This window comes from [Mycobacterium] fortunisiensis, assembly GCF_019050325.1.
Taxonomy (GTDB): domain Bacteria; phylum Actinomycetota; class Actinomycetes; order Mycobacteriales; family Mycobacteriaceae; genus Mycobacterium; species Mycobacterium fortunisiensis.
In genome coordinates this window covers 1-57671 of sequence record NZ_VOMB01000020.1, presented here as the reverse complement: position 1 = coordinate 57671, position 57671 = coordinate 1, and the positions used below count along the sequence as shown (strand labels likewise).

Sequence of the window (57671 nt, the reverse complement as noted above, 5' to 3'; positions counted from 1 at the left end):
CGGCAAGGAGATCGAGGCCAAGATCATCGAGCTGGACAAGAACCGCAACAACGTGGTGCTGTCCCGTCGCGCCTGGCTGGAGCAGACCCAGTCCGAGGTGCGCAGCGAGTTCCTCAACCAGCTGCAGAAGGGCGCCATCCGCAAGGGTGTCGTCTCCTCGATCGTCAACTTCGGCGCCTTCGTCGATCTCGGCGGCGTCGACGGCCTGGTGCACGTCTCCGAGCTGTCCTGGAAGCACATCGATCACCCGTCCGAGGTGGTTCAGGTGGGCGACGAGGTCACCGTCGAGGTGCTCGACGTCGACATGGATCGCGAGCGGGTGTCGCTGTCGCTCAAGGCGACTCAGGAAGATCCGTGGCGCCACTTCGCCCGCACCCACGCCATCGGCCAGATCGTGCCGGGCAAGGTCACCAAGCTGGTGCCGTTCGGTGCGTTCGTCCGCGTCGAGGAGGGCATCGAGGGTCTGGTGCACATCTCGGAGCTGTCCGAGCGCCACGTCGAGGTCCCGGACCAGGTGGTCACCGTGGGCGACGACGCGATGGTCAAGGTCATCGACATCGACCTGGAGCGTCGCCGGATCTCGCTGAGCCTCAAGCAGGCCAACGAGGACTACACCGAGGAGTTCGACCCGTCGAAGTACGGCATGGCCGACAGCTACGACGAGCAGGGCAACTACATCTTCCCCGAGGGCTTCGACGCCGAGACCAACGAATGGCTCGAAGGCTTCGACAAGCAGCGTGAAGAGTGGGAGGCCCGGTACGCCGAGGCCGAGCGCCGGCACAAGATGCACACCACGCAGATGGAGAAGTTCGCCGCGGCCGAGGCCGAGGAAGCTGCCCGTCCGGTGTCCAACGGGTCGTCGCGGTCGGAGGAGTCCGGCGGTGGCGGCACGCTCGCCAGCGATGCACAGCTGGCGGCGCTGCGGGAGAAGCTCGCAGGCAACGCCTAAACAGCGCAACGACGAACGCCCCGGCCCTTTGGGTCGGGGCGTTCGTGGTTCCGGGGGCCTGACACACTGTTGGGCGTGCTTCGCATCGGGTTAACCGGCGGTATCGGCGCCGGAAAGTCAACAGTGTCGGCGACATTCAGTGAGCTCGGCGGCATCATCGTCGACGGTGATGTCATCGCGCGGGAAGTCGTCGAGCCGGGGACCGAGGGGCTGGCCAAGCTCGTCGAGGCGTTCGGGGATCAGATCCTGCTGCCCGAGGGGGCGCTGAACCGGCCGGCGCTGGCTGCGGTGGCCTTCAGTGACGACGAGAAACGCGCGACCCTCAACGGCATCGTGCATCCGCTGGTGGCGCATCGGCGCTCGGAGCTCATTGCGGCGGCGCACGAGGACGCCGTCATCGTCGAGGACATCCCGCTGCTGGTGGAATCCCAGATGGCGCCGATGTTCCCGTTGGTCATCGTGGTCAACGCGGACCCGGAGATCCGGGTCAAGCGGCTGATCGAGTACCGCGGGTTCACCGAGGAGGACGCCCGGGCCCGCATCGCCGCGCAGGCCACCGAGGAGCAGCGCCGCGCGGTCGCCGATGTGTGGCTGGACAATTCGGGGAGCCCGGGCGCGGTGGTCGAAGCCGCCCGGGCCCTGTGGCACGAGCGGATCCTGCCGTTCGCGCACAATCTGCAGATCCGGCGACCGGCGCAGTCCGACCCGGTCGTGGTGCCCTACGACGCGACGTGGCCGGAGCAGGCTCGCCGCATCGTGGCGCGGTTGAACACCGCGTGCGGGCACCGGGCGGTGCGCATCGACCACATCGGTTCGACGGCGGTGCCCGGGATGGACGCCAAGGACGTCATCGACGTGCAGGTGACGGTCGAGTCCTTGGCTGTCGCCGACGAACTCGCCGACGCGTTGTTGGCCGCCGGCTATCCCGTGGTCGCCGGCATCACCGCCGATACCCCGCACACCGACGATCCGGCGGTGTGGCAGAAGCGGTTCCACGCCTCGGCCGATCCGGGCCGGCCGACCAACGTGCACATCCGGGTGGACGGCCGGCCCAACCAGCGGTTCGCCCTGATGTTCGTCGACTGGCTGCGGGCGAACCCGGGTGTGCGGGCCGATTATCTGGCGGCCAAGCACGCCGCGGTGAAGTCACCCGACTACACCGTGGCCAAGGAGCCGTGGTTCCTGGACGCTTATCGGCGGGCCGCGCAGTGGGCGGAAACGACCGGTTGGCGGCCCTGAGGTAGGCCGGCGGCGCTGGGCTGCACCAGGTTTCGCACGGCCGGTGCGGTCGGTGGTCGAGCGCGTGGGGGCGTCCGGCTGTGCGGTAGCGTTTGGGACGTCCGAAGGGGGGACGAATGTCAACATCCAGACCGGCGTTGGTTCCGGTTCGGCAGATCGCGGCACATGAGCTGGTGGTCGACCAGATGCGGCGGGCCCTGGAGCTGGGGCAGTTCCGGCCCGGCGATCGACTGCCCACCGAACGTGAGCTCTCCGACCTGCTCGATGTGTCCCGGACCACCGTGCGCACCGCGGTGGCGATCTTGGAGGGCGACGGGCTCATCACGGTACGGCGCGGGCGGGGCGGCGGGTTCACCGTGCAGGCACCGCAGTATGACCCGGCCGAGATGCGTCGGGAACTGCGCCGCAACAAGCGTGAGATCCGGGATGCCTTCGATTACCGTGTCGTCGTCGAAACCGGCGCGGTCCGGTTGGCGGCCGAGCGACGCCGGGCCACTGATCTGACCGAATTGCGGAGTCTGCTGGCCGATATGGACGCGGCGCAGCGGATCGGGATGGCCGATCCGTCGGCGCAGCACACCGCCGAGTTCCAGACCCTGGACTCGGCGTTTCACCTGGGCATCGCCCAGGCGGCGCAGAACGATCGGCTGCTCGACGCCGTCGCCGATGCCCGCAGGCGGATGTGGGCCCCGGTGGGGGCGATCTTCGGCCGCCTGGAACCCAATGCCAACGACTACCACGAGTCGATCCTCGCGGCGATCGAGAACCGTGACCCCGAACTGGCTGCCGCGCAGATGGAGGCCCACATCAACGACACTCGGCACACGGTCGAGTCCTGGCTCAAACGCTGACGCTCAGGCGATCGGTGGGGCTTCCGGGGCGGGTTCGGCGCCGGGCTCGGCGGGGACGGGTTGGTCGGCGTCGATGGCCGGGTTGATCACCGAAGCCGGCAGCGAGGTGTTCAGGTTGGCGCCGCAGGGCAGGCTGCCGTAGTTGGGATCGTCCTTCGGGCGGGTCAGCCGCGGCGCGACGAAGGTGTCGGCCTGGGCCACCATCTGATCGTCCACCAGGATCTCGCAGTGCAGGTTCGCCGAATACGGCCAGTCGATCCGGACCGCCATCCCGGCGGCCTGGGGGTCGGACACCACACCGGTGGCTTCGAAAATGCGGCCGGGCAGCATCGACGGGTCGGCGGTGTTGATGTTGTCGTCGTCGATCTTGTACGCGATGGTCGCGTTGCGCGAGACGCCATCGATGCGGGCGCGGTAGGTGACGTTGTGAAGCTGTTGTCCAGGTGGTGGCTCGACCTGCGGTGTCGGGTCCGGATCGGCCTGGGCTGCGGCGGGAATCGCCAGCGCGCCAGCGAGCAGTCCGGCCAGCGCGGCAGCCGCTCCCCAGGCGTACTTAGCTGAGCTCATGAATCTTGACCTTACGCCCCTCGCTACGTCTCTCGCCAAGTCAGGGCCATGCCGTGGCCGGCCAGCCACCGATCCAGCCGATACCCGCAGCCGGCCAGGCCGGCGATCGCGGTGGCGGCGGTTTGCACGGCCCGCTCACCGACCTCTGGGGCCAGCAGGCCGTGCCGGACCGCGGTGAGCAGCTCGTCGACGTCACACAGCTCGACCTCGCGGCCGGTGCGCAACACCAGGTCCAGGTAGTGGTCCTCGGAGTGCCACCTGGCGGGGCCGGCGGTGTAGTGGCCCACGTCGAGGTAGAAGTCCTGATCCCGCTCATGGCCGGGGTTGAAGTGGAACACGCTGGCCCGCAAACCCAGCGTCGGCAGCAGCCAGGATTCCAGGTAGTGGAATTGCGCCCGACCCGGGGTCGGACGGGCCATGTACAGGCCCCAGGGTTCGACGGTGTAGACGTCAACCGCCCGCACGATGCCTTTGGGATCGGTGTTCGTGCGAGCGACCAGGTCGAATGTCTCGTGTTTGGGCGGGTGGATGTGGGTCAGCCTACGCGTGCAGCGAACAGGACCGGAAGTTGTCGGTGGACAGTTCTACGCTGGTGAGCATGGCCTTTGCGACCGAACATCCCGTGCTGGCGCATTCGGAGTATCGGGCTGTCGACGAAATCGTCCGGTCCGGTGCCCGGTTCGAGGTGGTCAGTGAGTATGACCCGGCCGGTGACCAGCCGGCGGCGATCGACGAGCTGGAACGCCGGATCAAGGGCGGCGAACGTGACGTGGTGCTGCTCGGTGCCACCGGCACCGGCAAGTCGGCCACCACGGCGTGGCTGATCGAGCGGCTGCAGCGGCCCACCCTGGTGATGGCGCCCAACAAGACCCTGGCCGCGCAGCTGGCCAACGAACTGCGGGAGATGTTGCCGCACAACGCCGTCGAGTACTTCGTGTCGTACTACGACTACTACCAGCCCGAGGCCTACATCGCCCAGACGGACACCTACATCGAGAAGGACAGCTCGATCAACGACGATGTCGAGCGGCTGCGCCATTCGGCGACCTCGTCGCTGCTGTCCCGGCGCGACGTGGTCGTGGTGGCCTCGGTGTCGTGCATCTACGGCCTGGGCACCCCGCAGTCCTATCTGGACCGGTCGGTGGAGCTGGAGGTCGGCCAGGAGGTGCCGCGCGACGGGTTGCTGCGGCTGCTGGTGGATGTCCAGTACACCCGCAACGACATGGCGTTCACCCGGGGCACTTTCCGGGTCCGCGGCGACACCGTGGAGATCATCCCGTCGTATGAGGAGCTCGCGGTGCGGATCGAGTTCTTCGGCGACGAGATCGAGGCGCTCTACTATCTGCATCCGCTGACCGGGGACATCGTCCGTCAGGTGGATTCGCTGCGGATCTTCCCGGCCACCCACTATGTGGCGGGCCCGGAGCGGATGGCGCACGCCATCTCGACGATTGAGGAAGAGCTGGAGCAGCGTCTGGCCGAGCTGGAGGGGCAGGGCAAGCTGCTGGAGGCCCAGCGGCTGCGGATGCGCACCAACTACGACGTCGAGATGATGAAGCAGGTCGGCTTCTGCTCAGGCATCGAGAACTACTCGCGCCACATCGACGGCCGCCCGGCCGGCTCGGCGCCGGCCACCCTGCTGGACTATTTCCCCGAGGATTTCCTGCTCGTCATCGACGAATCCCACGTCACGGTGCCGCAGATCGGCGGCATGTACGAGGGGGACATGTCGCGCAAGCGCAACCTGGTGGACTTCGGGTTTCGGCTGCCCTCGGCGGTCGACAACCGGCCGCTGACCTGGGAGGAGTTCGCCGACCGGATCGGGCAGACGGTGTATCTGTCGGCCACCCCGGGCGACTTCGAGCTCAGCCAGGCCGGTGGTGAGTTCGTCGAGCAGGTCATCCGCCCGACCGGTCTGGTCGACCCCAAGGTGGTGGTGAAGCCGACCAAGGGGCAGATCGACGATCTGATCGGTGAGATCCGCGCCCGCACCGAACGGGACGAGCGGGTGCTGGTCACCACGCTGACCAAGAAGATGGCCGAGGACCTCACCGATTACCTGCTCGAGCTCGGCATCAAGGTCCGATACCTGCACTCGGAGGTCGACACCCTGCGCCGGGTCGAGCTGCTGCGCCAGCTGCGTCTGGGGGAGTACGACGTGCTGGTCGGCATCAACCTGCTGCGCGAGGGTCTGGACCTTCCCGAGGTGTCGCTGGTGGCAATCCTCGACGCCGACAAGGAAGGTTTCCTGCGCTCCACGCGCAGCCTGATCCAGACCATCGGCCGCGCGGCCCGCAACGTGTCCGGCGAAGTGCACATGTACGCCGACAAGATCACCGATTCGATGCGCCAGGCGATCGACGAGACCGAACGCCGCCGGGCCAAACAGATCGCCTTCAACGAGGCCAACGGGATCGATCCCCAGCCGCTGCGCAAGAAGATCGCCGACATCCTCGACCAGGTGTACCGCGAGGCCGCAGATACGGAAGCCACCGATGCCGTTCAAATCGGTGGTTCGGGGCGCAACGCATCGCGGGGCCGGCGCGCACAGGGCGAGCCGGGCCGGGCGGTCAGTGCCGGCATCATCGAGGGCCGCGACACCACGAACATGCCGCGGGCCGAATTGGCGGATCTGATCAAGGATTTGACCGAACAGATGATGACCGCCGCCCGCGATCTGCAGTTCGAGCTGGCCGCGCGGATCCGTGATGAGATCGCCGACCTGAAGAAGGAGTTGCGGGGGATGGACGCGGCCGGCTTGAAGTGAGCCGGTGTTGACCTCAACCGCCGTTCAGCTTCTAGCGTCGTCAGCGTGACCGACACCGTGACCACCGATACCGGGACCTGGCGCCAACTGTTGGGCGCCCGTCATCTAGGTGCCTCCACCGTGCTCGCCGGCGGTGTGCTGCTGTATGCCACCAACGAGTTCCTCACCATCAGCCTGCTACCGAGTGCGGTTCCCGAGATCGGTGGCCAACGGTTCTACGCCTGGGTCACGACGGTGTACCTGGTGTCGTCGGTGATCGCCGCCACCACGGTGCATTCGACGCTGATGCGGCTGGGGCCGCGCCGGGCATACCTGTTGGGGCTCACGGTGTTCGGTGTGGGCAGCCTGGGGTGTGCGCTGGCGCCGAGCATGGAGGTCCTGCTCGTCGCGCGCACGGTGCAGGGCTTCGCCGGTGGGTTGCTGGCCGGTCTGGGCTATGCCGTCATCAATACCGCGCTTCCGAACACGTTGTGGATCAAGGCATCTGCACTTGTCTCGGCGATGTGGGGTGTCGGAACCGTGATCGGCCCCGCGGCGGGCGGGTTGTTCGCGCAGGTGGGGCACTGGCGGTGGGCTTTCGGCGGGTTGGTCGTGCTGACGGTGGCGATGGCCGCACTGGTGCCCGTGGCCCTGCCGGCGCGGGGTGCGTCGTCGGCTCCGGCGCCGGGCATTCCGGTGCGGTCGCTGGCCGTGTTGGGGTCCGCGGCGATGGCGGTCAGCGTGGCGGGCATTCCGCACGACTGGCGCGCCACGGTGGCGCTGCTCGGGCTCGGCGTGGCGCTGGTGGCGGGATTCGTGGCGGTCGATCGCCGGGCCGTGGCATCGGTGTTGCCGCCCAGCACATTCGGTGCGGGTCCACTCAAGTGGATCTATCTGACCCTCGGGGTGTTGATGGCCGCCACCATGGTCGACATGTACGTGCCGTTGTTCGGGCAGCGGCTCGGACATTTGACGCCGGTGCTGGCCGGCTTCTTCGGCGCGGTGTTGTCCGTCGGCTGGACGGCGGGGGAGTTCGTCAGTGCCTCGCTGCAGCGGCGACGGGTGATCACGCGCACCGTGGCATTCGCCCCGATCGTGATGGCGGCCGGGCTGGGCACCGGCGCTGTGTTGATCCGCGATGGCATGGCGCCGTGGTCGGTGGTGGGTTGGGCGCTGGCGCTGGTGGTCACCGGCGCCGGTATCGGTATCGCCTGGCCGCATCTGTCCGCGTGGGCGATGGGCAGCGTCGACGACCCGGCCGAAGGGCCGGCCGCGGCGGCGGCGATCAACACCGTGCAGCTGATCTGCGGGGCGTTCGGAGCGGGCCTGGCCGGCGTCGTCGTCAACGTGGTGGGCTCCGGCGATGCGGTGGCCGCGCGGTGGCTGTTCGGCGTCTTCGCCGTGCTTGCCGCCTTCGGCGCGGTGGCCTCGACCCGCTCTGCCCGGTAGCGCCGTCCAGCCTCGCGAGCGTGCGCGTCTGCCCCCGACGCGCCGCAAAATATCCGCAGTGTGCGCACACTCGTGGCGATCCATGCCCATGCAATCACCGAGATCGAAACACTTGGGCCACACCCGCATCACTGGCACTGTGTATCTCGATGCGGGTGTGTCTGAGTGGCTAGGAACCGGCCTGCAAAGCCGTTTACACGGGTTCGAATCCCGTCACTCGCTCGATGAGAAAGACGCCGGTGGGGCGGCATCTTTGACCACGGTCAGGGGTGCCGCCCCATCGCGATACCTCGGCAAAGCGCCCGTCAAACGACGAATTGCCGTGCCGGCCAGGTCAATCCGACCAGACCGAGAACGATCTGGAATCTTCGACCTTGCCGCCTTGGGTGGAGCAGGTGACTTTGTACCATTCGGTGTCCTCCGGATCGCGCTGGAGCACCAACTTCGCGGTGTCGCCTTTGCGAACATCCGCCGAGGCGTCGTCCCACATGATCTCGAAGGTGGCCTCGGCCACGCAACGGATGTCGTGTTCGGTGTCGTTCTCGATGCTCAACCAGACCTGGTTGCCCGACGCGCCCCAGTCGCAGTCCAGCGAGTCGCCGTCCAGCAACATCGTGCACATCCCGGTCTGTTCCCCCCGCGCCCAGGCCGCCGCCGGCCCGACCACTGTCCCGATGGCGGCAGCGGCCACACTGACCGCCGCGGCGACTGCGCATATTTGGATCGCGCGCATTACCAACCCCCCCGAATCCTCGTTAACTTCGTCAGGGTAGCGGAGGCGGCGATCGTTACCGCCCTGGAGTGTGACCGACTCCATGTCGATCGAGGAACCCGACGAGTTCGTCGATGAGCGCGGCCTTGGCTATACGCACGTCGGCGTTCAGCCAGGCGCCGATCGCCTGGGCGACGCCGCCGACGATGAAGTGTGCGGCCAGCGGAGGTCTACCGTCTTTCGTGCCGAACTGGCCGCTGACCTGCGCGGTGAACAGGGAGACGAAAGCCGCGGTCGATTCGAACCGCTTGGCGATCACCACGGGGTTGGTCTGGTGCGGGCTGAACAAGATCTGCCCGAGACGGCGATCGGCGGCGAGGACACGCACCAGTGCGGAGATGCCGACCCGAGAGCCATCGCTGTAGCGGGCCTTCGCCAACGGCCGCTCGACGGCCTGCACGACCCGGGCCAGGGCGCAGTCGTAGACCGCGGCCGCAAACTCGTCCTTGTCGGTGAAGCTCTCGTAGAAATAGCGCTGTGCCAGCGGTGCTCCCGCGCAGATCGCCCGAACGGTCAGCTCGCCGCCGCCCTGTGGATCGCCGAGGATGTCCAGTCCGACCTCGAGTAGCTGCCGCCGCCGGCGGGCGACCCGCGAATCGGTGGTGATTCCGCGGTAGGGACGCGTGTTGACGGTGGAATCGGCAGACATCGCGCACCAGTCTGACAGAACCACGGCCGATGGCCGGCCGGTCTGGAACTTGACGTCCGTTGACACGGACCGGGGCCGCCGATACTGTGCCAAATCTGGATACGCGTGTATCCAGATTATGGATCGCAACGGGGGTCGCGATGGTCGTTACCGGTAACAATCCGACGCTTGCCGAGGGGGCTCGAACCCGGCTGCGCTGGCTGGCCCTTGCGGCGTTGTGCTGGGCCGAGCTGCTGGTGTTCGTCGACAACACGATTGTCAACGTGGCATTGCCGACCATCGCAAAGGACTTGGGTGCCAACAACTCCGGCCTTCAGTGGGTGGTCGACATGTACACCCTGGTGTTCGCCGGACTGCTGCTGACCGGTGGCTATCTCGGCGACCGCTTCGGGCGGCGGCTGATCCTGCTTGTCGGTGTCGTCGGCTTCATGGCATTTTCGGCGGTCGCCGCGGTGTCGGGGTCACTGGGCCAATTGATCGGTGCCCGCGCCGGTCTCGGGCTGTTCGCCGCGTTGGTGTTCCCGGCCACGCTGGCGATCGTCGTCGTCATCTTCGACGATCTCACCGAGCGTGCGCTCGCCGTTGCCTTGTGGGCTGCGGTAGCCGGCGTGGCCGCCGCCATCGGGCCAGTGCTGGGAGGTTGGCTACTGGAGCACTTTTCGTGGGGCTCGATCTTCTGGGCGAATCTCCCGGCGGGTCTGCTGGCGTTGATCCTCATCCCGATTCTGGTGCCGCCCAACAAGAATACCGATGCCCAAGCGTTCGATCTGGGTGGCGTCCTGCTGTCCACGATCGGTGTTGCACTGTTTGTCTACAGCGTGATCGAGGCCCCCAATCACGGGTGGTCCTCGCTGCGCACCATCGCCGGGATCGCCGTGGGCGCCGGTGTCATCGCGGTCTTCGCAGCCTGGGAACACCGGAAGCCCAACGCGCTGTTCGACGTTCGATTGTTCGCCGACCGCCGGTTCGCGGCGGCTGCGCTGTTGATGGCCTTCGGGTTCTTTGCGCTGATGGGATTCGTGTTCTTGGTGACGCAGTACTTTCAGGCGGTAAAGGGCTATTCGCCGCTGGAAACCGGTATTCGCACCCTTCCGTTCGCGATCGTGATGGCCGTGCTCGCCGGACCGAGCATGTGGCTGGCCGACAAGCTGGGTTCAGGACGCACCGCCGCATGTGGGTCTTTGGTCTTGGCCGTGGGCTTCTGGTTGACCGTGCAATACGGGGTCGACACCTCTTATTGGCGCGTCATCGTCGTGGCGATGTCGACCATGGCCGCCGGGGTGGCGATGATCTCCGGCCCGGCCACCCTGCTGGTGCTCAACGAACTGTCGGCCGGTCAGGCCGGCGCGGGCGCGGCAGTCAACGACACCAGTCGCGAGATCGGCGGCACCCTCGGGGTTGCGGTGCTCGGCTCGATCCTGGCATCGGTCTATTCGTCGACGGTCGGTCGCGACCTTGCCGACGCGCCGCTCACGGCTGATGTGCGAGAAGCCGCACAGAGTTCGGTCATGGCAGGCGTGCAGATCGCACACCGCCTGCCCGCGCCGCTGGGCGCCCGGGCCGACGAGGTGGTCAAGGACGCCTTCATCGCGGGGTTCCACTGTGCGTCCTGGGTGGCCGGTGCGGTGTCGGCGGCCGCGGCGGTGGCCGGGCTGTGGGTGTTCGAACGTGCCGGCCGACGGGCCGCGGGGGCGCGCGCCGCGGTCTCCTGAACCCCGCCGCAACGACCGGCGGGCCGCATCGAATAATGCTGCGGTGCCCATGCTGCAGCTTGCCGAGATCCTGTCCACGCTCGACCTGGCCGAGTCCGGTGACGGAATCTTCGTCGCCGAGCAGAAGGACAACCCCACCCATCACATCGTCGGCGGACATATCGCCGCCCAGGCGCTGATGGCGGCCAGTCGCACCGCGACCGATCGATTGCCGCACAGCCTGCACGTTTATCTGCTGCGGGCCGGTGACGCCCGGTACCCGGTGCAGATGGAGGTGAACAAGCTGCGCGACGGTGGATCGCTGTCCACCCGCCGGGTCATCGGCCGCCAGGGGGACGAGGTGTTGCTGGAAGCGCTCGTCTCGTTCAGCGTGCCCATGGATGCGGCGGACTATCAGCAGTCGATGCCCGCGGTGCCCGGCCCGGACACGCTGCCCGCGGTGGAGGAGCAACTGCGGGCATTTGCCAATGAGGCCAACGGATTCTGGGTGCGCCCGCAGTGGATCGAGCGTCGCTACATCGACCCGCCGCCGCGGCTGGCGATGGAGCTGCCCGAGCCGCCGGAGCGCACCCGGATGTGGTGGCGCCCTGCAGAAGTCGTCACCGACGATCCGGTCGTCAACAGTTGTCTGCTGACGTACTTCACCGGCACCGCCTTGCTGGAGACCACGGTGACGATGCGACGGGCCACCCAGGTGAGTGTCTTCTCGGCCCTGATCGACCACGCGATCTGGTTTCACCGTCCCGCCGACCTCACGGATTGGCTGTTGTCAGACCAAGTTTCACCCAGCGGCATCAACGGCCGCGGCCTGGCCAGCGCCACGCTGTACAACCGCACCGGGCAATTGGTGTGCAGCGCGACCCAGGAGATGTACTTCGGTCGCCGGCGCGCCGATTGAGACTCATCGCATTCGTACCGTCGACGTGGCGCGCAAGCGAATTCGCGGCGCAGCGTCGCCTTCGTCACGGTCGGCACCGAATTTACCCTCGCGAGGGTTAACATCAGTGCCGGTATACGCCGTCGGAGATCAAGGCTCAGTTGTCGGTTGTCCGTGCGGGTGTCGTGATTCGCGCCCCTGGTCAGCAGGCAACGGGTTACTGTCTCGGGTGGCGTTGCAACTGACAGTGGGAGGGTATTGATGAGCGCGTATCGAACCGTGGTGGTCGGCACGGACGGATCTGATTCGTCGTTGCGTGCAGTCGACCGCGCCGGTCAGATTGCCGCCGGCTCGAATGCCAAGCTGATCGTGGCAACCGCCTATTTCCCCCAGAGCGAAGACCAGCGTGCCGCTGATGTGCTCAAGGATGAGGGCTACAAGATGGCGGGCAATGCACCGATCTACGCCATCCTGCGCGAGGCGACGGACCGGGCCAAGGCCGCCGGCGCGACGGACATCGAAGAGCGCCCGGTCGTCGGCGCCCCGGTCGACGCGCTCGTCGAGCTCGCCGAGGATGTCAAGGCAGATCTGCTGGTGGTCGGCAACGTCGGTCTGAGCACCATCGCCGGGCGCCTGCTCGGTTCGGTGCCGGCGAACGTGGCACGCCGGTCCAAGACCGACGTGCTCATCGTCCACACCAGCTGACTACCAACCGCGCTCGCGCCACTCCTGCAGGTGGGGACGTTCGGCGCCGAGCGTGGTGTCGTCGCCATGTCCGGGGTACACCACGGTGCGATCGTCGTAGATGTCGAACACCTTGGTGCTGACATCCCCGAGTAGCCGTTCGAAGTCGCCGGGCTTCCAGGTCTTGCCCACGCCGCCGGGAAACAGACAGTCACCGGTGAACAGGTGCGTGACGTCGTCGGCGCCGGTGAGCGCCAGGGCCACCGACCCCTCGGTGTGGCCCTGCAGGTGGATCACGTCGAACCGCAGCTTGCCGATCTCGACGGTGTCCCCGTCGGCCAGGATCCGATCGGGGGTGACCGGCAGCGGTTCGGCGTCCAGCGCGTGCGCGGCCGTCGGCGCGCCTGTGGTCTTGGCCACTGCCTCCAGGGCCTGCCAATGGTCGAAATGCTGGTGGGTGGTGACGATGAGGGACAGCGTCGGCGCGTGCTGTGCGATCAGATCCAGCAGCAGCTCGGCGTCGTTGGCCGCGTCGATGAGCACGCTTTCCCCGGTGGAAGCGCAGGTCACCAGGTAGCAGTCGTTGTCCATCGGACCGACCGAGACCTTGATGACGGAAGCTTTCGGCAGGGTGCGCCGGGCAGCGGTCCCTGGTTCCACGTGGCCGGTGTAGGTGTCGTCAACCGCGATATGAGGGCTGGTCATAGCGCCACCGTAACCGGCTTGTCGGTGGCCGCACATAGCATGGGCGTGAAGTCTGCCGTGGGAAAGGAAACGCGTGGCTGACCGCCTGATTGTCAAGGGTGCCCGCGAGCACAATCTGCGAGGAGTCGACCTCGATCTGCCGCGTGATGCGCTGATCGTGTTCACCGGTCTGTCCGGGTCCGGCAAATCCTCGCTGGCCTTCGACACCATCTTCGCCGAGGGCCAGCGCCGCTATGTCGAGTCGCTGTCGGCCTATGCTCGGCAGTTCCTCGGCCAGATGGACAAGCCCGACGTCGACTTCATCGAGGGTCTGTCGCCTGCGGTGTCCATCGACCAGAAGTCGACCAACCGCAACCCCCGCTCCACCGTGGGTACCATCACCGAGGTCTACGACTACCTGCGCCTGCTGTACGCCCGTGCCGGCAGCCCGCACTGCCCGGTGTGTGGTGAGCGCATCGCGCGGCAGACCCCGCAGCAGATCGTGGACCAGGTGCTGGCGATGGACGAGGGTCTGCGCTTCCAGGTGCTGGCCCCGGTGGTCCGCACCCGCAAGGGCGAGTTCGTCGACCTGTTCGAGAAGCTCAACACCCAGGGCTACAGCCGGGTGCGGGTGGACGGCGTGGTGCATTCGCTGACCGATCCGCCCAAGCTCAAGAAGCAGGAAAAACACGACATCGAGGTGGTCGTCGACCGGCTGACGGTCAAGGCGAGCGCCAAGCAACGGCTCACCGATTCGGTGGAGACCGCACTCAACCTGGCCGACGGCATCGTGGTGCTGGAGTTCGTCGACCGCGAGGACGACCATCCGCACCGCGAGCAACGCTTCTCCGAGAAGCTGGCCTGCCCCAACGGCCACCCGCTGGCCGTCGACGATCTCGAGCCGCGCTCGTTCTCGTTCAACTCGCCGTATGGCGCCTGCCCGGAGTGCACAGGCCTGGGCATCCGCAAAGAGGTCGACCCCGAGCTGGTCATTCCGGACCCGGATCTGACCCTGGCCGGTGGCGCCATCGCGCCGTGGGCCGTCGGACAGAGCGCCGAGTACTTCACCCGGATGCTGTCCGGGCTGGGCGATGCCATGGGCTTCGACGTCGACACCCCGTGGCGCAAGCTTCCGGCCAAGGCGCGCAAGGCGATTCTGGAAGGCTCCGATCACCAGGTCCACGTCCGGTACAAGAACCGCTACGGCCGGACCCGGTCCTACTACGCCGACTTCGAGGGCGTGATGGCCTTCCTGCAACGGCGCATGGAGCAGACCGACTCGGAGCAGATGAAGGAACGCTACGAGGGTTTCATGCGCGACATCCCGTGCCCGGAGTGCAACGGCACGCGGCTGAAGCCGGAGATCCTCGCGGTGACGCTGGCGGCGGGGGAGTTCGGCGCGAAGTCCATCGCCGAAGTGGCCGAGCTGTCCATCGCGGACTGTGCCGATTTCCTGAACGCCCTGACCCTGGGGCCGCGCGAGCAGGCCATCGCCGGACAGGTACTCAAGGAGATCCAGTCGCGGCTCGGGTTCCTGCTCGACGTCGGGCTGGACTATCTGTCGCTGTCCCGGGCGGCCGCGACGCTGTCCGGTGGTGAGGCGCAACGCATCCGGCTGGCCACCCAGATCGGTTCCGGCCTGGTCGGCGTGCTCTACGTGCTCGATGAGCCGTCGATCGGTCTGCACCAGCGCGACAACCGCAGGCTGATCGATACCCTGGTGCGGCTGCGCGATCTGGGGAACACCCTGATCGTGGTGGAGCACGACCTGGACACCATCGCGCATGCCGACTGGGTCGTCGACATCGGCCCGGCGGCCGGTGAGCACGGCGGCCGGATCGTGCACAGCGGTACCTATCAGGATCTGCTGACCAACCCCGAATCCATCACCGGCGCTTACCTTTCCGGCAAGGAGAGCATCGAGGTGCCGGCGATCCGGCGGCCCACCGACAAGCGTCGTCAGGTCACCGTGGTCGGCGCGCGGGAGAACAACCTCAGGGAGATCGACGTCTCCTTCCCGCTCGGCGTGCTCACCTCGGTCACCGGCGTCTCCGGGTCGGGCAAGTCGACCCTGGTCAACGACATCCTGGCCGCGGTGATGGCCAACAAACTCAACGGCGCCCGGCAGGTGCCCGGCCGGCACACCCGGGTCAACGGCCTCGATCAACTGGACAAGTTGGTCCGCGTCGACCAGTCCCCGATCGGCCGCACCCCGCGGTCCAACCCGGCCACCTATACCGGGGTGTTCGACAAAATCCGGTCGTTGTTCGCCGCCACCACCGAGGCCAAGGTGCGCGGCTACCAGCCCGGCCGGTTCTCGTTCAACGTCAAGGGCGGCCGGTGTGAGGCGTGCTCGGGTGACGGCACGATCAAGATCGAGATGAACTTCCTGCCCGACGTGTATGTGCCGTGCGAGGTGTGCCAGGGCGCCCGCTACAACCGGGAAACCCTTGAGGTGCATTACAAGGGCAAGACCATCGCCGAAGTGCTGGACATGTCGATCGAGGAGGCCACCGAGTTCTTCGAGCCGATCAGCTCGATCCACCGCTACCTCAAGACCCTCGTCGACGTCGGCCTGGGTTACGTGCGGCTGGGCCAGCCGGCGCCGACGCTCTCCGGCGGTGAGGCGCAGCGCGTCAAGCTGGCCGCCGAACTGCAGAAGCGTTCGACCGGCCGCACCGTCTACATCCTCGACGAGCCGACCACCGGCCTGCACTTCGAGGACATCCGCAAGCTGCTCAAGGTGATCAACGGCCTTGTCGACAAAGGCAATACGGTGATCGTGATCGAGCACAACCTCGACGTCATCAAGACCTCGGACTGGATCGTGGACATGGGTCCCGAGGGCGGTGCCGGGGGCGGCACGGTGGTCGCGCAGGGCACGCCGGAGGATGTGGCGGCCAACCCGGCCAGCTACACCGGCCAGTTCCTGGCCGAGCTGATCGAGGTGCCCGCGCCAAAACCCAAGCGGCGCAAGGTCAGCGCTTGAGCACCGCGCGTCAGCGTCGTTTCGACAGCGGCGACGGGAACCGCGGCTTGTGACGTACTCCGGTCAGCCATTCGGTCAGGGCATCGGCGCGCTGCTGCAGCGCGCGGGTACCTTCGCTGCCGATCTCCTCTAGCAGACGCAACTCGATGCGGCCGTCGGCATCCTGACCCCAGCCGCCCACGATCCGGCCGTTCCACCATGCCGTGGGCCCGCCGTTGCCGTTGGTGTCGAACACCTGGCGACGGTGCTCGCCGAGATACCAGTCCCGGTCGAACCAGCCCATGGTGGTGACGTCCAGACCGGGCAACAGCGCCGCCCAGGGCTCGGGTTCCGGTTCCACCTCCAGATCATCGGGTAGGGCGTAACCGGGGGAGCCGGCCAGATCCACTTCCACCGCGCCGATATCGCGCAGCGCGTGGCGGGCCCAGGTCAGGGTGTTGCCGAACCACCATTTGATGTCGGTGAGCGTGGCTGGGCCGAACGTCTGCAGCCAGGTCCGCACCAGCTGGGCGCGGGCCTGCTCCGGGGCGACGGGCGCCGGCCGCGCGCCCAACCAGTCCGCGGTGGCGGTCCAGCGGGGCCGCGAGGTGGTCCAGGCGCCGTCGTTGGGCCCGCGGACAATCTCGCCACGCACCCCGAGCACCGTCAAAACCCTTGGTGAGAGCGGTGTTTCACCGCCCCAACGCTTGCCGGGCGCCGGATCGTAGCTGCCGGCAAGCTCGGGCAGTGCGGTGCGCAGCTGGCTCGCGGGGGTCGGTCCGTGCTCGCGTAGGTGGGCCAGCACCGCCTGACATGCCGTGTCCAGCCATCGGGTGCCGTCGGCGGCCACACCGGCCTTCTCCACATCGCCGACGAGTTTGCGTTCCTCGTTACCGGCGACCCGGTCACTGGCGCCGGCCTGGACGGTGGACAAGTCCTCGGCGCGCACGACCCACAAGGTGCGCCGCATCGCGAGGTGTCTGAGCACCGTGCGCTGCTGGTAGAGCTCGGCGTCGAGATCCTCGATGCCGAACCCGGGCAGCCGTGCCCACAGGGACAGGTAGGGGGTCGCCGGGTCGGTGGCATGCAGTCCGACGAACGAGCCGGTGGTGGCGACGACTGAGGATGCCGGCCGGCTCAGGAAGTGACGCCGGGCCAGCCGAGCACGACGCTCGGCAACAGTGAACGTCCGCACCGCTCAGGCGTCGCCGTCGTCGCGCATGGACTCGCGGATCTGCTGCAGGCGCTCGGCCGCCGCCTGCTGCCGCTTCTCGTACTCGTCCTCGACCGCGCGGCCCTCGGGAGTCTCGGCGGCCAGCTCAGATGCCCCGAGTGCGGTGCCGTAGCGGTTCTCGATCTTCTCCCGGACCGCATCGAAGGTGGGCACGCCCGCGGCGGTGTAACCGGTGGCCTCGATGTTGTCGGGGACGTTCTCGGGGATGTCCTCGGGCTGGTCCGGCGGTGTGGGGTCCTTCGTCACGAAACCCACGTTACCTGCGGGAACCGACATTTCTTGGGATCGGTAGCAGATCGTCCCGCCTTGACTTGGGAACACGACGGAGCCATCGGGGCGACGGGTACACGAAGGGGAAGACCGGAATGAACAAGATCAACCGAGTCATCGCAGGGGCCACCGGATTGCTCGCGGTGGGCGCGGCTGTCGTGGGCTGCTCCGACACGTCCGCCGACACGCCCGACGGCCAACCTGCCGACAAGCCGGCCGCATCGGCGACCGACACCAAGGTCAGCTCAGGCAGCAATGCCCAGGTGAAGGTCGACGGATCAGATCTGGCGGGCCTGGACCTGAACTCGGTCACCTGCGTCAAGCAGGGCGGCAAGATCAACGTGGCGAGCGCCGCGATCGGCGGCCAGCAGGGGCTGGGCGTGGTGATGACCGACGAGGCCACCCCGAAGGTGGAATCGCTGGGCCTGGTCTATGACGGCAGCGCCCTGGCCGTCAGCGAGGCGATGGGCGCCAAGGTCGGCTCGGCCGAGGTTGCGGTGGACGGTGACACCTACACCATCACCGGTGAAGCGTCGGGCGCCGACATGAAGAACCCGATGGCCGGGATGATCTCCAAGCCGTTCACCATCACGGTGAGCTGCAGCTGATCCGTCCCGACGGCGGCGGGCGTGCCCACCGACGCGCAGTACACCGCGTCCGGGCGCGCCCGCCGTTTCTATATGGTGCAACGGTGACGATCGAGGGGGACCTGCGGCGGGCGCGTGACCTCGCGCTGGCCGCCGACGAGGAAGCGGCCCACGATCTCCTGGTGTCGCTGTTGCCCCGGATCGAGCAGGCCGACCGCGACGACTACGCATTCGAGGTGTTCGCCCAGCTGGGTGAGATTTTCCTGGTGCGCACCGCCTATGACGGTGTGCTGGAAAGCATTTCCCGGATCCGGGACACCCTGGCGATCTACGTCGCGATTCGGTCGGGGCAACGGCCCGACCTGGCCGCCGAGACCACGATGTCCGACTCCGAGATCGATCACATGGTCTGTCGGTACCGCCGCCGGGTGGAGTTCCTCGACGCCGGTCTGGCCGCGGCCCGCGGCGACCACGACGCCGCCGCGGTACACCTGAAGGCCCTGCTCGAGGTCGGTGGGGATTTCGACGATCTGACGGTCGAACATCGGCACCTGACCTGCCACGCCCGGATTCTGATTGCGAGCGCGTTGTGCGAGGACGACCTCTACGCCGCGTCGGTGCCGGTGTGGGCGGAGGTACTCGCCGATCTCGACGATCGTGCTGCCCCCGGCGCCGATGCCCTCGAGGCCGATCATCTGTTTGTCACCGCGGCGCTGGCCTACGGCCGGTTCTGTGTCGAGACGGGCCGTCTCGACGAGGCGCAGCCGTGGCTGCGGCGGGCCGGCGCCCGCGCCGAGGCTCGTGGCTGGCGGTTGGCCCGCGCCCGCAGCCAACTGGAACGAGCCGCTGGGGCCTGGTCGGCGGCCGAGTACGCCGACACCCAGGACCTGGTGACCGAGGCCTACCCGGTGATCGCCGAGCACTCCCGGGCCCACGAAGTGTCCCGAAGTTGGCTGTACTTCGGGCTGATCCGGGTGGGGCTCGGCAAGTTACGGGAGGCCGATGAATGCTGGGGATACGCCGAGCGGCATTGGCGTGAGATCGACCGGCCCCTGCATCTGCACCGGATCTTGTTGCAGCGCAGTTGGATCGCGCTTTTCCGTGGCATGTTCGACGAGGCCATCGCCATGGTGGAGGAGGCCAGGGCGCTGCTGGACGGCTCACCGCGGCACAGTTGGCTGCAGTACGCCCGGTTGGATGCCCACCTGGGCAACATCTGGCGGGCCGACGCACTCGCCGGAATGGGCTTCGACGGCCTGGGTAAACCGGGCCAGAGTTGGGAAGAGGTGGAGGCCCGTCATGCGGCGGGGTCCGGCACGTACAACTGCCGTCCCGGGAGCCGTAAATATCGGCGCGCCATGGTGAAACTGGCGCGGGCCGTCGACCTGAAGGTACCCGCCGCGCTGGCCGTGGATTCGGTGCGCTACACGATCACCGACGCCGGAGCGCGGTCCCGCTGGGCACGTACCGTCTCGGCGCCGATGCTGGCGGGGGCGTTCGCCGTGGCCTGGGAATCGGACGACACCGAGTTGATCTGCGAACTGATCGAATACCACAACGCGCGAGGGACTTTCAGCACCGAGTCGGCGGATACCCAGGTCGGCGAGCCGGCCGGGGACTGGGCTGAGACCGCGACCGCGGTGGTGCCGGTGGAAGCCGAACTCGCCCCGCAACTGGCCGTGGCCGCGGCAGCCGGTCCAGTGGAGGGGCCCGCTGCCGCGCTGACCAGGCTCGGACCGTTGCCGCCGCTGCGGATGGATCCGAGCTCGGGGCCGATCATGAGCCGGTACCGGGAGCTGGCCCGGCAGCGGTACGGCCGTGACGTCACCGCGCCCGGCGGGGAATGGGTGACTTGGCCGTGACCCGAACCCTGGTCCTGCGATTCGCCGATGTCGGTATCGCGACGTACGTGAGCCTGCGGGTGGTCGGCGAGCCGAAACGGTCGCTCACCTGGGTGCTCGAGGAACCGCAACTGGAGGCGATCGCGGCCGCGCTCGACCCGTCGCTGCCGGATCCGGTCGGCGGCGAATCCGCGGCGCAGGCGATCGAACGTGCCGTCACCACAGGAGCATTCGCCACCCCGGACACTGAGCTCGAGCTGGCCCGGTTGCTGGGTTCGCAGCTGCTCGGCCTCGAGGGCTGGAAGCTGCTGGCCGATTGCGTGGACTCCCCACGTCCGGTGCTCTTCGTGACGCCGAGCCCCCGGCTGGGGCAGGTGCCGTGGGGCCAGCTGGCCATGCCGGGACGCGACGGGTTCCGGTTGATGGAGTTGGCCGACGTGTTGATGTCCGTGCCGCCCAACATCGTTCACGCGCCGCGCCGGCGCGGCGCGTGGCAGGACCGGGCCGAGCGGCCGCCCGTGCTGTTGCTCGACCCGCGCATACCGGGACAGCGGCCGGATTCGGCCCTGGGATCGGTGCTGGGCCGGCCATCACCGCAGACTCCGCTGTCGCGGCACTTCGGTGAGCTCGTCGCCGATCGCGCAGTGCTGCCCGCCGTCGCCGATCCGGTCGAACTGTTCCGGCGCACCGACACCGACCGGCGCCGGCTGGCCGAAATGTGCGCCCAGGATCCGAGCCGGCTGCTCTACGTCGGGCATGCCAGCGCCGCCGACGGCGACGCCGGGTACGCCGACCGGGCGGCCCTGCATCTGGCCGAGGACCGGCCGCTGACCGCGGGGGAGATGATCGCAGCGCAGCTGCCGATCCCGCCCCGGGTGGCGTTGCTGGCGTGCGCGTCCGGTGGCGACTACCGATTCGACGAGGCCGCCGGTCTGGTCGCGGCGATGATCCTGGGCGGCGCGCAAACGGTGACCGCGACGCTGTGGTCGCTGCCGACGACTGCCGGATTCGGACAGTTCAGCCCGGTCGGAGCCGCCGCGGATCCGATGGCGGAGATCGTCTCCGGGGTGGATCTCGCCCACCGGGACGACGAGGCGGCCCGGGCCGTGAACCGCTGGCAGCGGGCGCAGATGCGACGCTGGCGTGATGGCGACCTCACCGCCAGCCCGCTCTATTGGGGCGCGTTGGCCACGTTCGCCGTCGACGGCGCGAGGTGAGGCGGGCCGCCGCCACTATCGTGGTGCCGGTGAGCATCGGGTCCGACACGGCGGGGGCGCAGGCCGGTCCGGATCCGGGTGTGGACCCGGCGCTGCCACGGCGCGCGGTGATCGACCGGGCCTGGCGGGCTCTGGGCCCCGGGGTGGAGGTGTTCAGCGGCGCCGACGGCGGCCCGTTGCGCCGGACGGTCAAACGCATCATCGACCCCCTGGTGCTCCGGCTGCGCAGCAATACGCACTTCTCGGCGCCGGTGCTGACGCCCGCGGTGGCCGCCGAACTGCATGAGCAGCTGATCGGCTGCGGCCTGCAGCTGCGGGCCGCAGCCGCCTGGTTCGTCGAGCTCAAGCAGCAGCGCCGACAGTTGCGTATCACCACCGGCAACGCCCAGGAGCTGTATTTCCCGGTGTGTTTCGAGCTGGCCGTGACCCGCGGCGCACCGGGCGCCGACAAGGCGCAGGTCGCCGCACAGGTGTTGGCCGAGCTGCATCGGGGTCGGGACCGCACTGCGATCGAGGTGCTCAACGATCATGTGGCCGATCCGCGGATCCTCGACCGGTTGCACCGCCAGTGTGAGCGCAGCTGGAACGACGTCCTCGGTTCGGGATCCGACGTCGCTTCCGGAACCGATAGCGCGGCGTTCTTCGCCGGGCTGGCCACGGTGCTCGGCCCGGCCGACAGCCACCGCGCCGCGGTGGCCCGTCAGCGGGTGTGGTCGGCGCTGGTGGCGGACGCGACACCGCACAACCTCGGTGCCGCAGCGCGCCGCCCGCACGCCAGGCTGCCGTTCTCGATCGTCGACACCGGGCTGAGTTCGGCTCTGCCGCAACGTCCTCCGCCGATCGACGGCCCGGCCGAGGGGGACCGACCACTGGATCGCAGCGTCGCCGACCGGGTGCGCGCCACGCTGCGCCGGGCGCTGGACCGTGACGAACTGCCCGGTGTTCCGTTGCTGTGCGCCGAAGAGGTGGACCGGGCCTGCGCGCCGTGGGGGCTGCTCGCCGAGGACAAGCAGGCCGGGCTGCTGGCCGGCATCGAGGTGGCCACCGACCTGCATCCGCTCGATGCCTCGCGCACGGGGCGCCATCAATTGTCGGCGCGCATCCAGGCCCGGCTGGCCAAGGAAGCCTATGTGCTGCATGCCCGTCGCTACCTGGCCGCCGGCGCCGCGGTGCACCCGCGTCAGCGGCAGGTGATCGACGATCTCGGCGCGTTCTGCCGGCCCTACCTGAATCGGTTGTGGGCCCGATTGCACGGTCGCGACGTCTGGCAGGAGTCCTGCGCGGACGTGGACGAACTGCGGTCGCTGTTGGAGGGGGTGGCCAGATCGGTCAGCCTGGATCACCGGCAGCGGATCAAAACGATGCTGGAAGTGCGGGTGGCGGGGTGAGATTGGGCGCCGACGGCGGGTTGTGGAGCACCGGCCCGGTGGCCGAGGCCGCGCCGTTGACCGCGGTCCTGGAGGTCAGCGGCGCCGTGCTGTCCTGGGTGATCGACGGTGACCCCACGCCGTCGTTCACGTTCACCGATCCGGACCGTGCCGACTGGCTGTGGCAGGTGCTCGGCGCGCCCGGACATGTCGCGATCCTGGATGCGCTGCGCCACCGAGAGCCCACCGAACCGGTCGACCTGGAAGGGGTCGACATACGGCCCGGCTCCACCGACACGTTGCGGCGCTTGGCGATCGGGCACTGGATGCGCCGGTGGTGGCCGGCCAGTGACCGGGACGGTATCGCGGCGCTGGATCGCGGGTTGCTCGACGCCGAGATCGCGCTGCTGACGGTGACCCTCGAGGACTACTTCACCGACGACACCTTCGATTCCGATGTCGTCGGTCTGCTGCAACCGCACCTGGCACACCTGAATGCGCTGTCCGCGCAAGTTGATCCGCGAATCAGCACGCTGCTCGGCGACTGTCGTGAGCTGGCCGGTGAGATCGGCCTGGCGTGGCCGGACACCGCTGTGGCGGCCCCGCGGCGGGATGACTATGCCCTGGCCGCCGGGGCCGGGAACGGCGCCGGCCCTGCCGGGGTGATAGCGCACGGGGTGGCCGGCGTGGACTGGTCGGCCGTGCCGCCCGGGGTGTTCGACGCGGCCGAGCAGACCGTCGACTGGTCGGTGACCGCCGGAACCGACGTGCAGGCCCAGGTGCGGGTGGCGCTCGTGGGCCCAGACTCGCCGGCCGGCATCGAGGTGGAGGTGCGCGGCAGCGGCCTGCGCGGTTCCGGCGTTCTCGACGCCACCGGCCGCGCAGCACTGACATTGGTCGACGGCGACGGGCAGCCGCTCACCGAAACACGGGCGTGGAACCAGGATTGGGCACAGGTCACCGCACGCGTCGGGGTGCACGGCGCCACCGAGTCGGCAGGTGTGCGGGATCGGGTACGGGCGTTCGCCCGTACCCGGCTGGCGCACCCTGGCGGCGACGCCTTCCTGGCCGAGATCCTCGCCGCCGAATCCGATTACTGAGCGCTATTTGGCGGCGGTCTGGATGAAGGCCGGTGCGGCCGACGACTGCGGCAGTCCGACCGCGGTCACCCCCGGCGTGCCGATGGCCCCGGCCAGCCAGGGCAGCGCCGCGGTGAACGCATGGCTGGCGAACGGCCAGTCGTGGGTGCCCTGGTGGGTCACCACCGCGCAGGAGATCCCGTGTGTCGAACCGAGCGCGCACAGCGCGTTGGCGGCCTTGGCCTGATCGCTGACGCGGCCGGCGGGCCGTCCCGGGGCGGACGCGTCGTTGACGTCGAACCACCCGGCCGTCTGCTGGTACTGGCCGTGCCGGTTGATCGCCGTGCTCGGGTCGAAAGCCTCCCAGGCCGCGGTGTTCCCACCGAACAGTCGCTCGATGGTCTGTGCCTTGGTGCCCGAATTCGGCCCGATGTCGCCCGCGATGTCGACGAACGCGCTGAACAGTTCGGGGTGCATGACCGCCAGGTCCACCGCGCAGGTACCGCCCATGGACCAGCCGACGATGCCCCAGCCGGCGGCGTCAGGATCGACGCGGTAATGGGTGTTCATGTACGGCACAACGTCTTTGGTGAGGTGATCGGCGGAATTGCCGCGCTTGCCGTTGACACATTCGGTGTCGTTGTTGAACGTGCCGCCCGGGTCGACGAACGCCAGCACCGGCGCATACCCGTGGTGGGCCGCGGCGAAGCCGTCCATCGTGGTGATCACGTTGCCGGCCCGCATCCAATCGGCCGGGGTGTTGAACTCGCCGCCGATCATCATCACGGTCGGCAGCTGCGGCGGGGGATTGGTGGCGAACCACGCCGGCGGCAGATACACGTACTCGCCGCGATGGCGGAAACCCGAAGCGGTGTCGGGGATGTCGACCGGGACCACCGTGCCCCGGGCCGGGACGGTGCCCTGGCGTTGCATCGCGGTGACGGTGACCTGATCGGTCTGGTCGGGCAGGGGGCCGGCGGTCAGCTGGTTCCACGCGGTCTGCACCCACGGGAAGTAGCCCACCCACAGGTTCAGCGCCAATGCCGTGCACAGCAGGGCCAGCGGCACCGCCAGCACCGCACTGCCGCGGCGCCACCAGCGACTGCCCGGCCACCCGGCGATCAGGATCACCACGGCCGCCCCGGTCAGCGCAATCCACACCCACAGCGACCGCGGCGCCGGGTTACCCGCCAATCCCTCGGACTGGATGTACCAGTGCGTGCCCGCCACCAGGATGCCGCCCACGCCGGCGGCCAGCGGTAGCCAGATCAGCGCCCACCGCCGGGTGCGCCAACCGATCGCGGCGAGCAGCACCACGGCGGTGACGACCTGGACACTGGTCGGAACCCAGCCGTGCATCAGGGATAGGTGGTGGGTGAACGTCACAGCGATATCGTCGCCGCCGATTCTGGCGATCGGCTGTGAGGTTCCTGCTACCGCGGCTTTGCCAGGGGAAACGGCAGGGTCTCGCGGATGCTGCGGCCGGTGATCATCATGACCACGCGGTCCACGCCCATCCCGAGACCGCCGGTCGGGGGCATCGCGTACTCCATGGCCTGCAGGAAGTCCTCGTCGAGTTCCATGGCCTCGGGATCGCCGCCGGACGCCAGCAGGGACTGTTGCTGTAGCCGACGGCGTTGCTCGACCGGGTCGGTCAGCTCGCTGTAGGCGGTGCCGAGCTCGACACCCCAGGCCACGAGATCCCAGCGCTCGGCAACCCCGGGGCGGCTGCGGTGCGGGCGGGTCAGGGGTGACACCGAGGTGGGGAAATCGGTGTAGAACGTGGGTTCCTCGGTGCGGTCCTCGACGAGGTGTTCATACATCTCCAGCACGACGGCCCCGGCGTCCCACTGCGTCAGGTAGGGGATGTGCGCCGCGTCGCAGAGCCGCCGCAGCGTGGCCAGATCCGTTTCGGCCGTGATGTGTTCGCCGAGTGCTTCCGACACGGCGTCGTGCACGGTCTTGACCGCCCAGGTGCCCGAAATGTCGACGGGTTCCAGCGCGCCGGCGGGACCGTTGGGACGCAGGAAGACCGGCGCGCCGTTGGCCGCGGCCGCGGCGTTCTGGATCAACTCGCGGCAGCCGTCGATCCACACGGTGTAGTCGGCGTGCGCCTGATATGCCTCCAGCAGCGTGAATTCCGGGTTGTGGCTGAAGTCCACGCCCTCGTTGCGGAAGGCGCGTCCCAGCTCGAACACCCGCTCGACCCCGCCCACGCACAGCCGCTTCAGGTACAGCTCCGGGGCGATCCGCAGATACAGATCCAGGTCGTAGGCATTGATGTGGGTCAGGAACGGCCGGGCGTTGGCGCCGCCGTGGATCTGCTGCAGGATGGGGGTTTCCACCTCCAGGAAACCCTTGGCGTACAACGTCTCTCGGATGGCCTGCAGGGCGCCGCTGCGGGCCCGGATCAGGTCCCGGGCCTCGGTGTTGACCGCCAGGTCCACATAGCGGGCCCGCACCCGGGCCTCCTGATCGGTCAGGCCCTTCCACTTGTCCGGCAGCGGACGCAGACACTTGCCGATCAGCCGCCACTCGTCCACCAGCAACGAGACAGTGCCGTTGCGGCTGGACCCCATCGCCCCGCTGACCTCGATCAGGTCCCCCAGATCGAGGGTGGCGGTGAAGTCGGTGACGCCGGCCCGGGCGGCCCGGGAATTGTCGAGCAGCAGTTGCACTTCGCCCGACCAATCGCGCAGTTGGGCGAACAGCACTCCGCCGTAGTCCCGGATCCGCAGGATCCGTCCGGCCACGGTCACCTGGGTGCCGTGCTCGGACTCGACTGCGGCCGCCACCGTGTGGCTGGGCGGTTGGCCCACCGGGTAGGCGTCCACCCCGGCGGCCTGGAGCTGGCGCAGCTTGGCCATCCGGACCCGGACCTGCTCGGGAAGCCGCGGTCCGTCGTCGTCCTTGCCGGGGGCGGGGCCGGTCTCATCGTCGACGAGACCGTTCGGCTCCGGCGCACTGCCGTCGTGGTGCAGCCGGCCCGAATCGACCAGGGCTGCCGGTGCCGCCACGTGCTCGCCGGTGTGCTGCTTGTTGCGCCGCGAAAACGGCAGCACCAGAAAGCCTTCGGCGATCACCGAGGCCACGCCGACCCGCGGGATCAGCCGGGCGTCCTCGTAGCAGGCAAAGCGCGGAACCCATTCGGGTTGGTACTTCATGTTCGACCGGTACAGCGTCTCCAGCTGCCACCAGCGCGAGAAGAAGACCAGGAGCGCCCGCCAGAGCCGGGCCACCGGGCCGGCCCCCAGCTGCTCACCCTGCTCGAACGCCGACCGGAACATCGCGAAGTTCAGTGAAATCCGGCTGATCCCAAAGGCTTCGGACTGCATGCACAGCTCGCTGACCATCAGCTCGATGGTGCCGTTGGGCGACTGCCGGGAACGGCGCATGACGTCGAGCGAGACGCCGTTGGTGCCCCACGGCACCAGCGAGAGCAGCGCCACCACCTCGGGTTCGGAATTCTGCGGGTCGTCGCCGGTGTGGCGGACCGCCTCGACCAGCAGACAGTCACCGTCGGCGGCATCGCCGAGCCGGCCCAGCGCCATCGAGAAGCCTCGTTCGGTCTCGGTGTCGCGCCAAGCATCGGCCCGTCGGATCACCTGGGCCATCTCGGCCGGTTCGACCGACCGGTGGCGTCGGATGCGCACCGAGGTGCCGGCCCGCCGGGCCCGGGTCACCGCCTGGCGGACCGCCCGCATGTCCGGGCCGGACAGCCGGAACGTGTCCGGATACAGGATGGCTTCGTCGCCGAGTTGCAGCGCGTTCAGCCCGGCGGCGCGAAACGCCTCGGCCGCGGTCGAACTGGCGCCCATCACGCCCGGGGCCCAGCCGTAGGTCTGGCACAGCTGCAGCCAGGCCGCGATCGCCTGCGGCCAGGAGTTCGGGTCGCCGACCGGATCGCCGCCCGCCAGACACACCCCGACCTCCACGCGGTAGGCGATCGCGGCCCGCCCGTTGGGCGCGAACACCACCGACTTGTCGCGGCGGGTGGCGAAATACCCCAGCGAGTCGTTCTTGCCGTAGACCTCCAGCAGGCCGCGGATCGCCGATTCGTCCTCACCGGTCAGCGCATTGGCGGCATGTTGGGATTGGAACAGCACGATGGCCGCGGCGATCAGGGCCAGCGCGCCGAACAGCCCGAAGATGTCGTTGAGGAAGGTGTGCGAGTAGCCCTCGAACACCTCGCTGGGCACCGTCGCGAACCCACTGACCTGGTTGACCGCGTAGGGCAGTCGCCACTGCGGCGCGAGCGTGCCGGGGAACAGCTCCAGCAGCCCCCACGCCGCGAGAATGCCGATGGCCATCCCGACCAACAGCACCAGGGCGGATTTCACCAGGGCGCCCCGCCGGACCTTGGCCCAGAACTGGTTACGGGCCAGCACCAGCGCGACGATCGCTGCGAGGTGGAACACGAGGCCGATCACCTCGCCCACCTCTGCGCCGAGGTCGCCACCGGCGACCAGGCCGCCAAGGTTCCACCCGACTGCGCCCACCATGTAGAGCAGCAGGATCCACCAGGCGATCCGCTTGCGGGCGGCCAGCGCGGCGGCCAGCAGTGCCAGCACGAACGCCCAGGCGAAGCTGGTGTCGGGGAAGTTGAAGATGTAGTCGTTGACGAACTCGCGCGGCACCTGGATCAACCACCGCACCGTCGTGGACACGCTGGCGATCAACGACAGCGTGGCGATGACGCCGACAGTCCAGCCCGCTGCGGCGGGCACCCAGGAAAACCTCGACGCGGGTTGTACCCCGGTGCGGTTACCGCGGCCGATGAGGGTCATACGCCCGGAGAATAGGCGGTCAACCCGTCAATTGGGTCCGTCGCAGCCACAGACACCCCGGTGGCCGGTCACCAGACCGGGCCGGTGTACTTCTCGCCCGGACCTTTGCCCGGCTCCTCGGGGGCGACGCTGGCTTCGCGGAACGCCAGTTGCAGGCTCTTGAGTCCGTCGCGCACCGGGCCGGCGTGCGGCCCGAGGTATTCGGCCGACGCGGTCACCAGCCCGGCCAGGGCGGTGATGAGCCGGCGGGCCTCGTCGAGATCACGGTGCGGGCTATCCTCGGGATCCTCGGCGGACAGGCCGATCTTTTCGGCCGCGGCGCTCATCAGCATGACCGCCGCCCGGGTGATCACCTCCACGGCGGGAATCTCGGCGAGCTCGCGCACCTGCGGCGTCGCGTCGTCGGGCATTTCAGTCGGATCGGGCATAGCTGCTAGACTGTCATGCGCGACCGTCCCGGCTCAGGCCAGGGACAGCAAGTGGAGTCCCACTCCCACCGTTGGCCACAAGGTACAACGGTCCGGTCGCCGGTGTCCTCGGACGCCGGTTCTGTGCTCCACGGTTGGACGTGCAGGCGGCGCAAGCCGTGATCGGTCGGCATTGGGCCCTGCTTTTGAGCAGGGCTTTTCTGTTCTTCGGGGCAGAGATGCAGATGGGCGGGGTCTCCTCGGCAGACCCAACATAGGAGGCCCCATCAGCACTGAGACCCGCGTCAACGAGCGCATTCGCGTACCAGAAGTCCGTCTCATCGGACCAGGTGGCGAGCAGGTAGGCATTGTGCGCATCGAAGACGCCCTCCGCGTCGCCGCGGATGCCGATCTCGACCTTGTCGAAGTTGCGCCAGGCGCCAAGCCGCCGGTGTGCAAGATCATGGACTACGGCAAGTTCAAGTACGAGACGGCTCTCAAGGAGCGCGAGTCTCGCAAGAACCAGCAGCAGACCGTCGTCAAGGAACAGAAGCTGCGTCCCAAGATCGACGATCACGACTACGAGACGAAGAAGGGCCACGTGGTCCGCTTCCTCGAAGCCGGGTCCAAGGTCAAGGTGACCATCATGTTCCGCGGTCGTGAGCAGTCCCGGCCCGAACTCGGGTACCGGTTGTTGCAACGGTTGGGCGCGGACGTGGCCGAGTACGGCTTCGTCGAGACGTCAGCCAAGCAGGACGGCCGCAACATGACGATGGTGCTGGCACCGCACCGCGGCGCGAAGACTCGCGCCAAGGCAGCGGAGCAGGCCGAGCGCCCGGGCGGGCAGCAGGCCGCACCAGAAGAACCAGACGTCACGCAGAGCTAGTTTTCAACACAGAACTGAGGATTCATGCCCAAGGCGAAGACCCACAGCGGAGCATCGAAGCGCTTCCGCAAGACCGGGACCGGCAAGATCGTGCGCCAGAAGGCTGGCCGTCGCCACCTGCTGGAGCACAAGGCCACCAAGCGCACCCGCCGGCTCGACGGCCGCACCGTGGTCGCAGCCAACGACACCAAGCGTGTCAACAAGTTGCTCAACGGCTAGATCTGCCGCTCCCCGTACCGAACGAGAATAGGAACATCCCATGGCACGCGTGAAGCGCGCACTCAACGCCCAGAAGAAGCGGCGCACAGTCCTCAAGGCCTCGAAGGGCTACCGCGGACAGCGGTCGCGGCTCTACCGCAAGGCCAAGGAGCAGCAGCTCCATTCGCTGACCTACGCCTACCGGGACCGCCGCGCCCGCAAGGGTGAGTTCCGCAAGCTGTGGATCTCGCGTATCAACGCTGCGGCCCGCGCCAACGACATCACCTACAACCGCCTGATCCAGGGGCTGAAGGCCGCAGGCGTCGAGGTGGACCGCAAGAACCTGGCCGAGATCGCCGTCAGCGACGCCGAGGCGTTCACCGCGCTGGTCGAGGTCGCCAAGGCTGCGCTGCCGGAAGATGTGAACGCTCCGTCCGGCGAGGCCGCCTGACGCTCACCGAGCGCTCTGCCCGGGTGGCGGCCGCAGTCAAACTGCAGCGCCACATCGGGCGCCGCCGCGCCGCACGCTTCCTTGCCGAGGGACCCAACCTCGTCGAGGCCGCGTTGCGGCGCGGACTCGTTTCCGAGGTGTTCGCCACCGAGGAAGCCGCGGACCGCTTCCGGTCGATGCTGGGTGACGCAGCTGTCGACGTCGTCACCGAACGAGCGGCAAAGGCGTTGTCCGACACCGTCACCCCGGTGGGTCTGGTGGCGGTGTGCCGGCTGCCCGCGGTCTCCCTCGACGAGGTGCTGGGGGCCGCGCCGCGGTTGATCGCGGTGCCGGTGCAGATCTCCGAGCCCGGTAACGCCGGGACGTTGATCCGCACCGCGGACGCGATGGGCGCCGATGCGGTGGTGCTGGCCGGACACAGCGTCGACCCGTACAACAGCAAGTGTCTGCGGGCGTCGGCCGGCAGCATCTTCTCGCTGCCGGTGGTCAGTGAGCCCGATGCGGCGGCAACCGTTGCGCGGCTGCAGGCCGCGGGGTTGCAGGTGCTGGCCACCACGATCGACGGCGAGATCAGCCTCGATCATGTTGACCTCGCGCCGCCCACCGCCTGGCTGTTCGGCCCCGAAGCCCACGGCCTGCCAACGGAATTGGCCGCCGCAGCCGACCATCGGGTGCACATTCCGATGCCGGGGCAATCGGAAAGTCTCAACATCGCCTCGGCCGCATCGATCTGCCTGTACCAGAGTGCCCGCGCTCACCGGGGCAGCTAGTTTCGGTCGGCAAGCCTTCCGCGCATGAAGCACTGTGGCGATTTTCGGCACGGTTTTCCGCCACAGCGCTCCACACGCGGACTCGGGCGACCGGTCTAAGGTCGAGCCATGTGCCAGTACTGCGGGTGCCGGGAGATGCCGCTGATCCGCGATTACATCGCCGAGCATGAACGCTCGGTCGACCACGGACGTGAAGCGGTGCGCGCTCTCGACCGCGGCGAGCTGGATGTGGCGCGACGCCGTCTGGCGGCAATGTTCGAGGAACTGCGTTCCCATTGGCAGGGGGAGGAGAACGGGCTGTTCGCGGTGATGCACCGCGACGAGCTCTACGCCGAGCACATCGACCCGCTGGTGACCGAACATCGTGAGCTGGCGGCGTTTCTGGAGAAGGCCGACCTCGCCGATCCCGACGACCAGGCCCGGTTCCGCGAGGCCGTCGAGGAACTCTACGAGCACATCGCCAAGGAAGAAGACGGCCTGTTTCCGGCGTCGCTCACCGCATTGGACGGCGCCGACTGGGATGCCGCGATGGCCGGGTGGCGCGAGGCACACCCGGGCCGCGAGATGATCCAGGGCTAGGCGAGCAGACCCCTTGCCACGTGGGTGATCTGCACTTCGTTGCTGCCGGCGTAGATCATCAGGGACTTGGCGTCACGGGCCAACTGCTCGACCCGGTACTCGGTCATGTAGCCGTTGCCGCCGAACAACTGCACCGCATCCATCGCCACGTCGGTGGCAGCCTGCGAGCAGTACCACTTGATCGCCGAGGCCTCGGCGAGCGAGATCGGTGCCCCCTTCTCGGCGGATTCGATCACCCGGAACAGCATGTTGCGCACGTTCATCCGGGCCACTTCCATGTTGGCCAACTTGAGCTGGATGAGCTGGAACTGGCCGATCTCCTGGCCCCACAGCGTGCGGCTCTTGGCGTAGTCCACGCTCAACCGCAGGCATTCCTCGATCACGCCGAGCGCCATCGCGGCCACGCCGATACGTTCGGCGGAGAAATTCGACCGCGCGCTGGCCCGGCCTTCGTCGGCCCCGCCGGAGCCTTCGGTCTCGCCCAGCAGCCGGTCCCGTCCCAGCCGCACATTGTTGAAGAACAGTTCACCGGTGCGCGATGAGTGGATCCCCATCTTGCGGAACGGCTTCGACTGCACGAAACCGTCCATGCCGCGGTCGAGGACGAAGGTCAGCACCTTGCGGTCACGTTTGTCGGCCCCGTCACCCTCGTCCAGCTTGGCGTAGACCACGACGACATCGGCGTCGGGCCCGTTGGTGATGAACGTCTTCTGGCCGTTGAGGATGTAGTCGTCACCATCACGCACCACGTAGGACTTCATGCCGCCAAAGGCGTCCGAGCCCGAATCGGGTTCGGTGATCGCCCAGGCGCCGATCTTCTCGTAGGTGACCAGGCCCGGCAGCCAGCGTTCCTGCTGGGCCAGGGTGCCGCGGCTCTGGATGGTCGACACGGTGAGGCCGAGGCTGACCCCGAGGCCGGTGACCAGGCCCATCGACACCCGGCACAATTCGCTGATCAGGACGAAGCCCATGCCCGGCGATGCGCTGCCACCGAACATGCCGCCGCGGCCGGACGGCTTGGCTTCCCCGTCCCGCAGCTTGGCCAGCCGCTTGTCCAGCGATTCCTTGGCCATCGTGTCGATGCCGAAGGTGGCGAACAGCTTTCGCACGATGGGGTACGGCTCCAGGTCGCCGCTCTCCAACTCGTCGAGATGGGGGCGAATCTCTTTGTCCACGAACTCGCGAACCGCGTCGCGTACGGCGATGTCGACATCAGACCAATCAAGCATCTCGACAGCTTAGACAGGCGTCAAAATCAGGCGGCGGGGCGGCGGGCCGGACGTAGCGCCGGCAGCGAGAACGTGGTGTGTACCAGGGCCCCGGCCCGGTCCAGCAGCGATTTCCGCCGGGGTACGTAATGCATGGGTAGGCCTTGGCGGTCGCGGGGCGGGGCCATGAACCCCGGTGCTTCGACGAGCGGGGCATCGGCGGCGAGCTTGCCTGCGGCCCGCCGGTAGGCCGACAGGGCGCGTGGGTGCAGGCGGATCTCATCGGGCACCGCGACGAACGCCAATTCCACCATCTTGCCGAAGATTCGCAGCAGCACCTCGTCGCCCGGGGTCCAGCGCATGCCGGCCTTCTCCCGCACCGCGGGGTCGAACACGCCCGCGGCGATCCAACGTTGGGCTCCGACAAGGGGTTTGAACAGCTGATCCCACACCGGGGTCGGCATCAACACGAACCACGGCTTGGGAATCCGGATGGTGAAGATGTCCAGGGTGGCCCGATTGATCTCCAACTCGTCGCGGCACTTGACGTCCCAGTACTCCTGAAACTCCTCCCAGCTCTTCGGAACCGGACGCATGCTCATGCCGTACATGCGGTACCACTGCACATGTTCGTCGAACAGCTGGCGCTTCTCGGCCTCGGTCAGACCGCCGCAGAAGTACTCCGCCGTCTTGATGATGAGCATGAAGAACGTGGCGTGCGCCCAGTAGAACGTCTCGGGGTTGAGCGCGTGGTACCGCCGGCCCTGGCCGTCGACGCCCTTGATGGTGGTGTGGAAACCCTTGATCTGCGCCCCGGTATCGGGTGCGCGGTCCCCGTCGTAGACGACGCCCATGATCGGGTAGACCGAGCGGGCCACCCGCTGCAGCGGTTCGCGCAACAGGATCGAGTGCTCTTCGACGCCGGCGCCGAGCTCGGGATACATGTTCTGGATCGCGCCGATCCACACACCCAGCATTCCGGTGCGCAGATCGCCGAAGTACTTCCAGGTCAGCGAATCCGGGCCCAGCGGGTCGCGCTCGGTGTCGGTGGTGGCTCGTGTGCTCATCGCGTCCTCGTCGGCTCTCGTGACCTGAATCACAGCTGCCCCAACCATAGTGGTGACAACGTGCGTTGTCTATCATTCGAGGGCGCGTCGCCGCGCACTGTTACTGGGCGGCTACCGGGGCGCCACAGCTCCGTGACCAGCCCGGTTCGCTGCGCACCGGGTAGGGCGCCGGGGCGCGTGCCGACCTGTCCGGCGCGTTCGAGGGCCGGCGAGCCGATCGCCTATGATCGCCGGGTGGCGCAGCAGCCCAGTGATCTCTCCGAAGAAGCCCTGACCAAAGCCGTCAGCGCGGCCCGGCATGCCTTCGATGCGGCCGGTGACCTCGACGCGTTGGCGCGCGCCAAGACCGAGCACCTCGGCGACCGGGCACCGATCGCGCTGGCTCGCCAGGCGTTGGCGACGCTGCCCAAGGCCGACCGTGCCGATGCCGGCAAGCGGGTCAACGTCGCCCGCTCCGATGCCCAGCGGGCGTACGACGAGCGGCTGGCCACGCTGCGCGCCGAGCGTGACGCCGCGGTACTGGTCGCCGAACGCATCGACGTCACGCTGCCCTCGACGCGTCAGCCGGTCGGCGCCCGGCATCCGATCACGATCCTGGCCGAGAACGTCGCCGACACCTTCGTGGCGATGGGCTGGGAACTGGCCGAAGGCCCAGAAGTCGAAACCGAGCAGTTCAACTTCGACGCGCTGAACTTCGGCCCGGACCACCCGGCCCGCAGCGAGCAGGACACCTTCCAGATCGCGCCAGAGGGTTCGCGTCAGGTGCTGCGCACCCACACGTCGCCGGTGCAGATCCGGGCCCTGCTGGAACGCGAGTTGCCGGTGTACATCGTTTCGATCGGCCGAACCTTCCGCACCGACGAACTCGATTCCACCCACACCCCGGTTTTCCACCAGGTGGAGGGTCTCGCGGTGGACAAGGGCCTGACCATGGCACACCTGCGCGGCACGCTGGATGCGTTCGCCCGGGCCCAGTTCGGGCCGGAGGGACGCACCCGGTTCCGGCCGCACTTCTTCCCGTTCACCGAACCCTCCGCCGAGGTCGACATCTGGTTCCCCGGCAAGAAGGGCGGCGCCGGATGGGTGGAATGGGGCGGTTGCGGCATGGTCAACCCGAATGTGTTGCGTGCCTGCGGGATTGACCCCGACATCTACTCCGGATTTGCCTTCGGTATGGGATTGGAGCGAACTCTGCAGTTCCGCAATGGAATTCCCGATATGCGCGACATGGTCGAGGGTGACGTCCGGTTCTCCCTGCCGTTCGGGGTCGGTGCCTGATGCGGATTCCCTACAGCTGGCTGCGTGAGGCCGTCCGCGCCGGAGTCCCGGATTGGGACGTCTCCGTCGAGGAACTCGAAGAGACCTTCATCCGGATCGGTCACGAGGTCGAGGAGATCATCCCGATCGGCCCGGTGGCCGGTCCGCTGACCATCGGCCGGGTCGCCGAGATCGAGGAACTCACCGAGTTCAAGAAGCCCATCCGGGCCTGCAAGGTCGATGTCGGCAGCCACAACGTCGACGGCCAGCCTCGCGACATTGTCTGTGGTGCAACAAATTTCGCGGTAGGTGATCTGGTCGTCGTGGCGCTGCCCGGCACCGTCCTGCCCGGCGACTTCAAAATTGCCACCCGCAAGACCTACGGCCGGGTGTCCGACGGCATGATCTGCTCGGCCGCCGAGATGAACCTGGGTGTCGATCAGTCCGGGATCCTGGTGCTGCCGGCCGGCACCGCCGAACCGGGCACCCCGGCCGCCGACGTCCTCGGCCTGGATGACGTGGTGTTCCACCTGGCCATCACCCCGGACCGCGGCTACTGCCTGTCGGTGCGTGGGCTGGCCCGTGAAATCGCCTGCGCCCAGGACCTGGATTTCGTCGACCTGGCCGACGTTCCGCCGCTGCCCGCCGAGGGCGAGGCCTGGCCGCTGACCGTGGAGCCCGGCACCGGGGTGCAGCGCTTCGGGTTGCGCCCGGTCACCGGCATCGATCCGGCCGCGGTGTCGCCGTGGTGGCTGCAGCGTCGTCTGCTGCTCAGCGGCATCCGGGCCATCTCGCCTGCCGTCGACGTCACGAACTACGTCATGCTCGAACTCGGCCATCCGATGCACGCCCACGACAGTGGTCTGATCACCGGCGGCTTCGCGGTGCGGTTCGCCCGGGACGGCGAGAAGGTGACCACCCTCGACGATGTCGAGCGCACGCTGAACTCGGCCGACGTGCTGATCGTCGACGACGTCGCGACCGCCGCGATCGGCGGTGTGATGGGGGCGGGCACCACCGAGGTGCGCGACACCACCACCGATGTGCTGCTGGAGGCCGCGGTGTGGGATCCGGCCGCAGTGTCGCGTACCCAGCGCCGCCTGCACCTGGCCAGCGAGGCCGGCCGACGCTACGAGCGGTCGGTGGATCCGGCGATTTCGGTTGCCGCCCTTGATCGGTGCGCATCGCTGCTGGCCGAGATCACCGGTGGGACAATCGAGCCGAAGCTGACCGACTGGCGCGCCGACGGACGCACCGACTGGTCCCAGCCGGCCATCGAGATCCCGGCCGACCTTCCGGATCGCACGGCCGGCGTCGACTACCCGGCGGGCACCACGGCGCGGCGGCTCGCTCAGATCGGTGCTGCCGTCACTCGATCCGATCCGCTCACCGTCACCCCGCCGAGCTGGCGGCCCGACCTGCGCCAGCGTGCTGACCTCGTGGAGGAAGTGCTGCGACTGGAGGGGCTGGAGTCCATCCCGTCGGTGTTGCCGACGGCGCCGGCCGGCCGTGGCCTGAGTGCGGTGCAGAAGCGGCGCCGGGCGATCGGGAAGTCCCTGGCGCTGGCCGGTTTCGTGGAGATCCTGCCGACACCGTTCCTGCCGGCCGGGGTGTTCGATCTGTGGGGTCTGGCTGCCGACGACGCCCGCCGCCACACCACCACGGTGCTCAACCCGCTGGAGGCCGACCGGCCGCACCTGGCCACCACCTTGTTGCCCGGGCTGCTGGAAGCGTTGGGCCGCAACATTTCCCGTGGCGCTGCCGATGTAGCGCTGTTCGCGATCCAGCAGGTGGTGCACCCCACCGCCGAAACCCGGCCCGTCGAGCGCATTCCCAATGACCGCAGGCCCACCGATGCGGAAATCGCCGGGCTGGACGCCTCGCTGCCGCAGCAGCCGCAGCACGTCGCGGCGGTGCTGACCGGGCTGCGCGAGCCGGCCGGGCCGTGGGGGCCGGGTCGTGCAGTGGAGGCGGCTGACGCATTCGAGGCGGTACGGGTGATCGGCCGGGCCGCCGGCGTGGAGTTCACCCTGCGTGCCGCCCAGGAGCTGCCCTGGCACCCGGGCCGCTGCGCGGAGGTACTCGTCGGCGATACAGTCGTCGGCCATGCCGGCCAGCTGCATCCGGCGGTGATCGAGCGGACCGGTCTGCCCAAGGGCACCTGCGCCGTCGAGCTCGATCTCGATGCCGTACCGATCGTCGAGGTGCTGCCGGCACCGTCGGTGTCACCGTTCCCCGCGGTGTTCCAGGACATCAGCGTCGTGGTGGATGCCGAGGTGGCCGCCGCCGCGGTCGTCGATGCGGTCCGCGACGGGGCAGGTGAGCTGCTCGAGGATGTTCGGTTGTTCGACGTCTACACCGGCCCGCAGATCGGGGAGGGCCGCAAGTCGCTCACCCTGGCCCTGCGGTTCCGGGCCACGGACCGGACGCTGACCGAGGATGAGGCCAGCGCTGCGCGTGACTCCGCGGTGGCCGTCGCCGGCGAGCGCGTCGGCGCCGTCCTGCGCGGCTGACCCAGCACCGCGAGCGTGCATGTCTGCAGCGCGCCACGCCGAGAAGCGCCGGCATTGTGCGCACGCTCGCGCCGCGCCACAGTGCGCGTGAGGGCGCTGAGCGCCGGCGTGTCGGGGGCAGGCACGCACGCTCGCGGGGCACGGATTAATGAGTTTGCATCTTCATGCATAAGAATGCAGAATTGACCGCATGACTTCCATAGCGGTGGCCGGCGCCAGCGGCTACGCCGGTGGCGAGATCCTGCGTCTGCTCCTCGGCCATCCCGCCTATGCCGATGGCCGGCTGACGATCGGTGCGCTGACCGCGGCGTCGAGCGCCGGGACCAGCCTCGCCGAGCATCATCCGCACCTGTTGCCGCTGGCCTCGCGCGTCTTGGACCCCACCGACGCCGACGTGCTCAGGGGACATGACGTGGTGTTCCTCGGATTGCCGCACGGACATTCCGCAGCGCTGGCCGAACAGCTCGGCCCCGACACCTTGATCGTCGACTGTGGCGCGGATTTCCGGCTCACCGATGCCGCCGACTGGCAGAAGTTCTACGGCTCGGCGCACGCCGGCAGCTGGCCGTACGGGCTGCCCGAGTTGCCCGGCAACCGGGACCGGCTCAAGGACACCAAACGCATCGCGGTGCCGGGCTGCTATCCGACCGCCGCGCTGCTGGCACTGTTGCCCGCCGTCGCCGCCGATCTCGTCGAACCGGCCGTCACCGTGGTCGCGGTCAGCGGCACCTCGGGGGCGGGCCGCTCCGCCAAGGTGGACCTGCTGGGCTCCGAGGTGATCGGCTCGGCCCGGGCCTACAACATCGCCGGCAAGCACCGGCACACCCCCGAGATCGCCCAGGGGCTGCGGTCGGTGACCGACAAGGACGTCACCGTCTCGTTCACCCCGGTGCTGATCCCGACGGCCCGCGGCATCCTGGCCACCTGCACGGTGCCCACCACCGCGTCCGAGGCCGAGATCCGTGCTGCCTACGAAAAGGCGTATGGCGTAGAGCCGTTCGTCCACCTGCTGCCCGAGGGGCAGCTGCCCAAGACCGGTTCGGTGATCGGCAGCAACGCCGCGCAGATCCAGGTGGCCGTCGATGAACAGGCGAAGACCCTGGTGGCCGTCGCCGCCATCGACAACCTCACCAAGGGCACCGGCGGTGCCGCGGTGCAGTCGATGAACCTGGCGCTGGGCTGGCCCGAAACCGAAGGGCTGTCGATCGTGGGAGTGGCACCGTGACGTACGCAGAGACCCCCCAGACGGCCAAACTGATCCGCACCCAGGGCATCACCGCCCCCGCCGGGTTCCGGGCGGCGGGTATCGCCGCGGGGATCAAGGCTTCCGGCGCGCCGGACCTGGCCCTGGTGTTCAACGAGGGGCCGGATTACGCCGCGGCGGGCGTGTTCACCCGCAACAAGATCAAAGCCGCGCCGGTGCGGTGGTCTCAGCAGGTGCTGACCACCGGCCGGCTGCGCGCGGTGATCCTGAACTCCGGTGGCGCCAACGCCTGCACCGGCCCGCTGGGCTTCCAGGACACCCACGCCACCGCCGAGGCCGTGGCCACCGCGCTGAGCGACTGGGGCACCGAGACCGGGGCCATCGAGGTGGCGGTGTGCTCGACGGGCCTGATCGGTGACCGGCTGCCGATGGACAAGGTGCTGGCGGGCGTGACCGAGATCGTGCACGAGATTGCCGGTGGACTGACCGGGGGAGACGACGCGGCACGGGCCATCATGACCACCGACACTGTGCCCAAACAGGTTGCGCTGCACCATTCGGTGGAATCGGGGGAGAACTGGACCGTCGGCGGGATGGCCAAGGGGGCCGGGATGCTGGCGCCGTCGCTGGCCACCATGCTGGTGGTGCTGACCACCGACGCCGTTGCCGACGCGGCCGCGCTGGACACCGCGCTCAAGCGGGCCGCCAAGCTGACCTTCGACCGGCTCGACATCGACGGCAGCTGCTCGACCAACGACACCGTGCTGTTGCTCGCGTCCGGCGCCAGCGAGATCGTGCCCAGCCAGGATGATCTCGACGCAGCCGTGCTGCGGGTCTGCGACGACCTGTGTGCTCAGTTGCAGGCTGACGCCGAGGGCGTGTCCAAGCGCATCACCATCACCGTCACCGGTGCCGACAGCGAGGACGAGGCACTGGTCGCCGCCCGCGTGATCGCCCGTGACAGCCTGGTCAAGACTGCGCTGTTCGGTTCCGATCCCAACTGGGGCCGGGTTCTGGCCGCGGTGGGTATCGCCCCGGTGAATCTCGATCCGGAACGGATCAGCGTGTCGTTCAACGGATCTCCGGTGTGTGTCGACGGCGCGGGCGCGCCGCGTGCGCGTGAGGTCGACCTCTCCGGCGAAGACATCGCCGTGGTGGTGAACCTGGCGGTGGGGGACCACAGTGCTGCTGTCAGGACCACCGACCTCTCGCATGCCTACGTCGAAGAGAACTCGGCCTACAGCTCATGAGCATCGAGCGCGGAGTCAAAGCCCAGGTGCTGGCCTCGGCCCTGCCGTGGCTCAAGCAGTTGCACGGCAAGATCGTCGTCGTCAAGTACGGCGGCAACGCCATGACCGACGACACCCTCAAGGCGGCCTTTGCCGCCGACATGGTGTTCCTGCGCAACTGCGGTATCCACCCCGTCGTGGTGCACGGCGGCGGGCCGCAGATCAGCGCGATGCTCAAGAAGCTCGGTATCGCAGGCGATTTCAAAGGCGGCTTCCGGGTGACGACGCCCGAGGTGCTCGATGTGGCGCGGATGGTGCTGTTCGGTCAGGTGGGCCGGGAACTGGTCAACCTGATCAACGCGCACGGTCCCTACGCGGTGGGTCTGACCGGTGAGGATGCCCACCTGTTCACCGCAGTGCGGCGCAGCGTCACCGTCGACGGGGTGGCCACCGATATCGGCCTGGTCGGGGACGTCGAAAAAGTCAACGCCGAATCGCTGTTGGATCTCATTGCCGCAGGCCGGATTCCGGTGGTCTCGACCATCGGGCCGGACGTCGACGGCGTGGTGCACAACATCAACGCCGACACCGCGGCGGCAGCCCTGGCCGAGGCGCTCGGCGCGGAGAAGCTGGTGATGCTCACCGATGTGGAGGGGCTCTACACCGACTGGCCCGACCGCTCCTCACTGGTCAGCGAGATCGACACCGCGGCACTGACCCAGCTGCTTCCCAACCTGGAATCGGGCATGGTGCCCAAGATCGAGGCCTGCCTGCGGGCGGTGGCCGGCGGCGTGCCGAGCGCGCACGTCATCGACGGCCGCGTCGAACACTGCGTGCTGGTCGAGCTTTTCACCGATGAAGGAACCGGAACCAAGGTGGTGGCCAAGTGACCCTGCAGGACCGCTGGGAATCGGTGATGATGAACAACTACGGCACCCCGCCGTTGGCGCTGGCCAGCGGGGAGGGCGCCGTGGTCACCGATACCGACGGAAAGTCCTACCTGGACCTGCTGGGTGGTATCGCGGTCAACCTGCTCGGCCACCGCCACCCCGCGGTCATCGAGGCGGTCACCACCCAGCTCAACACGCTGGGCCACACCTCCAATCTGTATGCCACCGAGCCCGGCATCGCACTGGCCGAAAAGCTCGTGGACCACCTCGGTACCCAGGCGCGGGTGTTCTTCTGCAACTCGGGCACCGAGGCCAACGAGGTGGCCTTCAAGATCACCCGGCTTACCGGCAGGACGAACATCGTTGCCGCCCAAGGCGCCTTCCACGGCCGCACGATGGGTTCGCTGGCCCTGACCGGTCAGCCCGCCAAGCAGGCTCCGTTCGAGCCGCTGCCGGGCAACGTCACCCACGTGCCCTACGGCGACGTGGAAGCCCTTGCCGCAGCGGTCGATTCGAATACCGCCGCGGTATTCCTGGAGCCGATCATGGGGGAGGGCGGCGTCGTCGTCCCGCCCGCCGGATACCTGGCGCAAGCCCGGGACATCACCACGAAGAACGGCGCGTTGCTGGTCCTCGACGAGGTGCAGACCGGCGTCGGGCGTACCGGCGCCTTCTATGCCCACCAGTACGACGGCATCACCCCCGACATCGTGACCCTGGCCAAGGGGCTCGGTGGCGGGCTGCCGATCGGCGCCTGCCTGGCCGTCGGCGCCGCCGGTGACCTGCTCACCCCGGGCCTGCACGGCAGCACCTTCGGCGGCAACCCGGTGTGCACCGCCGCGGCGGTGGCCGTGCTCACGACGCTGACCGCCGAGGATCTGATCACGCGGGCCGGCGTGCTCGGCAAGACCTTGAGCCACGGCATCGAGGAGTTGGGCCACCCCCTCGTCGACCACGTGCGCGGCAAGGGTCTGCTGCAGGGTGTGGTACTCACCGCGCCGAGCGCCAAGGCCGTCGAGACCGCGGCCCGCGATGCCGGCTTCCTGGTGAACGCCGCCGCCGCCGACGTGGTCCGGCTGGCACCGCCGTTGATCATCACCGAAGGTCAGATCGAGACGTTCCTGACCGCTCTGCCCGCCGTTCTGAATACTGTTGCGGAGGCTACTCAATGACCAGAATGACCATCCGGCATTTCCTGCGTGACGACGATCTGTCACCCGACGAGCAGGCCGAGGTGCTGGCCCTGGCCGCCGAGCTGAAGAAGGCACCGTTTTCGCGGCGGCCGCTGGAGGGCCCGCGCGGCGTCGCGGTGATCTTCGAGAAGAACTCGACGCGTACCCGGTTCTCGTTCGAGATGGGCATCGCCCAACTCGGCGGGCACGCCGTGGTGGTCGACGGCCGCAGCACCCAGTTGGGCCGCGAGGAAACCCTCGAGGACACCGGCGCGGTGCTGTCCCGCTACGTCGACGCGATCGTGTGGCGGACTTTCGCCCAGGAGCGGCTGACGGCCATGGCGAGTGGTGCCTCCGTCCCGATTGTCAACGCACTGTCCGACGAGTTCCATCCCTGCCAGGTGCTGGCCGATTTGCAGACGCTGGCCGAGCGCCGGGGTGGCGCGGCGGGCCTCAAAGGGCTGAAGTTGACATATCTGGGCGACGGTGCCAACAACATGGCCCACTCGCTGATGCTGGGTGGGGTGACCGCGGGCATCGACGTCACGATCGCCGCGCCCGCCGGTTTCGCGCCCGACCCGCACTTCGTCGACGCGGCCAAGCGTCGCGCCAGTGAAACCGGCGCGACCGTCACGCTCACCGACGATGCCCGCGCCGGTGCCGACGGGGCCGACGTGCTCGTCACCGACACCTGGACCTCGATGGGCCAGGAGAACGACGGCCTGGACCGGGTGCGCCCGTTTAGGCCCTTCCAGGTCAATGCCGAGCTGCTCAAGCTTGCCGACCCGGAAGCTGTTGTGTTGCACTGCCTTCCGGCGCACCGCGGCCACGAGATCACCGATGAGGTGATCGACGGGCCGCAGAGCGCGGTGTTCGACGAGGCCGAGAACCGGCTGCACGCGCAGAAGGCACTGTTGGTGTGGCTGCTCGAAAAAAAGACAAGCGCCTGAGACTATGAGCACCCCCACCCGCGCCGCCCGTCAGGCCCGCATCATCGCCCTGCTGTCCGCGCAGCCGGTGAGCAGCCAGACCGAGCTGGCCGCGCTGCTGGGCCAGGAGGGCATCGACGTCACCCAGGCCACGTTGTCGCGTGATCTGGAGGAGCTCGGCGCGGTGAAGCTGCGCGGAGCCGACGGCGGCGTCGGCGTGTATGTGGTGCCCGAGGACGGCAGCCCGGTGCGCGGTGTGTCCGGCGGCACCGAGCGGTTGACCCGCTTGCTGGGGGACTTGCTGGTATCGACCGACGCCAGCGCTAACCTTGCCGTGCTGCGCACCCCGCCCGGGGCGGCGCATTACCTGGCCAGCGCACTCGATCGCGCTGCCCTGCCGTATGTGGTCGGCACCATCGCCGGTGACGACACCATCCTGGTGGTGGCGCGCGATCCGATGACCGGGGCCGAACTTGCCAGCACCATCGAGAACTTGAAATAAAGCGCAAAACAAGGAGATTGCTCATGTCCGAACGCGTCATCCTGGCGTATTCCGGAGGTCTGGACACCTCGGTCGCGATCAGCTGGATCGGCAAGGAGACCGGCAAAGAGGTCGTCGCCGTCGCCATCGACCTCGGCCAGGGCGGTGAAGACATGGAGGTCATCCGTCAGCGTGCCCTGGACTGCGGTGCGGTCGAGGCGGTCGTGGTCGACGCCCGTGACGAGTTCGCCGACGAGTACTGCCTGCCGACCATCAAGGCCAACGCGCTGTACATGGACCGCTATCCGCTGGTGTCGGCCATCAGCCGCCCGCTGATCGTCAAGCATCTGGTGGACGCGGCGCGCAGCCATGGCGGCACCGTCGTCGCGCACGGCTGCACCGGCAAGGGCAACGACCAGGTCCGCTTCGAGGTGGGCTTCGCCTCGCTGGCACCCGAACTGGACGTCATCGCCCCGGTGCGGGATTACGCCTGGACCCGGGAGAAGGCCATCGCGTTCGCCGAGGAGAACGCGATCCCGATCAACGTCACCAAGCGCTCACCGTTCTCGATCGACCAGAACGTGTGGGGCCGGGCGGTGGAGACCGGGTTCCTCGAAGACCTGTGGAACGCCCCGACCAAGGACGTCTACGACTACACCCAGGACCCGACGGTCAACTTCAACGCTCCCGACGAGCTGATCATCAGCTTCGACAAGGGCCGCCCCATGGCGATCGACGGGCGCCCGCTGTCGGTGCTGGAGATCATCCAGGAGCTCAACACCCGGGCCGGCGCTCAGGGTGTGGGCCGGCTCGACGTGGTCGAGGACCGGTTGGTCGGCATCAAGAGCCGTGAGATCTACGAGGCGCCCGGCGCGATGGTGCTGATCACCGCGCACACCGAGCTCGAGCACGTCACGCTGGAGCGTGAGCTGGGCCGGTACAAGCGCGGCGTGGACCAGAAGTGGGGCGAGTTGACCTACGACGGGCTGTGGTTCAGCCCGCTGAAGCGCTCGCTGGAGGCGTTCGTCGAACACACCCAGCAGCACGTGTCGGGCGACATCCGGTTGGTGCTGCACGCCGGGGCCATCATCGTCAACGGCCGCCGCTCGGGTGAGTCGCTGTACGACTTCAACCTCGCCACCTACGACGAGGGCGACAGCTTCGACCAGAGTGCGGCCAAGGGCTTCGTGCAGCTGCACGGCCTGAGCTCCAAGATCTCGGCCAAGCGCGACCTGGGCCTGTAAGCAGTAAGCACCGCGAGCGTGCGTGTCTGCTGTGCGGCACGCCGCAAAAGATGCGCAAACGCGCACGCTCGCCCAGCAGTGAGGGTGACATGAGCACCAACGACGGAACCACCAATGAGGGCTCGTTGTGGGGCGGTCGGTTCGCCGACGGGCCTTCGGCCGCCCTTGCCGCACTGAGCAAGTCGACGCACTTCGACTGGGTGCTGGCGCCGTATGACATCACCGCGTCCAAGGCCCACGCCCGGGTGCTGCACCGGGCCGGGCTGCTCACCGACGAGCAGCGCGACGGGCTGCTTGCCGGCCTGGACAGCCTCGGTTCCGACGTCGCCGACGGCAGCTTCGAACCGTTGGTCACCGACGAGGACGTGCACGGCGCGCTCGAGCGCGGCCTGATCGACCGGGTGGGGCCGGATCTGGGTGGCAGGTTGCGGGCCGGCCGCTCCCGCAATGACCAGGTGGCGACGCTTTTCCGGATGTGGCTGCGGGACGCTGTCCGCCGGGTGGCCGACGGCGTGCTCGAGGTGGTCAATGCACTGGCCACCCAGGCTGCGGCGCACCCGACGGCGATCATGCCCGGCAAGACCCACCTGCAGGCAGCGCAGCCGATCCTGCTGGCCCATCATCTGCTGGCCCACGCGCATCCGCTGTTGCGCAACGTCGACCGCCTGGCCGATTTTGACGACCGCACCGCGGTCTCGCCCTACGGTTCCGGGGCGCTCGCCGGCTCGTCGCTGGGGCTGGATCCCGATGCCATCGCCGAGGATCTCGGATTCGCCTCGGCTGCAGATAATTCCGTCGACGCCACCGCGGCGCGGGATTTCGCCGCCGAGGCCGCCTTCGTCTTCGCCCAGATCGGGGTGGACCTGTCCCGGCTTGCCGAGGACATCATCCTGTGGAGCACAACCGAATTCGGCTATGCCACCCTGCACGATTCCTGGTCCACCGGCAGCTCGATCATGCCGCAGAAGAAGAACCCCGACATCGCCGAGTTGGCTCGCGGTAAATCCGGGCGGCTGATCGGCAACCTCACCGGTCTGCTGGCCACGCTCAAGGCCCAGCCCTTGGCCTACAACCGCGATCTGCAGGAGGACAAGGAGCCGGTCTTCGATTCCGTGGCGCAGCTGGAGCTGCTGCTGCCGGCCATGGCCGGGCTGGTGGGCACCCTGACATTCGATGAAGCCCGGATGGCTGCGCTGGCGCCGGCCGGTTACACACTGGCCACCGATATCGCCGAATGGCTGGTCCGCCAAGGAGTTCCGTTCCGAGTCGCCCACGAGGCAGCGGGGGAGGCTGTGCGAGTCGCCGAGGGCCGCGGCGTCGGCCTCGACGAACTCACCGACGACGAGTTCACCGGGATCAACCCCGCGCTCACACCGCAGGTGCGCGAGGTGCTGACTGTCGAGGGTTCGGTGAACGCCCGCAACGCTCGCGGCGGCACCGCCCCGGTCCAGGTGGCCAAGCAGCTCGGCATCGTGCGGAACGCCATGGAAGAACTGCGGATCCGGTTGAGCCGGTAGCCCTGCGCGGCGGCCGCGCGTACCGTCCCAGTCGTGGCGCAACAAGTCGTCTTCGACGTCGGTGGCGAGCGCTGTGCCGGATATCTGCGGAGATCGGACCGGCAACCTGGCCCGTGCGTCGTGCTGTGCACCGGTTTCGGCGGCACCCAGGACACCCCGGCGTTACTGGCCACGGCCGAGGACTTCACCGCCGGGGGCTTTCACACCCTGACCTTCGATTACCGCAGCTTCGGCGAGAGCGGCGGCCATCCCCGCCAGCTCGTCAGTATCGAGGGGCAACTGGCCGACATCGCGGCAGCGGTGGCCTGCGCCCGTGGCCTCGACGGTGTCGATCCCGCCCGCATCGCGCTCTGGGGGACCTCACTGGGCGGCGGTCACGTCGTGTCCGCCGCGGCCCGCGACCACGAGATCGCCGCCGTCATCGCCCAGGTCCCGTTCAACGGTTTTCCCCGCCGTGTCGAGGGCCGCTCGACCCTGTCCACCCTGCGGCTGCTCGCGGTCATGGCCGAGGACTGGGGACGCGAACGGCTGCACCTACCTCCGCGTTACATCCCGGCTGTCGGTGCCGAGGGCGCCCTGGCAGTGATGACGGGTGCGGGTGCGCAGCGGGCCGTGGCCGGGATGGTCAGCCCGACCTGGCGAAACGAGGTGGCGCCGCGTGCCCTCATCGAGATGATGCGTTACCGCCCAGTCGATTTCGCACCCCGGGTCGGGTGTCCGTTGCTGGTCAGCCTGGGCGCAGACGACGCCGAGACGACACCGGACCGGGCCCGCGCCCTCGCGCAGGCCGCACCGGGCGGCGAGGTCCTCGAATACCCGGTCAGCCATTTCGATTTCTACACCGAAGACGTCCGGCGCCGGGTCGTCGCCGATCAACTCGCCTTTCTGCAGCGCGTTTTGCCGTAGCTGTTCGAGCGCTATTCCAGCTGCTCGGACAGCTCCAGCCACCGCGCTTCCAGATCGGCCACCTGCGCTTCCAGTTCCCGAAGTTCACCGGTGAGCCGGCCCAGGCCGACATGATCGGACTGGTCGTGGGCGGCGAGCTCGTCGTGTTTGCCCGAGATCCGGTCGGCCAGCTTGGCCAGCGACCGGTCGATCGAGGAGATCTCCTTCTCCACGTTGCGGAGCTCTGCACCCGAAAGTCCTTGGGCGGCGGGGGATTCACGTGGGGCAGGGGTGGTCGTCGGGCCGGTCTGCCGGGCGCTGAGCCGCAGGTACTCGTCCACCCCGCCGGGCAGGTGGCGCAGCCGGCCGTCAAGGATGGCGTACTGCTGATCGGTGACGCGTTCCAACAAATACCGGTCGTGTGACACCACGATCAGGGTGCCCGGCCAGGAATCCAGCAGATCCTCGGTCGCGGTCAGCATGTCGGTGTCCACGTCGTTGGTCGGCTCGTCGAGAATCAACACGTTCGGTTCCGACAGGATCACCAACAGCAGCTGCAGGCGGCGGCGCTGCCCGCCGGAAAGTTGACCGACCCGGGTCGAGAGCTGGTCGCGGGCGAAACCCAGCCGCTCCAACAGTTGTGCGGGCGTGAAGTCCTTCCCGTCGATCTGATAGCTGGTCTGCAGCCGGCCGACCACCTCGCGCACCATGTCCCCGGACACTGCGTCGAGCTCGCCGGACTGCTGATCCAGGACCGAAAGGCGCACGGTCTTACCGCGTTTGACCCGGCCGCTGGTCGGGGTCACGGTCCCCGCTATCAGCCCCAGCAGGGTGGATTTGCCCGCCCCGTTGGCCCCGAGGATGCCGGTGCGTTCGCCCGGGCCGATACGCCATTCGATGTCGCGCAACACTTCCCGGTCGGGTGAGCCGTCGGGCCGTGGGTAGGTGACCGACACATCGAGCAGATCGACGACGTCCTTGCCCAGGCGTGCGGTGGCCAGCCGGGACAGCTCGACGGAGTTGCGCGGTGGCGGGACATCCGAGATCAGGGCATTGGCCGCGTCGATGCGGAACTTGGGTTTGGAGGTTCGGGCCGGTGCGCCGCGGCGCAGCCAGGCCAGTTCCTTGCGCATCAAGTTCTGTCGCTTGGCTTCGATGGACGCGGCTTGGCGGTCACGCTCCACCCGCTGCAGCACGTACGCCGCATAGCCGCCCTCGAACGGTTCGACGATGCTGCCGCGGACACCGGGGGCGGGGTGAACCTCCCAGGTGGTGGTGGCGACCTCGTCGAGGAACCAACGGTCGTGGGTGATCAGCAGCAACCCGCCGGCGCCGCGCGCCCACCGTCCTTTGATGTGCTCGGCCAGCCAGGTGATGCCCTGGATGTCGAGGTGGTTGGTGGGCTCATCCAGGGCGATGACGTCCCAGTCGTCGATCAGCAGTGCGGCCAGCTGCACCCGTCGGCGCTGGCCACCGGAGAGCGTCGACACCGGTGCGTCGAACGGGATATCCGCGACCAGGCCGCCGATCACGTCGCGGATCCGGGCGTCGCCGGCCCACTCGTGCTCGGGACGCTCGCCGACCAGCGACCAGGCCACCGTGTGCTCGGGATCGAGTGTGTCGGTCTGGTCCAGGGACCCGACCCGCAATCCGCTGCGCTGGGTCACCCGCCCGGCGTGCGGGGCGATCCGGCCGGTGAGCATGCCCAGCAGCGTGGATTTACCGTCGCCGTTGCGGCCGACGATGCCGATCCGGTCGCCTTCGCTGACGCCGACGGTGACCGAGTCGAACACCACCCCGGTGGGGTACTCCAGATGTAGGGTTTCGCCCCCGAGCAGGTGAGCCATCGTCGCAGACCCTATCGTCCGGCGGCCCCGGTGCGGGCACCGCATGGGGCCACCACCGGGGTCGAGGCGACCGAGTCGGTGATCGGTTGCTGTTGTGCCATGATGGCCAGGTCAATCGGGGGTCGGGTGGAGTTGTCATGTGGGGAGCAGGCTGGTGGATTTCTCGGCAGTGACCAGACCGGTTGAGCGGTTGCTGGCAACCGCGCAGAACGGCCTGGAGGTGCTGCGTTACGGCGGCCTGGAGACCGGCGCGGTCCCGTCGCCCTTCCAGATCATCCAGAGCGTGCCGATGTACCGGCTGCGGCGGTACTTCCCGCCGGATGTCCGCCCCGGCGCCCAGAGCCCACGGCCCCCGGTGCTGATGGTGCACCCGATGATGATGTCGGCCGACATGTGGGACGTGACCCGCGACGAGGGCGCGGTCGGCATCCTGCACGCCGCGGGCATCGATCCGTGGGTGATCGATTTCGGCTCGCCGGACAAGGTCGAGGGCGGCATGCAACGCAACCTCGCCGACCACGTGGTGGCGCTGTCGGAGGCCATCGACATCGTCAAAGAGGTCACCGGTCGCGATGTGCACCTGGCCGGCTACTCCCAGGGCGGCATGTTCGCCTACCAGGCCGCGGCCTACCGACGTTCCAAGGATCTGGCCAGCATCATCGCCTTCGGCGCCCCGGTGGACACCCTGGCGGCGTTGCCGATGAACCTTCCGGCCGGGGTGGCCGCCGGTGCGGCGGACTTCATGGCCGATCACGTCTTCAGCCGCATCGACATCCCGGGATGGTTGGCCCGCACCGGTTTTCAGATGCTCGACCCGATCAAGACCGCGCAGTCGCGGCTGGACTTCCTACGACAGCTGCACGACCGCGAAGCCCTGCTGCCGCGCGAGCAGCAGCGTCGGTTCCTGTCCTCGGAAGGCTGGATCGCGTGGTCGGGACCGGCCATCTCCGAGCTCCTCAAGCAGTTCATCGCACACAACCGGATGATCACCGGCGGTTTCTCGGTCCACGGTGACCTGGTCACGCTGTCCGACATCGACTGCCCGATCCTCGCGGTGGTCGGCGAGGTCGACGACATCGGGCAACCGGCGGCGGTGCGCGGTATCAAGCGGGCCGCGCCCGATGCCGATGTCTACGAATATCTGATCAGGGCAGGCCATTTCGGCCTGGTGGTGGGTTCCAAGGCGTCGAGCCAGACCTGGCCCACAGTGGCCAAGTGGGTGAAATGGCTTGCCGGAGAAGAGATGCCCGAGGGCGTGGTGCCCATGGGATCGCCGCCCGTCGATCACCCCGAAGGCGGAGTTTCGTTCTCCACCCGGGTCACCCATGGCGCCACCGCCGCCACCGAGATGGCGTTCGGCGTGGCCCGCTCGGCGGCCGACGCGTTGGTGACGGCGAACAAGAATGCGCGCACGCTGGTCATCGAGACCGCGCGCACGCTGCCCAGGCTGGCCCGGTTGGGCCAGGTGAACGACCACACCCGGATCTCACTGGGCCGGATCATGAGCGAGCAGGCGCGCAGCGCCCCCAACGGTGAGGCGCTGCTGTTCGACGGCCGGGTGCACACCTATGAGGCGGTGGACCGCCGGATCAACAACGTGGTGCGCGGCCTGATCGAGGTCGGGGTACGCCAGGGCGCCCGGGTCGGTGTCCTGATGGACACCCGGCCCAGCGCGTTGGTCGCGATCGCGGCGCTGTCCCGGTTGGGCGCGGTGGCGGTGCTGTTGCCCGAGGCGGATCTGGCCGAGGCCGCCCGCCTGGGCGGGGTGGCCGAGATCATCGCCGACCCGAGCCACCTCGATGTGGCGCGGGAATTGGATGTGCGGGTGCTGGTGCTGGGTACCGGCGGGCCGCTCGGTGTGCACAGCGGCGGGCCGCTCGGTGTGCACAGCGGCGGGCCGCTCGGTGTGCACAGCGGTGAGAGCCGCGACCTGCATCTGCCCGAAGATGCCGACGTCATCGACATGGAGAAGATCGACCCGGATGCCGTCGAGCTGCCCGGCTGGTATCGGCCCAACCCGGGGCTGGCCCGCGACCTGGCCTTCGTCGCGTTCAGTGAGGTCGGCGGTGAGCTCGTGGCCCGGCAGATCACCAATTTCCGCTGGGCGCTGTCGGCGTTCGGCACCGCATCGGCGGCGAACCTGGGCCGCGGTGACACGGTGTACTGTCTCACCCCGCTGCATCATCAATCGGGTCTGCTGGTCAGCCTGGGTGGGGCCGTCGTCGGTGGTTCGCGCATCGCGTTGTCGCGCGGACTGCAGCCCGACCGTTTCCTGCAGGAGATCCGGCAGTACGGGGTCACCGTCGTCTCCTACACCTGGGCGATGTTGCGCGAGGTCATCGACGATCCGTCGTTCTCGCTGACGGGCAGCCATCCGGTGCGGTTGTTCATCGGTTCGGGCATGCCGGCCGGGTTGTGGAAGCGGGTGGTCGACGTCTTCGAGCCGGCCCAGGTGGTGGAGTTCTTCGCCACCACTGACGGGCAGGCCGTACTGGCCAACGTCGCCGGCGCCAAGATCGGCAGCAAGGGGCGTCCGCTGCCCGGTGGCGGCACGGTCGAACTGGCTGCCTACGACCCCGACGACGACCTGATCCTGGAGGACGAACAGGGTTTCGTGCGCAAGGCGGAGGCCAACGAGGTCGGTGTGCTGCTGGCCCATCCGCGTGGTCCGGTCGATCCCACCGCCGTGGTCAAGCGGGGCGTGTTTGCCCCGGCCGATACCTGGGTGTCCACCGAGTTCCTGTTCCGGCGCGACGAGGACGGTGACTACTGGCTGGTGGACAACCGGGGTGCGGTGATCCGTACGGAACGCGGGCCGGTGTTCGCCACCAGCGTCAACGATGCGGTCGGCCGCCTGGGTGCGGTCGACATGGCGGTGACCTACGGCGTCGAGGTGGACGGTCGGCAGCTGGCGGTGACGGCGCTGGCGCTGCGGCCCGGTGGCAGTGTCCCGACGGCCGATCTCTCACTCGCGTTGGAGGATCTGGCCGTCGGTAATCCGCCCGACGTGGTGCACGTGGTGGCCGACATGAAACTGGGTGCGACGTACCGGCCGCTCGTCGCGCCGCTGCGGGCCGCCGGCATCCCCAAGCCCGGCCGACGTAACTGCTGGTACCTCGATGCCGATACCGGTACGTATAAGAAGCTGACCGCGGCCGGCGCTGTTAGGCTCCGGCAGACGGCGCAACCACTGGAGGATTGATGGCACCGGGATCAGACAGGCATCGCCGGCTGCGGGCCGTCACTGCTCCGATGCTGGCAAGTGCGCTGGTCCTGGGACTGCTGCTGGGAAGTCCGGCAGCCACCGCCGATCCGGCCGAGCCGTCGGCCCAGGCGGATGCGCCGGGCGCCGATGCGCCGGCGGCCCCGCAGATGACCGCCGATCAGGCGTTGTCCGTCGTGGCCTCGGAGTACGACACCGGCGAGGGCGGCGGCCAGATCTCCCAGCTGATCCACGACATCCTGAAGCTGCGTCAACAGGGCTACAAGCCCTCGAATGCCAACCGGGAAGCCATCACCGCGGCGCTCGACAAGCGCCCCAACCAGGTTCCGCTCATCAAAGCCCTGAAGAACACCCTGGCCTATCAGCGGAAGTTGCAGGCCCGGTCCAGCGCCGCCCAGGTTCCGCAGCAGAGCGGTCTCAATCCCGGGGTCGGCCAGTTCCCGGCCGGTATCGCGCCCTTGCCGGGCGGGGCCGGGCCCCAGCCCGGCCCGAGTGGCGGCATCCAGATCCCGCTGGGCTAGCGTCACGTGGTGGTCGACGACAAGCTCCTCAGCATCCTGGTCTGCCCGCAAGACCGTGGTCCGTTGCTGCTCGCCGGGTCAGAGTGGCTGTACAACCCGCGGCTGCGGCGGGCCTACCGCATCGAGGACGGCATCCCGGTGCTGCTGATCGACGAGGCGGTTGCCATCGATGACGACGCCGAGCATCGCAGGCTGTTGGAGCTGGCCGGGTCAGCCGAGTCCGGGTAGGTCGCCGGTCAGGTAGCGCTGCAGGGTGGGCGCGATGGTCTCGACGATCTGGTCCACCGGCAGTGAGGCGAAGGGCTCCAGCTCCAGGATGTAGCGGGCCATCGCGACCCCGACCAGTTGCGAGGCGACGAACTGGATTCGGGTCCGGGCGCTGCCGGCCGGGTTGTCCACCCGGGGGCCGATCTCGCCGACGATGATCTCCTGCAGGAACGACCGCACGAGCGATACGTCGTTGCCGGCCAAGATCGAGCGCAGGGTGGCCACGAATCCCTTGCCGATCTCGGAATCCCACAGTGGCAAAAGGATTGACGGCAGCGTGTGCCCGATCTGTGCCACTGGGACCTCGCGCAGCTTGCCGAGCACGGTCATCGGGTCGATGGGGATGTGGATCGCGGCGGCGAACAGCTGGGTCTTGGTGCCGAAGTAGTGGTGTACCAGGGCGGCGTCGACGCCGGCGGAGGCCGCGATTGCACGGATGGAGGTTTTGTCGAACCCGTTGCGGGCGAACAGTTCTCGGGCACTGGTCAGGATGCGGTCGCGTTTGTCCGAGGGGCCGGCGGGCCGGCCGGGTCGCTTGCGTTCGGTGTTGCCGGTCGTCGTCTTGATGGTCACGATCGTCCTAGGGGGTTCGTCTTCTCAAGGTGGCCGCCGCCAGACACAGCGCCAGTACCGCGAAGCCCACCACGATGCCGATGTCGCGGGCCGCGATGGCGGTCATTTGCGGGTGGGCGCCGACCTGCTGCAGCGCTTCGAGTGCGTAACTCGCCGGCAGTACGTTACTGATCCACTGCAGCCAGTCCGGCAGCGCGGCCCGGGGCACCAGGATGCCGCACAAGAGCAGTTGGGGCGCGATGACCAGCGGCATGAACTGCACGGCTTGGAATTCGGTGCGGGCGAACGCGCTGCACAGCAGACCGAGTCCGACGCCGAGCACGGCGTTGATGATGGCGATCGAGAACACCAGGGCGGGGCTGCCGGCCGTGTCGAGCCCGAGGAACCAGAACGAGACGACGCAGGCCAGAGTGGCTTGGGCGGCCGCGGCGATCGAGAACGCGGTGCCGTAGGCGGCCAGCAGGTCGAAGCGCCGCAGCGGCGTGGTCAGGATGCGTTCGAGGGTGCCCGACGCGCGTTCGCGCTGCATGGTGATCGAGGTGATCAGGAACATCGCGATCAGCGGGAAGACCCCGAGCATGATCAGGCAGGCGTTGTTGAACGGGGTGGGCTGACCCGGTGCGTGGGGCACGTTGTCGAACATGAAGTACATCAGGGCGATGATCAGGCTGGGTACCACCACGATCATCGCCACGCTGCGGTGATCGGCGGCCAGTTGTCGCAGGATGCGGGCCGTGGTGGCCAGGAAGGGCGCGGGGCTCAGCCGGCTGGGCTGCGCCCGGCGTTGGTGTCGCGCCGGATCACGGTGAGAAACGCTTCCTCCAGGGACGTGCATGCCGTGTCCTTCCGTAGCTCGTCGGGGGTGGTGTGGGCGAGTAGTCGGCCCTCGCGCATCAGCAGCAGATCGCCGCAATGGTCGGCCTCGTCCATGACGTGGCTGGAGACCAGCAGTGTCGTGCCCTGGGCCGCGAGCCGGCGGAACTGTTCCCACAAATCCACCCGCAACACGGGGTCCAGCCCGACGGTGGGTTCGTCGAGCACGAGGAGTTCGGGTTCGGCCACCAGCGCGCAGGCCAGTGAGACCCGGGTGCGCTGGCCGCCGGACAGGTTGGCGCAGTAGGCGTTGCGGTGATCGTCGAGCCCGACGGATTCGATCGCGGCCGTGGCCGCGTCGGCCGAGGTGCCGTACAGCGCGGCGAAGTACCGCACGTTGTCGATCACCCGCAGGTCGTTGTAGATCGTCGGGTCCTGGGTGACGTAACCGACCCGGTGGCGCAGGGGCGACGAACCGGCAGGCAGCCCGAGCACGGTGACGGTGCCCGCGGCGATGATCTGGGTCCCGACGATGCTGCGCATCAACGTGGTTTTGCCGCACCCGGACGGCCCCAGCAGACCGGTGATCGCGCCGCGGTTGATCCGCACGCTCAGGTCGCGAATCGCCGCCCGGCCACCCCGGTTGACCTGCAGTCCGGTGATCGTGACGGCGCAGGCGTCGGACCCGGCCGAGAATTCATCGTCCGATGAAGTCATCATGTGATGAATACTGCGCGCCGATGTGGCCGGTGTCAACGGCGGTTGTCGGCACGGGCAGAATCGCTCGGGTGGGAGCTGAGCTGCTGACCGGAGATCCGTTGCCGGCAGCCCGCCGACTGCTGGGAGCCGAGCTGACCGGCCGTGGCGTGAGCGCCGTCATCGTCGAGGTCGAGGCCTACGGAGGTCCGCCGGATGGTCCCTGGCCCGACGCCGCCGCGCATTCGTATCGTGGCCCGAGCGGGCGCAATCTCGTGATGTTCGGCCCGCCCGGACGCCTCTACACCTACCGCAGCCACGGCATTCATGTGTGCGCCAACGTGGTGTGCGGTTACGACGGAGTCGCCGGCGCGGTCCTGCTGCGCGCGGCGGCCATCGCCGACGGCGGTCTGACGGCCCAGCAGCGTCGCGGGCCCGCGGTGCGGCCGGGTGCATTGGCGCGGGGGCCGGGAAATCTGTGTTCGGCCCTCGGAATCGCCATGGACGACAACGGAATTGACCTGTTCGCCGCCGACAGTCCGGTGCGGCTGCAACTGGGGGAGGCCCTCGCGGCGGTGGACGGTCCACGGGTCGGGGTGAGCCAGGCCGCCGACCGGCGGTGGCGGTTCTGGCTGGCCGACCGGGCCGAGGTTTCGGCGTATCGACGCAGCCCGCGCGCCCCGGTACCGGGTGCCAGTGATTGAGGTCGGCAATGCGGCATGATCGTCGTCATGAGCATGGGAATTCTCGATGAGCTGGACTGGCGTGGGCTGATCGCGCAGTCGACCGACCGCGATGCCCTGGCGAAAGACCTGGCCGACGGACCCATGACCGTCTACTCGGGCTTCGACCCGACCGCGCCCAGCTTGCACGCCGGCCACCTGGTGCCACTGCTCACGCTGCGCCGGTTCCAGCGCGCCGGGCACCGCCCGATCGTGCTGGCCGGCGGGGCCACCGGAATGATCGGCGACCCCCGCGACACGGGTGAGCGCACCCTCAACACCGCGGACACCGTCGCCGACTGGGCCGGCCGCATCCGTGGACAGCTGGAGCGCTTCGTCGAGTTCGACGACACCGCGACCGGGGCCATCGTCGAGAACAACCTCAGCTGGACCAGCCGGCTTTCCGCGATCGAATTCTTGCGTGACCTGGGCAAATACTTCTCGGTCAACGTGATGCTCGACCGGGAGACGGTGCGGCGCCGGCTCGAGGGCGACGGCATCTCGTACACCGAGTTCAGCTACATGCTGCTGCAGGCCAACGACTTCGTCGAGCTGCATCAGCGGCACGGCTGTGCGTTGCAGATCGGCGGGTCCGACCAGTGGGGCAACATCGTGGCCGGCGTCCGGTTGGTGCGTCAGAAGGCCGGCGCGACCGTGCATGCCATGACCACCCCGCTGGTCACCGACTCCGAGGGCAAGAAATTCGGCAAGTCGACCGGGGGTGGCAACCTGTGGCTCGATCCGGAGATGACCAGCCCCTACGCCTGGTACCAGTACTTCGTGAACACAGCCGATGCCGACGTGATCGGCTACCTGCGCTGGTTCACCTTCCTGACCGCCGACGAGGTCGCCGAGCTCGAGGACGCCACGAAAAACCGTGCGCACGAGCGCGCCGCACAGAAGCGACTGGCACGTGAACTCACCAATTTGGTGCACGGCGAAGAGGCGACAAAGGCCGTCGAGTTGGCCAGCCAGGCGCTGTTCGGCCGGGCAGAGTTGGCCGAGCTCGACGCATCCACCCTGGCTGCGGCACTGCGCGAGGCCAGCAATGGGCAGGTGGCGCAGCTGAAACCGGGCGGCCCGGACTCGATCACCGATTTGTTGGTGGCTACGGAATTGGTGAACAGCAAGGGCGCCGCGCGTCGCACCATCGCCGAAGGCGGGGTCTACGTGAACAACATTCGCATCGAAAGCGACGAGTGGATACCACAGCATTCGGACTTTCTGCATGATCGTTGGCTCGTGTTGCGACGTGGCAAGCGGCACATCGCCGGCGTCGAGCGCACGGGCGCCTAGGCCAACCGGCGCCCCGGTTCTGACCTGGGGAAACGTCGCAGTGACCAGGCGATTTGACTCGCTGTTGGTGCTCACGTAACTTATTCCAGGTCAGAGCGACACGGACAAGCGCCGGAGAGCGAAGACGAAATCCGAGAGAGACACCCATTACGGTGGGTCTTCTCACTGTCCGCAGTAAGATTCAGCGGCTTTTTGCCGCGGGATTTCTGCGCGGCAAACTCGGGCGTGTTGTTTGAGAACTCAATAGTGTGTTTGGTGGTTTTTGTTTGTTGTTTTTTGGTCATGCTCTTTTTCCCG

The 57671-nt window shown here is 68.3% G+C and carries 52 protein-coding genes and 1 tRNA gene (1 of these 53 running past the window's edge); 36 read left to right on the top strand and 17 right to left on the bottom strand.

Going from position 1 to position 57671, the window contains the following annotated elements:
* The 3 genes from rpsA to FR943_RS16310 all read left to right on the top strand — a co-directional run.
* Positions 1–949: the 3' portion of a 30S ribosomal protein S1 gene (gene rpsA, locus FR943_RS16320; protein ID WP_217159029.1), read on the top strand. Its footprint begins 494 nt before the window's first position; only the last 949 of its 1443 coding nucleotides appear in the window; the start codon falls outside the window, past its left edge; its stop codon occupies positions 947–949.
* Between the two features lie 75 nt (positions 950–1024).
* Positions 1025–2188: a dephospho-CoA kinase gene (gene coaE / locus FR943_RS16315; protein ID WP_217159027.1), complete on the top strand. Its 1164-nt coding sequence runs from the start codon at positions 1025–1027 to the stop codon at positions 2186–2188.
* 116 nt (positions 2189–2304) lie between these two features.
* Positions 2305–3039 (top strand): FadR/GntR family transcriptional regulator, encoded by a 735-nt coding sequence (locus tag FR943_RS16310; protein WP_217159025.1) that lies wholly within the window; start codon positions 2305–2307, stop codon positions 3037–3039.
* Positions 3040–3042: 3 nt separating this feature from the next.
* Here the strand turns inward: FR943_RS16310 and FR943_RS16305 are convergent, their stop codons facing one another.
* Both FR943_RS16305 and FR943_RS16300 read right to left on the bottom strand, forming a co-directional pair.
* A complete protein-coding gene (locus FR943_RS16305; RefSeq protein ID WP_217159023.1) occupies positions 3043–3606 on the bottom strand; it encodes a hypothetical protein in 564 nt (187 codons plus the stop codon).
* A gap of 23 nt (positions 3607–3629) precedes the next feature.
* Positions 3630–4136 (bottom strand): ribonuclease FAU-1 family protein, encoded by a 507-nt coding sequence (locus tag FR943_RS16300; protein ID WP_217159687.1) that lies wholly within the window; start codon positions 4134–4136, stop codon positions 3630–3632.
* Between the two features lie 68 nt (positions 4137–4204).
* Here FR943_RS16300 and uvrB point away from each other — a divergent pair, with 68 nt between their 5' ends.
* From uvrB to FR943_RS16285, 3 genes are all read left to right on the top strand, one after another.
* Complete coding sequence (uvrB, locus tag FR943_RS16295) at positions 4205–6373, top strand: excinuclease ABC subunit UvrB (RefSeq protein WP_217159021.1); 2169 nt, start codon at positions 4205–4207, stop codon at positions 6371–6373.
* 45 nt (positions 6374–6418) lie between these two features.
* Positions 6419–7801: an MFS transporter gene (locus FR943_RS16290; protein ID WP_217159019.1), complete on the top strand. Its 1383-nt coding sequence runs from the start codon at positions 6419–6421 to the stop codon at positions 7799–7801.
* A 151-nt stretch (positions 7802–7952) separates the two neighbouring features.
* A tRNA-Cys gene (locus tag FR943_RS16285) sits at positions 7953–8023 on the top strand.
* Between the two features lie 112 nt (positions 8024–8135).
* Here the strand turns inward: FR943_RS16285 and FR943_RS16280 are convergent.
* Entirely contained in the window at positions 8136–8534 is a 399-nt protein-coding gene (locus tag FR943_RS16280) for a hypothetical protein (RefSeq protein ID WP_217159017.1), read from the bottom strand.
* Positions 8535–8589: 55 nt separating this feature from the next.
* A complete protein-coding gene (locus FR943_RS16275) occupies positions 8590–9222 on the bottom strand; it encodes a TetR/AcrR family transcriptional regulator (protein WP_217159015.1) in 633 nt (210 codons plus the stop codon).
* A 140-nt stretch (positions 9223–9362) separates the two neighbouring features.
* On the opposite strand from FR943_RS16275, the gene FR943_RS16270 reads away from it, so the two are divergent.
* From FR943_RS16270 to FR943_RS16260, 3 genes are all read left to right on the top strand, one after another.
* A complete protein-coding gene (locus FR943_RS16270) occupies positions 9363–10934 on the top strand; it encodes a DHA2 family efflux MFS transporter permease subunit (RefSeq protein WP_217159013.1) in 1572 nt (523 codons plus the stop codon).
* Positions 10935–10983: 49 nt separating this feature from the next.
* The gene (locus FR943_RS16265; RefSeq protein WP_217159686.1) at positions 10984–11832 is read left to right on the top strand and encodes an acyl-CoA thioesterase; all 849 of its coding nucleotides are present in this window, start codon (positions 10984–10986) and stop codon (positions 11830–11832) included.
* 240 nt (positions 11833–12072) lie between these two features.
* Positions 12073–12516, top strand: a complete 444-nt coding sequence (locus tag FR943_RS16260) for a universal stress protein (RefSeq protein WP_003884746.1) — start codon at positions 12073–12075, stop codon at positions 12514–12516.
* Here the strand turns inward: FR943_RS16260 and FR943_RS16255 are convergent, their stop codons facing one another.
* Positions 12517–13200, bottom strand: a complete 684-nt coding sequence (locus tag FR943_RS16255; protein WP_217159011.1) for an MBL fold metallo-hydrolase — start codon at positions 13198–13200, stop codon at positions 12517–12519.
* A 73-nt stretch (positions 13201–13273) separates the two neighbouring features.
* Here FR943_RS16255 and uvrA point away from each other — a divergent pair, with 73 nt between their 5' ends.
* The gene (gene uvrA / locus FR943_RS16250) at positions 13274–16168 is read left to right on the top strand and encodes an excinuclease ABC subunit UvrA (protein WP_217159010.1); all 2895 of its coding nucleotides are present in this window, start codon (positions 13274–13276) and stop codon (positions 16166–16168) included.
* A 10-nt stretch (positions 16169–16178) separates the two neighbouring features.
* Here uvrA and FR943_RS16245 read toward each other — a convergent pair whose 3' ends face one another.
* Both FR943_RS16245 and FR943_RS16240 read right to left on the bottom strand, forming a co-directional pair.
* On the bottom strand, positions 16179–17342 hold the full coding sequence (locus FR943_RS16245; protein ID WP_217159008.1) for a winged helix DNA-binding domain-containing protein: 1164 nt from the start codon (positions 17340–17342) through the stop codon (positions 16179–16181).
* A gap of 3 nt (positions 17343–17345) precedes the next feature.
* Complete coding sequence (locus FR943_RS16240) at positions 17346–17657, bottom strand: hypothetical protein (protein ID WP_218045808.1); 312 nt, start codon at positions 17655–17657, stop codon at positions 17346–17348.
* 98 nt (positions 17658–17755) lie between these two features.
* Between FR943_RS16240 and FR943_RS16235 the strand changes: the two genes are divergently transcribed.
* The 5 genes from FR943_RS16235 (at position 17756) to FR943_RS16215 (ending at position 23763) form a co-directional block, all read left to right on the top strand.
* The gene (locus tag FR943_RS16235; protein WP_217159684.1) at positions 17756–18259 is read left to right on the top strand and encodes a lipoprotein LpqH; all 504 of its coding nucleotides are present in this window, start codon (positions 17756–17758) and stop codon (positions 18257–18259) included.
* Between the two features lie 83 nt (positions 18260–18342).
* Positions 18343–20100, top strand: coding sequence for a hypothetical protein (locus FR943_RS16230; RefSeq protein ID WP_217159006.1), 1758 nt, complete (start codon positions 18343–18345; stop codon positions 20098–20100).
* Positions 20082–21296, top strand: coding sequence for a CHAT domain-containing protein (locus tag FR943_RS16225; protein WP_217159004.1), 1215 nt, complete (start codon positions 20082–20084; stop codon positions 21294–21296). The genes FR943_RS16230 and FR943_RS16225 overlap by 19 nt, the downstream gene beginning before the upstream one ends.
* Before the next feature lie 29 nt (positions 21297–21325).
* Complete coding sequence (locus FR943_RS16220; protein ID WP_372448161.1) at positions 21326–22684, top strand: hypothetical protein; 1359 nt, start codon at positions 21326–21328, stop codon at positions 22682–22684.
* Positions 22681–23763 (top strand): hypothetical protein, encoded by a 1083-nt coding sequence (locus FR943_RS16215; RefSeq protein WP_217159002.1) that lies wholly within the window; start codon positions 22681–22683, stop codon positions 23761–23763. Before FR943_RS16220 ends, FR943_RS16215 begins: the two co-directional genes overlap by 4 nt.
* A 3-nt stretch (positions 23764–23766) precedes the next feature.
* Here FR943_RS16215 and FR943_RS16210 read toward each other — a convergent pair whose 3' ends face one another.
* From FR943_RS16210 to FR943_RS16200, 3 genes are all read right to left on the bottom strand, one after another.
* Positions 23767–25128, bottom strand: a complete 1362-nt coding sequence (locus tag FR943_RS16210; RefSeq protein ID WP_308170575.1) for an alpha/beta hydrolase — start codon at positions 25126–25128, stop codon at positions 23767–23769.
* 47 nt (positions 25129–25175) lie between these two features.
* Entirely contained in the window at positions 25176–28529 is a 3354-nt protein-coding gene (lysX, locus tag FR943_RS16205) for a bifunctional lysylphosphatidylglycerol synthetase/lysine--tRNA ligase LysX (RefSeq protein ID WP_217159000.1), read from the bottom strand.
* 68 nt (positions 28530–28597) lie between these two features.
* Entirely contained in the window at positions 28598–28957 is a 360-nt protein-coding gene (locus FR943_RS16200) for a DUF1844 domain-containing protein (protein ID WP_217158998.1), read from the bottom strand.
* Positions 28958–29210: 253 nt separating this feature from the next.
* Between FR943_RS16200 and infC the strand changes: the two genes are divergently transcribed.
* The 5 genes from infC to FR943_RS16175 all read left to right on the top strand — a co-directional run bounded on the left by infC (position 29211) and on the right by FR943_RS16175 (position 31820).
* The gene (infC, locus tag FR943_RS16195) at positions 29211–29822 is read left to right on the top strand and encodes a translation initiation factor IF-3 (RefSeq protein ID WP_308170595.1); all 612 of its coding nucleotides are present in this window, start codon (positions 29211–29213) and stop codon (positions 29820–29822) included.
* Positions 29823–29846: 24 nt separating this feature from the next.
* Positions 29847–30041, top strand: coding sequence for a 50S ribosomal protein L35 (rpmI, locus tag FR943_RS16190; protein ID WP_036449598.1), 195 nt, complete (start codon positions 29847–29849; stop codon positions 30039–30041).
* Positions 30042–30081: 40 nt separating this feature from the next.
* Positions 30082–30471, top strand: coding sequence for a 50S ribosomal protein L20 (rplT, locus tag FR943_RS16185; protein WP_217158996.1), 390 nt, complete (start codon positions 30082–30084; stop codon positions 30469–30471).
* A gap of 23 nt (positions 30472–30494) precedes the next feature.
* Entirely contained in the window at positions 30495–31241 is a 747-nt protein-coding gene (locus FR943_RS16180) for a TrmH family RNA methyltransferase (protein ID WP_217158994.1), read from the top strand.
* A 108-nt stretch (positions 31242–31349) separates the two neighbouring features.
* Positions 31350–31820 (top strand): hemerythrin domain-containing protein, encoded by a 471-nt coding sequence (locus FR943_RS16175; RefSeq protein ID WP_246585070.1) that lies wholly within the window; start codon positions 31350–31352, stop codon positions 31818–31820.
* Here FR943_RS16175 and FR943_RS16170 read toward each other — a convergent pair.
* Both FR943_RS16170 and FR943_RS16165 read right to left on the bottom strand, forming a co-directional pair.
* Positions 31817–33049 carry an acyl-CoA dehydrogenase family protein gene (locus FR943_RS16170; protein ID WP_217158992.1) on the bottom strand — a complete coding sequence of 411 codons (1233 nt, stop codon included), beginning with the start codon at positions 33047–33049 and terminating at the stop codon, positions 31817–31819. The genes FR943_RS16175 and FR943_RS16170 overlap by 4 nt on opposite strands.
* A gap of 26 nt (positions 33050–33075) precedes the next feature.
* Positions 33076–34095, bottom strand: coding sequence for an oxygenase MpaB family protein (locus FR943_RS16165; protein WP_217158990.1), 1020 nt, complete (start codon positions 34093–34095; stop codon positions 33076–33078).
* 234 nt (positions 34096–34329) lie between these two features.
* Between FR943_RS16165 and pheS the strand changes: the two genes are divergently transcribed.
* From pheS to FR943_RS16110, 11 genes are all read left to right on the top strand, one after another.
* The gene (gene pheS, locus FR943_RS16160; protein ID WP_217158989.1) at positions 34330–35373 is read left to right on the top strand and encodes a phenylalanine--tRNA ligase subunit alpha; all 1044 of its coding nucleotides are present in this window, start codon (positions 34330–34332) and stop codon (positions 35371–35373) included.
* Positions 35373–37865, top strand: a complete 2493-nt coding sequence (pheT, locus tag FR943_RS16155) for a phenylalanine--tRNA ligase subunit beta (RefSeq protein WP_217158987.1) — start codon at positions 35373–35375, stop codon at positions 37863–37865. The genes pheS and pheT overlap by 1 nt, the downstream gene beginning before the upstream one ends.
* A 190-nt stretch (positions 37866–38055) precedes the next feature.
* On the top strand, positions 38056–39090 hold the full coding sequence (gene argC / locus FR943_RS16150; RefSeq protein WP_217158985.1) for an N-acetyl-gamma-glutamyl-phosphate reductase: 1035 nt from the start codon (positions 38056–38058) through the stop codon (positions 39088–39090).
* Entirely contained in the window at positions 39087–40319 is a 1233-nt protein-coding gene (argJ, locus tag FR943_RS16145) for a bifunctional glutamate N-acetyltransferase/amino-acid acetyltransferase ArgJ (RefSeq protein WP_217158982.1), read from the top strand. Before argC ends, argJ begins: the two co-directional genes overlap by 4 nt.
* The gene (gene argB / locus FR943_RS16140) at positions 40316–41188 is read left to right on the top strand and encodes an acetylglutamate kinase (protein WP_217158981.1); all 873 of its coding nucleotides are present in this window, start codon (positions 40316–40318) and stop codon (positions 41186–41188) included. The genes argJ and argB overlap by 4 nt, the downstream gene beginning before the upstream one ends.
* On the top strand, positions 41185–42360 hold the full coding sequence (locus tag FR943_RS16135) for an acetylornithine transaminase (RefSeq protein WP_217158979.1): 1176 nt from the start codon (positions 41185–41187) through the stop codon (positions 42358–42360). Before argB ends, FR943_RS16135 begins: the two co-directional genes overlap by 4 nt.
* A gap of 5 nt (positions 42361–42365) precedes the next feature.
* Positions 42366–43310 (top strand): ornithine carbamoyltransferase, encoded by a 945-nt coding sequence (gene argF, locus FR943_RS16130; protein ID WP_217159679.1) that lies wholly within the window; start codon positions 42366–42368, stop codon positions 43308–43310.
* Positions 43311–43314: 4 nt separating this feature from the next.
* Positions 43315–43791: an arginine repressor gene (locus FR943_RS16125; protein WP_217158977.1), complete on the top strand. Its 477-nt coding sequence runs from the start codon at positions 43315–43317 to the stop codon at positions 43789–43791.
* 23 nt (positions 43792–43814) lie between these two features.
* A complete protein-coding gene (locus tag FR943_RS16120; protein ID WP_217158975.1) occupies positions 43815–45014 on the top strand; it encodes an argininosuccinate synthase in 1200 nt (399 codons plus the stop codon).
* Between the two features lie 89 nt (positions 45015–45103).
* The gene (argH, locus tag FR943_RS16115) at positions 45104–46531 is read left to right on the top strand and encodes an argininosuccinate lyase (RefSeq protein WP_217158973.1); all 1428 of its coding nucleotides are present in this window, start codon (positions 45104–45106) and stop codon (positions 46529–46531) included.
* A gap of 33 nt (positions 46532–46564) precedes the next feature.
* Entirely contained in the window at positions 46565–47437 is an 873-nt protein-coding gene (locus FR943_RS16110) for an alpha/beta hydrolase (RefSeq protein ID WP_217158971.1), read from the top strand.
* 11 nt (positions 47438–47448) lie between these two features.
* On the opposite strand, the gene FR943_RS16105 is transcribed toward FR943_RS16110, so the two are convergent.
* The gene (locus tag FR943_RS16105) at positions 47449–49308 is read right to left on the bottom strand and encodes an ABC-F family ATP-binding cassette domain-containing protein (RefSeq protein ID WP_504970602.1); all 1860 of its coding nucleotides are present in this window, start codon (positions 49306–49308) and stop codon (positions 47449–47451) included.
* A gap of 106 nt (positions 49309–49414) precedes the next feature.
* On the opposite strand from FR943_RS16105, the gene FR943_RS16100 reads away from it, so the two are divergent.
* From FR943_RS16100 to FR943_RS16090, 3 genes are read left to right on the top strand one after another with little or no spacing between them, the layout of a single operon-like run.
* The gene (locus tag FR943_RS16100; RefSeq protein ID WP_217159678.1) at positions 49415–52465 is read left to right on the top strand and encodes an acyl-CoA synthetase; all 3051 of its coding nucleotides are present in this window, start codon (positions 49415–49417) and stop codon (positions 52463–52465) included.
* The gene (locus FR943_RS16095) at positions 52465–53007 is read left to right on the top strand and encodes a hypothetical protein (protein ID WP_217158967.1); all 543 of its coding nucleotides are present in this window, start codon (positions 52465–52467) and stop codon (positions 53005–53007) included. The genes FR943_RS16100 and FR943_RS16095 overlap by 1 nt, the downstream gene beginning before the upstream one ends.
* 9 nt (positions 53008–53016) lie before the next feature.
* Positions 53017–53235, top strand: coding sequence for a Trm112 family protein (locus FR943_RS16090; RefSeq protein ID WP_217158965.1), 219 nt, complete (start codon positions 53017–53019; stop codon positions 53233–53235).
* Here FR943_RS16090 and FR943_RS16085 read toward each other — a convergent pair.
* From FR943_RS16085 to FR943_RS16075, 3 genes are read right to left on the bottom strand one after another with little or no spacing between them, the layout of a single operon-like run.
* On the bottom strand, positions 53218–53841 hold the full coding sequence (locus FR943_RS16085; protein WP_217159677.1) for a TetR/AcrR family transcriptional regulator: 624 nt from the start codon (positions 53839–53841) through the stop codon (positions 53218–53220). The two genes, FR943_RS16090 and FR943_RS16085, sit on opposite strands and share 18 nt — an antisense overlap.
* Before the next feature lie 13 nt (positions 53842–53854).
* Entirely contained in the window at positions 53855–54682 is an 828-nt protein-coding gene (locus FR943_RS16080) for an ABC transporter permease (RefSeq protein ID WP_217158963.1), read from the bottom strand.
* The gene (locus FR943_RS16075; RefSeq protein WP_217158961.1) at positions 54607–55380 is read right to left on the bottom strand and encodes an ABC transporter ATP-binding protein; all 774 of its coding nucleotides are present in this window, start codon (positions 55378–55380) and stop codon (positions 54607–54609) included. The genes FR943_RS16080 and FR943_RS16075 overlap by 76 nt, the downstream gene beginning before the upstream one ends.
* 20 nt (positions 55381–55400) lie before the next feature.
* Between FR943_RS16075 and FR943_RS16070 the strand changes: the two genes are divergently transcribed.
* Positions 55401–56060 carry a DNA-3-methyladenine glycosylase gene (locus FR943_RS16070; RefSeq protein WP_217158959.1) on the top strand — a complete coding sequence of 220 codons (660 nt, stop codon included), beginning with the start codon at positions 55401–55403 and terminating at the stop codon, positions 56058–56060.
* 27 nt (positions 56061–56087) lie between these two features.
* Positions 56088–57374 carry a tyrosine--tRNA ligase gene (gene tyrS / locus FR943_RS16065; protein WP_217158957.1) on the top strand — a complete coding sequence of 429 codons (1287 nt, stop codon included), beginning with the start codon at positions 56088–56090 and terminating at the stop codon, positions 57372–57374.
* 80 nt (positions 57375–57454) lie between these two features.
* Here the strand turns inward: tyrS and FR943_RS16060 are convergent.
* Positions 57455–57671 (bottom strand): hypothetical protein (locus tag FR943_RS16060; RefSeq protein WP_217158955.1); only part of this gene is annotated, 217 nt, incomplete at its 5' end.

Excerpts from the sequence above, each read along its gene's own strand:
- rplT (WP_217158996.1), top strand. The coding sequence starts at position 30,082 with ATGGCACGCGTGAAGCGCGCACTCAACGCCCAGAAGAAGCGGCGCACA.
- FR943_RS16070 (WP_217158959.1), top strand. The coding sequence starts at position 55,401 with ATGTGGCCGGTGTCAACGGCGGTTGTCGGCACGGGCAGAATCGCTCGG.
- FR943_RS16125 (WP_217158977.1), top strand. The coding sequence starts at position 43,315 with ATGAGCACCCCCACCCGCGCCGCCCGTCAGGCCCGCATCATCGCCCTG.
- tyrS (WP_217158957.1), top strand. The coding sequence starts at position 56,088 with ATGAGCATGGGAATTCTCGATGAGCTGGACTGGCGTGGGCTGATCGCG.
- argH (WP_217158973.1), top strand. The coding sequence starts at position 45,104 with ATGAGCACCAACGACGGAACCACCAATGAGGGCTCGTTGTGGGGCGGT.
- FR943_RS16080 (WP_217158963.1), bottom strand. The coding sequence starts at position 54,682 with ATGCACGTCCCTGGAGGAAGCGTTTCTCACCGTGATCCGGCGCGACAC.
- FR943_RS16120 (WP_217158975.1), top strand. The coding sequence starts at position 43,815 with ATGTCCGAACGCGTCATCCTGGCGTATTCCGGAGGTCTGGACACCTCG.
- FR943_RS16310 (WP_217159025.1), top strand. The coding sequence starts at position 2,305 with ATGTCAACATCCAGACCGGCGTTGGTTCCGGTTCGGCAGATCGCGGCA.
- FR943_RS16275 (WP_217159015.1), bottom strand. The coding sequence starts at position 9,222 with ATGTCTGCCGATTCCACCGTCAACACGCGTCCCTACCGCGGAATCACC.
- uvrB (WP_217159021.1), top strand. The coding sequence starts at position 4,205 with ATGGCCTTTGCGACCGAACATCCCGTGCTGGCGCATTCGGAGTATCGG.
- FR943_RS16175 (WP_246585070.1), top strand. The coding sequence starts at position 31,350 with ATGTGCCAGTACTGCGGGTGCCGGGAGATGCCGCTGATCCGCGATTAC.
- lysX (WP_217159000.1), bottom strand. The coding sequence starts at position 28,529 with ATGACCCTCATCGGCCGCGGTAACCGCACCGGGGTACAACCCGCGTCG.
- FR943_RS16225 (WP_217159004.1), top strand. The coding sequence starts at position 20,082 with ATGGGTGACTTGGCCGTGACCCGAACCCTGGTCCTGCGATTCGCCGAT.
- FR943_RS16165 (WP_217158990.1), bottom strand. The coding sequence starts at position 34,095 with ATGAGCACACGAGCCACCACCGACACCGAGCGCGACCCGCTGGGCCCG.
- FR943_RS16255 (WP_217159011.1), bottom strand. The coding sequence starts at position 13,200 with ATGACCAGCCCTCATATCGCGGTTGACGACACCTACACCGGCCACGTG.
- FR943_RS16170 (WP_217158992.1), bottom strand. The coding sequence starts at position 33,049 with ATGCTTGATTGGTCTGATGTCGACATCGCCGTACGCGACGCGGTTCGC.
- rpmI (WP_036449598.1), top strand. The coding sequence starts at position 29,847 with ATGCCCAAGGCGAAGACCCACAGCGGAGCATCGAAGCGCTTCCGCAAG.
- FR943_RS16260 (WP_003884746.1), top strand. The coding sequence starts at position 12,073 with ATGAGCGCGTATCGAACCGTGGTGGTCGGCACGGACGGATCTGATTCG.
- FR943_RS16265 (WP_217159686.1), top strand. The coding sequence starts at position 10,984 with ATGCTGCAGCTTGCCGAGATCCTGTCCACGCTCGACCTGGCCGAGTCC.
- FR943_RS16105 (WP_504970602.1), bottom strand. The coding sequence starts at position 49,308 with ATGCGGTGCCCGCACCGGGGCCGCCGGACGATAGGGTCTGCGACGATG.
- FR943_RS16200 (WP_217158998.1), bottom strand. The coding sequence starts at position 28,957 with ATGCCCGATCCGACTGAAATGCCCGACGACGCGACGCCGCAGGTGCGC.
- FR943_RS16095 (WP_217158967.1), top strand. The coding sequence starts at position 52,465 with ATGGCACCGGGATCAGACAGGCATCGCCGGCTGCGGGCCGTCACTGCT.
- FR943_RS16280 (WP_217159017.1), bottom strand. The coding sequence starts at position 8,534 with ATGCGCGCGATCCAAATATGCGCAGTCGCCGCGGCGGTCAGTGTGGCC.
- FR943_RS16270 (WP_217159013.1), top strand. The coding sequence starts at position 9,363 with ATGGTCGTTACCGGTAACAATCCGACGCTTGCCGAGGGGGCTCGAACC.
- argC (WP_217158985.1), top strand. The coding sequence starts at position 38,056 with ATGACTTCCATAGCGGTGGCCGGCGCCAGCGGCTACGCCGGTGGCGAG.
- FR943_RS16240 (WP_218045808.1), bottom strand. The coding sequence starts at position 17,657 with ATGTCGGTTCCCGCAGGTAACGTGGGTTTCGTGACGAAGGACCCCACA.
- pheT (WP_217158987.1), top strand. The coding sequence starts at position 35,373 with ATGCGGATTCCCTACAGCTGGCTGCGTGAGGCCGTCCGCGCCGGAGTC.
- argB (WP_217158981.1), top strand. The coding sequence starts at position 40,316 with ATGAGCATCGAGCGCGGAGTCAAAGCCCAGGTGCTGGCCTCGGCCCTG.
- FR943_RS16305 (WP_217159023.1), bottom strand. The coding sequence starts at position 3,606 with ATGAGCTCAGCTAAGTACGCCTGGGGAGCGGCTGCCGCGCTGGCCGGA.
- FR943_RS16075 (WP_217158961.1), bottom strand. The coding sequence starts at position 55,380 with ATGATGACTTCATCGGACGATGAATTCTCGGCCGGGTCCGACGCCTGC.
- argF (WP_217159679.1), top strand. The coding sequence starts at position 42,366 with ATGACCATCCGGCATTTCCTGCGTGACGACGATCTGTCACCCGACGAG.